Origin of the sequence: Microbacterium sp. 2MCAF23 (genome assembly GCF_052115565.1) — a bacterium.
Classification (GTDB): domain Bacteria; phylum Actinomycetota; class Actinomycetes; order Actinomycetales; family Microbacteriaceae; genus Microbacterium.
In genome coordinates this window covers 1-56,349 of record NZ_JBFRGY010000016.1, presented here as the reverse complement: position 1 = coordinate 56,349, position 56,349 = coordinate 1, and the positions used below count along the sequence as shown (strand labels likewise).

At 68.5% G+C, this 56,349-nt stretch carries 54 protein-coding genes (1 of these 54 only partly in view); 13 read left to right on the top strand and 41 right to left on the bottom strand.

Annotation, left to right across the window (positions count from 1 at the left end):
• A protein-coding gene (locus tag AB4078_RS17045) for an MFS transporter (RefSeq protein ID WP_441978122.1) crosses the window boundary here: on the bottom strand, window positions 1-357 show its start. It extends 873 nt beyond the left edge of the window; the window shows 357 of its 1,230 coding nt (coding positions 1-357); its start codon is at window positions 355-357; its stop codon lies beyond the left edge, outside the window.
• A gap of 205 nt (window positions 358-562) precedes the next feature.
• Entirely contained in the window at window positions 563-2,023 is a 1,461-nt protein-coding gene (gene rpsA, locus AB4078_RS17040; RefSeq protein WP_440731473.1) for a 30S ribosomal protein S1, read from the bottom strand.
• A 311-nt stretch (window positions 2,024-2,334) separates the two neighbouring features.
• Between rpsA and AB4078_RS17035 the strand changes: the two genes are divergently transcribed.
• Window positions 2,335-3,270: a 5'-3' exonuclease gene (locus AB4078_RS17035; RefSeq protein WP_440731472.1), complete on the top strand. Its 936-nt coding sequence runs from the start codon at window positions 2,335-2,337 to the stop codon at window positions 3,268-3,270.
• Between the two features lie 49 nt (window positions 3,271-3,319).
• On the opposite strand, the gene AB4078_RS17030 is transcribed toward AB4078_RS17035, so the two are convergent.
• Together AB4078_RS17030 and trpD are read right to left on the bottom strand one after the other, a co-directional pair.
• Window positions 3,320-4,306, bottom strand: a complete 987-nt coding sequence (locus AB4078_RS17030; RefSeq protein WP_441978121.1) for a PHP domain-containing protein — start codon at window positions 4,304-4,306, stop codon at window positions 3,320-3,322.
• A 21-nt stretch (window positions 4,307-4,327) separates the two neighbouring features.
• Window positions 4,328-5,392 (bottom strand): anthranilate phosphoribosyltransferase, encoded by a 1,065-nt coding sequence (trpD, locus tag AB4078_RS17025; RefSeq protein ID WP_441978120.1) that lies wholly within the window; start codon window positions 5,390-5,392, stop codon window positions 4,328-4,330.
• A gap of 181 nt (window positions 5,393-5,573) precedes the next feature.
• Between trpD and ctaE the strand changes: the two genes are divergently transcribed.
• The 5 genes from ctaE to AB4078_RS17000 all read left to right on the top strand — a co-directional run bounded on the left by ctaE (window position 5,574) and on the right by AB4078_RS17000 (window position 10,445).
• The gene (gene ctaE / locus AB4078_RS17020) at window positions 5,574-6,206 is read left to right on the top strand and encodes an aa3-type cytochrome oxidase subunit III (protein WP_440731470.1); all 633 of its coding nucleotides are present in this window, start codon (window positions 5,574-5,576) and stop codon (window positions 6,204-6,206) included.
• Window positions 6,207-6,227: 21 nt separating this feature from the next.
• A complete protein-coding gene (gene qcrC, locus AB4078_RS17015) occupies window positions 6,228-7,025 on the top strand; it encodes a cytochrome bc1 complex diheme cytochrome c subunit (protein WP_441978119.1) in 798 nt (265 codons plus the stop codon).
• A gap of 33 nt (window positions 7,026-7,058) precedes the next feature.
• A complete protein-coding gene (gene qcrA, locus AB4078_RS17010; protein WP_441978118.1) occupies window positions 7,059-8,132 on the top strand; it encodes a cytochrome bc1 complex Rieske iron-sulfur subunit in 1,074 nt (357 codons plus the stop codon).
• Window positions 8,129-9,940 (top strand): cytochrome bc1 complex cytochrome b subunit, encoded by a 1,812-nt coding sequence (gene qcrB / locus AB4078_RS17005; protein ID WP_441978117.1) that lies wholly within the window; start codon window positions 8,129-8,131, stop codon window positions 9,938-9,940. Before qcrA ends, qcrB begins: the two co-directional genes overlap by 4 nt.
• 85 nt (window positions 9,941-10,025) lie before the next feature.
• A complete protein-coding gene (locus AB4078_RS17000) occupies window positions 10,026-10,445 on the top strand; it encodes a rhodanese-like domain-containing protein (protein WP_441978116.1) in 420 nt (139 codons plus the stop codon).
• Between the two features lie 232 nt (window positions 10,446-10,677).
• On the opposite strand, the gene AB4078_RS16995 is transcribed toward AB4078_RS17000, so the two are convergent.
• The 5 genes from AB4078_RS16995 to AB4078_RS16975 all read right to left on the bottom strand — a co-directional run bounded on the left by AB4078_RS16995 (window position 10,678) and on the right by AB4078_RS16975 (window position 15,768).
• Window positions 10,678-11,112 carry a cytochrome c oxidase subunit 4 gene (locus tag AB4078_RS16995; protein ID WP_441978115.1) on the bottom strand — a complete coding sequence of 145 codons (435 nt, stop codon included), beginning with the start codon at window positions 11,110-11,112 and terminating at the stop codon, window positions 10,678-10,680.
• Between the two features lie 3 nt (window positions 11,113-11,115).
• The gene (gene ctaD / locus AB4078_RS16990; protein WP_441978114.1) at window positions 11,116-12,843 is read right to left on the bottom strand and encodes an aa3-type cytochrome oxidase subunit I; all 1,728 of its coding nucleotides are present in this window, start codon (window positions 12,841-12,843) and stop codon (window positions 11,116-11,118) included.
• Between the two features lie 5 nt (window positions 12,844-12,848).
• A complete protein-coding gene (gene ctaC / locus AB4078_RS16985) occupies window positions 12,849-13,754 on the bottom strand; it encodes an aa3-type cytochrome oxidase subunit II (RefSeq protein ID WP_440731462.1) in 906 nt (301 codons plus the stop codon).
• Between the two features lie 121 nt (window positions 13,755-13,875).
• Window positions 13,876-14,235, bottom strand: coding sequence for an iron-sulfur cluster insertion protein ErpA (gene erpA, locus AB4078_RS16980; protein WP_233309172.1), 360 nt, complete (start codon window positions 14,233-14,235; stop codon window positions 13,876-13,878).
• A gap of 117 nt (window positions 14,236-14,352) precedes the next feature.
• On the bottom strand, window positions 14,353-15,768 hold the full coding sequence (locus AB4078_RS16975) for a dipeptidase (RefSeq protein WP_440731461.1): 1,416 nt from the start codon (window positions 15,766-15,768) through the stop codon (window positions 14,353-14,355).
• 54 nt (window positions 15,769-15,822) lie between these two features.
• Between AB4078_RS16975 and AB4078_RS16970 the strand changes: the two genes are divergently transcribed.
• Window positions 15,823-16,380, top strand: a complete 558-nt coding sequence (locus tag AB4078_RS16970; protein WP_440731460.1) for a DUF3043 domain-containing protein — start codon at window positions 15,823-15,825, stop codon at window positions 16,378-16,380.
• A gap of 92 nt (window positions 16,381-16,472) precedes the next feature.
• Here the strand turns inward: AB4078_RS16970 and AB4078_RS16965 are convergent, their stop codons facing one another.
• From AB4078_RS16965 to dnaE, 5 genes are all read right to left on the bottom strand, one after another.
• Window positions 16,473-17,495: a quinone-dependent dihydroorotate dehydrogenase gene (locus tag AB4078_RS16965; RefSeq protein WP_441978113.1), complete on the bottom strand. Its 1,023-nt coding sequence runs from the start codon at window positions 17,493-17,495 to the stop codon at window positions 16,473-16,475.
• A gap of 45 nt (window positions 17,496-17,540) precedes the next feature.
• Complete coding sequence (gene nrdR, locus AB4078_RS16960) at window positions 17,541-18,014, bottom strand: transcriptional regulator NrdR (protein ID WP_440731458.1); 474 nt, start codon at window positions 18,012-18,014, stop codon at window positions 17,541-17,543.
• Between the two features lie 10 nt (window positions 18,015-18,024).
• The gene (hisD, locus tag AB4078_RS16955) at window positions 18,025-19,359 is read right to left on the bottom strand and encodes a histidinol dehydrogenase (RefSeq protein WP_441978112.1); all 1,335 of its coding nucleotides are present in this window, start codon (window positions 19,357-19,359) and stop codon (window positions 18,025-18,027) included.
• Between the two features lie 6 nt (window positions 19,360-19,365).
• Window positions 19,366-20,847 carry a hypothetical protein gene (locus AB4078_RS16950; protein WP_441978111.1) on the bottom strand — a complete coding sequence of 494 codons (1,482 nt, stop codon included), beginning with the start codon at window positions 20,845-20,847 and terminating at the stop codon, window positions 19,366-19,368.
• Window positions 20,848-20,993: 146 nt separating this feature from the next.
• Window positions 20,994-24,512: a DNA polymerase III subunit alpha gene (gene dnaE, locus AB4078_RS16945; RefSeq protein ID WP_441978110.1), complete on the bottom strand. Its 3,519-nt coding sequence runs from the start codon at window positions 24,510-24,512 to the stop codon at window positions 20,994-20,996.
• Window positions 24,513-24,704: 192 nt separating this feature from the next.
• Here dnaE and AB4078_RS16940 point away from each other — a divergent pair, with 192 nt between their 5' ends.
• Entirely contained in the window at window positions 24,705-25,190 is a 486-nt protein-coding gene (locus AB4078_RS16940; RefSeq protein ID WP_441978109.1) for an NUDIX hydrolase, read from the top strand.
• Window positions 25,191-25,212: 22 nt separating this feature from the next.
• Here the strand turns inward: AB4078_RS16940 and AB4078_RS16935 are convergent, their stop codons facing one another.
• Genes AB4078_RS16935 through AB4078_RS16920 form a run of 4 tightly spaced genes read right to left on the bottom strand, consistent with a single transcriptional unit; the run spans window position 25,213 to window position 27,704 of the window.
• Window positions 25,213-25,785, bottom strand: coding sequence for a GNAT family N-acetyltransferase (locus AB4078_RS16935; RefSeq protein ID WP_441978108.1), 573 nt, complete (start codon window positions 25,783-25,785; stop codon window positions 25,213-25,215).
• A gap of 28 nt (window positions 25,786-25,813) precedes the next feature.
• Window positions 25,814-26,542 (bottom strand): hypothetical protein, encoded by a 729-nt coding sequence (locus AB4078_RS16930; protein WP_441978107.1) that lies wholly within the window; start codon window positions 26,540-26,542, stop codon window positions 25,814-25,816.
• Complete coding sequence (locus tag AB4078_RS16925) at window positions 26,539-27,075, bottom strand: DUF6114 domain-containing protein (RefSeq protein ID WP_441978106.1); 537 nt, start codon at window positions 27,073-27,075, stop codon at window positions 26,539-26,541. The genes AB4078_RS16930 and AB4078_RS16925 overlap by 4 nt, the downstream gene beginning before the upstream one ends.
• Window positions 27,076-27,089: 14 nt before the next feature.
• The gene (locus AB4078_RS16920; RefSeq protein ID WP_441978105.1) at window positions 27,090-27,704 is read right to left on the bottom strand and encodes a DUF6230 family protein; all 615 of its coding nucleotides are present in this window, start codon (window positions 27,702-27,704) and stop codon (window positions 27,090-27,092) included.
• A 119-nt stretch (window positions 27,705-27,823) separates the two neighbouring features.
• Between AB4078_RS16920 and AB4078_RS16915 the strand changes: the two genes are divergently transcribed.
• The gene (locus AB4078_RS16915; protein WP_440731449.1) at window positions 27,824-28,423 is read left to right on the top strand and encodes a TetR/AcrR family transcriptional regulator; all 600 of its coding nucleotides are present in this window, start codon (window positions 27,824-27,826) and stop codon (window positions 28,421-28,423) included.
• A gap of 29 nt (window positions 28,424-28,452) precedes the next feature.
• Here AB4078_RS16915 and AB4078_RS16910 read toward each other — a convergent pair whose 3' ends face one another.
• The 19 genes from AB4078_RS16910 to AB4078_RS16820 all read right to left on the bottom strand — a co-directional run bounded on the left by AB4078_RS16910 (window position 28,453) and on the right by AB4078_RS16820 (window position 47,119).
• Window positions 28,453-29,376 (bottom strand): RluA family pseudouridine synthase, encoded by a 924-nt coding sequence (locus AB4078_RS16910; protein WP_440731448.1) that lies wholly within the window; start codon window positions 29,374-29,376, stop codon window positions 28,453-28,455.
• A 2-nt stretch (window positions 29,377-29,378) separates the two neighbouring features.
• The gene (locus tag AB4078_RS16905; RefSeq protein ID WP_441978104.1) at window positions 29,379-30,068 is read right to left on the bottom strand and encodes a signal peptidase II; all 690 of its coding nucleotides are present in this window, start codon (window positions 30,066-30,068) and stop codon (window positions 29,379-29,381) included.
• A gap of 9 nt (window positions 30,069-30,077) precedes the next feature.
• On the bottom strand, window positions 30,078-30,653 hold the full coding sequence (locus tag AB4078_RS16900) for a DivIVA domain-containing protein (protein WP_440731446.1): 576 nt from the start codon (window positions 30,651-30,653) through the stop codon (window positions 30,078-30,080).
• Between the two features lie 169 nt (window positions 30,654-30,822).
• Window positions 30,823-31,128 carry a YggT family protein gene (locus AB4078_RS16895; protein WP_440731445.1) on the bottom strand — a complete coding sequence of 102 codons (306 nt, stop codon included), beginning with the start codon at window positions 31,126-31,128 and terminating at the stop codon, window positions 30,823-30,825.
• A gap of 3 nt (window positions 31,129-31,131) precedes the next feature.
• Window positions 31,132-31,632: a cell division protein SepF gene (locus tag AB4078_RS16890; protein ID WP_441978103.1), complete on the bottom strand. Its 501-nt coding sequence runs from the start codon at window positions 31,630-31,632 to the stop codon at window positions 31,132-31,134.
• Window positions 31,633-31,671: 39 nt separating this feature from the next.
• The gene (locus AB4078_RS16885; RefSeq protein ID WP_441978102.1) at window positions 31,672-32,355 is read right to left on the bottom strand and encodes a YggS family pyridoxal phosphate-dependent enzyme; all 684 of its coding nucleotides are present in this window, start codon (window positions 32,353-32,355) and stop codon (window positions 31,672-31,674) included.
• Window positions 32,352-33,515, bottom strand: a complete 1,164-nt coding sequence (gene ftsZ / locus AB4078_RS16880) for a cell division protein FtsZ (RefSeq protein ID WP_440731442.1) — start codon at window positions 33,513-33,515, stop codon at window positions 32,352-32,354. Before ftsZ ends, AB4078_RS16885 begins: the two co-directional genes overlap by 4 nt.
• A gap of 166 nt (window positions 33,516-33,681) precedes the next feature.
• Window positions 33,682-34,476, bottom strand: coding sequence for an FtsQ-type POTRA domain-containing protein (locus AB4078_RS16875; protein ID WP_441978101.1), 795 nt, complete (start codon window positions 34,474-34,476; stop codon window positions 33,682-33,684).
• Window positions 34,477-34,715: 239 nt separating this feature from the next.
• Complete coding sequence (gene murC, locus AB4078_RS16870; protein WP_440731440.1) at window positions 34,716-36,116, bottom strand: UDP-N-acetylmuramate--L-alanine ligase; 1,401 nt, start codon at window positions 36,114-36,116, stop codon at window positions 34,716-34,718.
• A 67-nt stretch (window positions 36,117-36,183) separates the two neighbouring features.
• Window positions 36,184-37,257: an undecaprenyldiphospho-muramoylpentapeptide beta-N-acetylglucosaminyltransferase gene (gene murG / locus AB4078_RS16865; protein ID WP_441978100.1), complete on the bottom strand. Its 1,074-nt coding sequence runs from the start codon at window positions 37,255-37,257 to the stop codon at window positions 36,184-36,186.
• Window positions 37,254-38,486: a peptidoglycan glycosyltransferase FtsW gene (locus tag AB4078_RS16860; protein ID WP_440731438.1), complete on the bottom strand. Its 1,233-nt coding sequence runs from the start codon at window positions 38,484-38,486 to the stop codon at window positions 37,254-37,256. Before AB4078_RS16860 ends, murG begins: the two co-directional genes overlap by 4 nt.
• Window positions 38,449-40,005: a UDP-N-acetylmuramoyl-L-alanine--D-glutamate ligase gene (gene murD / locus AB4078_RS16855; protein WP_441978099.1), complete on the bottom strand. Its 1,557-nt coding sequence runs from the start codon at window positions 40,003-40,005 to the stop codon at window positions 38,449-38,451. Before murD ends, AB4078_RS16860 begins: the two co-directional genes overlap by 38 nt.
• The gene (mraY, locus tag AB4078_RS16850; RefSeq protein ID WP_440731436.1) at window positions 40,002-41,117 is read right to left on the bottom strand and encodes a phospho-N-acetylmuramoyl-pentapeptide-transferase; all 1,116 of its coding nucleotides are present in this window, start codon (window positions 41,115-41,117) and stop codon (window positions 40,002-40,004) included. Before mraY ends, murD begins: the two co-directional genes overlap by 4 nt.
• Window positions 41,114-42,526, bottom strand: a complete 1,413-nt coding sequence (locus AB4078_RS16845; RefSeq protein WP_441978098.1) for a UDP-N-acetylmuramoyl-tripeptide--D-alanyl-D-alanine ligase — start codon at window positions 42,524-42,526, stop codon at window positions 41,114-41,116. Before AB4078_RS16845 ends, mraY begins: the two co-directional genes overlap by 4 nt.
• Before the next feature lie 55 nt (window positions 42,527-42,581).
• Window positions 42,582-44,360 carry a peptidoglycan D,D-transpeptidase FtsI family protein gene (locus tag AB4078_RS16840; RefSeq protein WP_441978097.1) on the bottom strand — a complete coding sequence of 593 codons (1,779 nt, stop codon included), beginning with the start codon at window positions 44,358-44,360 and terminating at the stop codon, window positions 42,582-42,584.
• Between the two features lie 59 nt (window positions 44,361-44,419).
• Window positions 44,420-44,995, bottom strand: a complete 576-nt coding sequence (locus AB4078_RS16835) for a hypothetical protein (RefSeq protein ID WP_441978096.1) — start codon at window positions 44,993-44,995, stop codon at window positions 44,420-44,422.
• Window positions 44,992-45,945, bottom strand: coding sequence for a 16S rRNA (cytosine(1402)-N(4))-methyltransferase RsmH (rsmH, locus tag AB4078_RS16830; protein WP_441978095.1), 954 nt, complete (start codon window positions 45,943-45,945; stop codon window positions 44,992-44,994). Before rsmH ends, AB4078_RS16835 begins: the two co-directional genes overlap by 4 nt.
• Window positions 45,946-46,053: 108 nt before the next feature.
• Complete coding sequence (mraZ, locus tag AB4078_RS16825) at window positions 46,054-46,485, bottom strand: division/cell wall cluster transcriptional repressor MraZ (RefSeq protein WP_440731431.1); 432 nt, start codon at window positions 46,483-46,485, stop codon at window positions 46,054-46,056.
• Between the two features lie 262 nt (window positions 46,486-46,747).
• Window positions 46,748-47,119, bottom strand: a complete 372-nt coding sequence (locus AB4078_RS16820) for a DUF3040 domain-containing protein (RefSeq protein ID WP_440731430.1) — start codon at window positions 47,117-47,119, stop codon at window positions 46,748-46,750.
• Window positions 47,120-47,255: 136 nt separating this feature from the next.
• Between AB4078_RS16820 and AB4078_RS16815 the strand changes: the two genes are divergently transcribed.
• A complete protein-coding gene (locus tag AB4078_RS16815) occupies window positions 47,256-48,341 on the top strand; it encodes a polyprenyl synthetase family protein (protein ID WP_441978094.1) in 1,086 nt (361 codons plus the stop codon).
• Window positions 48,342-48,427: 86 nt separating this feature from the next.
• Here the strand turns inward: AB4078_RS16815 and AB4078_RS16810 are convergent, their stop codons facing one another.
• Window positions 48,428-48,778 (bottom strand): Rv2175c family DNA-binding protein, encoded by a 351-nt coding sequence (locus AB4078_RS16810; RefSeq protein ID WP_441978093.1) that lies wholly within the window; start codon window positions 48,776-48,778, stop codon window positions 48,428-48,430.
• A gap of 173 nt (window positions 48,779-48,951) precedes the next feature.
• Here AB4078_RS16810 and AB4078_RS16805 point away from each other — a divergent pair, with 173 nt between their 5' ends.
• Window positions 48,952-49,974, top strand: a complete 1,023-nt coding sequence (locus AB4078_RS16805) for a LysM peptidoglycan-binding domain-containing protein (RefSeq protein WP_441978092.1) — start codon at window positions 48,952-48,954, stop codon at window positions 49,972-49,974.
• A gap of 91 nt (window positions 49,975-50,065) precedes the next feature.
• The gene (gene pknB, locus AB4078_RS16800; protein ID WP_441978091.1) at window positions 50,066-51,994 is read left to right on the top strand and encodes a Stk1 family PASTA domain-containing Ser/Thr kinase; all 1,929 of its coding nucleotides are present in this window, start codon (window positions 50,066-50,068) and stop codon (window positions 51,992-51,994) included.
• A 98-nt stretch (window positions 51,995-52,092) separates the two neighbouring features.
• On the opposite strand, the gene AB4078_RS16795 is transcribed toward pknB, so the two are convergent.
• Together AB4078_RS16795 and AB4078_RS16790 are read right to left on the bottom strand one after the other, a co-directional pair.
• Window positions 52,093-53,427, bottom strand: coding sequence for a class II 3-deoxy-7-phosphoheptulonate synthase (locus AB4078_RS16795; RefSeq protein ID WP_440731425.1), 1,335 nt, complete (start codon window positions 53,425-53,427; stop codon window positions 52,093-52,095).
• A 38-nt stretch (window positions 53,428-53,465) separates the two neighbouring features.
• Window positions 53,466-54,170: a lysophospholipid acyltransferase family protein gene (locus tag AB4078_RS16790; protein WP_440731424.1), complete on the bottom strand. Its 705-nt coding sequence runs from the start codon at window positions 54,168-54,170 to the stop codon at window positions 53,466-53,468.
• A 140-nt stretch (window positions 54,171-54,310) separates the two neighbouring features.
• Between AB4078_RS16790 and AB4078_RS16785 the strand changes: the two genes are divergently transcribed.
• Window positions 54,311-56,167, top strand: coding sequence for an AMP-dependent synthetase/ligase (locus tag AB4078_RS16785; protein ID WP_441978090.1), 1,857 nt, complete (start codon window positions 54,311-54,313; stop codon window positions 56,165-56,167).
• A gap of 78 nt (window positions 56,168-56,245) precedes the next feature.
• Here the strand turns inward: AB4078_RS16785 and AB4078_RS16780 are convergent.
• Window positions 56,246-56,349 (bottom strand): IS3 family transposase (locus AB4078_RS16780; protein WP_441975954.1); only part of this gene is annotated, 104 nt, incomplete at its 5' end.

Genomic DNA, 56,349 nt, shown 5'->3' with positions numbered 1-56,349 from the left:
GGCGCCCAGTGCGACCCCCTCGGCGCACCGCAGGGCGAGCAGGACGCCGATGTCTCCGCTGAACGGCGCGAGCAGCCCCAGCGCGGTGGCCGTGATCACCCCGACCGCCATCGCCGGTACTCTCCCGATCCGGTCGGCGACGACCGACCAGCCGATCACCGAGGCCGCAAGACCCAGCGTGGCCGCGGAGACGCTCAGTGCGGCGGTCGCCGGGTCCACGGCGAGATCGCGGGCCAGTTGCGGCAGCACGGCCTGCGGCGCGTACAGCTGCGCAAACGTCGCGATGCCCGCAAAGAAAAGTCCGAGGATGAGCCTCCGGTACGCGGGGGATCTCGGGGCGTGACCGACGAACGTCACCGAACGCGGATCCGCCCGTGCGCATCGCGAGCACCCAGAGCGATCGCATCCATGGTCTCCATCCTCACACGTCCGTGCGGCCATGATTCACGGCGAACCACCGCTGCGGGCTCAGTCGCCCTTCCGGCATCCATCCGGGTACGCAGAACGGGCCGCCACCCCGCCCGAAGGCGAGGCGACGGCCCGTTCTGAAGGGTGATGCTGCTTACGCGTTGCCGCCCGAGAGCTTCTCGCGCAGAGCCGCGAGAGCCTCGTCGTCGGCCAGCGTGCCGGCACCGGCGGAGTCGCTCGAGAACGACTGCGCGGCCGCGCCGAAGTCGTCGCCCGCAGCAGCCTCGGCCTCGGCGGCCTTGATGACCTGAGCCTTGTGCGCCTCCCAGCGAGCCTGGGCAGCCGCGTACTCCTGCTCCCAAGCCTCGCGCTGAGCGTCGAAGCCGTCCTTCCAGGCACCGGTCTCGGCGTCGAAGCCCTCCGGGTACTTGTACTCGCCGTTCTCGTCGTACTCGGCGAGCATGCCGTACAGGGCCGGGTCGAACTCGGTGCCGTAGGGGTCGACCGACTCGTTGGCCTGCTTCAGCGACAGCGAGATGCGACGGCGCTCGAGGTCGATGTCGATGACCTTGACGAAGACCTCTTCGCCCACCGAGACGACCTGCTCAGCCAGCTCGACGTGCTTGCTGGACAGCTCGGAGATGTGCACGAGGCCCTCGATGCCGTCCGCGACGCGCACGAACGCACCGAACGGAACCAGCTTGGTGACCTTGCCCGGCGTGACCTGGCCGATGGCGTGGGTGCGGGCGAAGACCTGCCACGGGTCCTCCTGCGTCGCCTTCAGCGACAGGGAGACGCGCTCGCGGTCGAGGTCGACCTCGAGGATCTCGACGGTGACCTCCTGGCCCACCTCGACGACCTCGGAGGCGTGCTCGATGTGCTTCCAGGACAGCTCGGAGACGTGCACGAGGCCGTCCACACCGCCAAGGTCGACGAACGCACCGAAGTTCACGATCGACGACACGACGCCCTTGCGGACCTGGCCCTTGTGCAGGTTGTTGAGGAACGTGGTGCGCGACTCGGACTGCGTCTGCTCGAGCAAGGCGCGGCGCGAGAGCACGACGTTGTTGCGGTTCTTGTCCAGCTCGAGGATCTTGGCCTCGATCTCCTGGCCGAGGTACGGCGTGAGGTCGCGGACGCGGCGCAGCTCGATGAGCGAGGCCGGCAGGAAGCCACGGAGGCCGATGTCGACGATGAGTCCACCCTTGACGACCTCGATGACCGATCCGGTGACGACGCCGTCGTTCTCCTTGATCTTCTCCACATCGCCCCAGGCGCGCTCGTACTGGGCGCGCTTCTTGGACAGGATCAGACGGCCTTCCTTGTCCTCCTTCTGGAGAACGAGGGCCTCGACCTGGTCGCCGACGGAGACGACCTCGTTGGGGTCGACGTCGTGCTTGATGCTCAGCTCGCGCGAGGGGATGACGCCCTCGGTCTTGTAGCCGACGTCGAGGAGGACCTCGTCGCGGTCGATCTTGACGATCGTGCCCTCGATGATGTCGCCGTCGTTGAAGAACTTCAGGGTCTTCTCGACCGCGGCCAGGAAGTCCTCGGCAGATCCGATGTCGTTGATCGCGACCTGCTTGGTGGCCGGGGCGGCCGTTGCGGTAGTCATGTAGTGGGTTGTCCTTGTTGATGGATACTCGGGCTGCGGCGCGCGCTCATCAGAGCATGGGATTGCCCCGCGGCGAATGAATGTGTCTTGGTCGTCACGCACGCGAGAGGATGCCCCCACGGGTGACACTTCATGCTATCAGGTCGCTGAGGGTTCCGCTGCCCGCGTTCCTGCGGCCCCTAGCCGCCGAGCGTCCTGCACAGCAGATGTTCAACGCCACGGGATCTCGCGATGTTCCCGCGGATCCGCGTGGGTGCTCCCCGCGGTTTCGACGGCCGCCCTTTCGACGAAGGCACTGGCAGACTGTGGGCATGACCGACGCCGCTCCCAAGCTGCTCCTCCTGGACACCGCCAGCCTCTACTTCCGCGCGTTCTACGGCGTGCCCGACGCGGTCAAGGCGCCGGACGGCACCTCGGTGAACGCGGCCCGCGGGCTGCTCGACATGATCGCGAAGCTCGTGTCCGCGTATCGCCCGACGCACCTCGTCGCCTGCTGGGACGATGATTGGCGTCCGCAGTGGCGCGTCGACCTCATCCCGAGCTACAAGGCGCACCGCGTCGTCGAGGTGGTCCCGGGCGGCGCGGATGTCGAGGAGGTTCCGGACCCGCTCGAGGCGCAGATCCCGATCATCCGCGAGGCGCTCGGCGTACTGCGGATCCCGATCATCGGCGTCGCGGAGCACGAGGCCGACGATGTGATCGGCACCTTGGCGACCGTGTCCGACATGCCCGTCGACATCATCACCGGAGACCGCGACCTGTTCCAGCTCGTCGACGACGGCCGTGGTGTCCGCGTGATCTACACCGCCCGCGGGATGAGCAATCTCGAGGACGTCACCGAGGAGACCGTGGTGCGCAAGTACGGCGTGCTGCCCAGCCAGTACGCCGACTTCGCCACGATGCGCGGCGACGCCTCCGACGGGTTGCCCGGAGTCGCGGGCGTCGGGGAGAAGACCGCGGCGAACCTCCTCGCCGTGCACGGCGACCTCGCGGCGATCCGCACCGCCGCCGAGGGGGCGGAGGGGATGTCGGCGAGCGTGGCGAAGAAGATCCTCGCCGCATCGGACTATCTCGACGTCGCCCCCACCGTGGTGCGCGTCGCGACCGCGCTGCCGATCGCCGTTCCTGCCGAGGCCCTGCGGCCGCTCGACGCCGCCGAGACCGCCACCGCGGTCGGGGTCGCGGAACGCTGGAACCTCGGCACGTCGATGGCACGTGCGTTGGAGGCGCTCAGCCGCACGGCCTGAGCCGTCGCCCGTCCCTCCCAGGGCTCGAACGGCCCGTCTTCGGTGCGACTCAACCGGCCCAGCGCAGCAGCCGGTCGAGCCCCCAGGTCGTCACGATCCGCTCTGCGGGGACGCCGGCGCGCTCGGCACGCTGGGCTCCGTGGTCCAGCAGCGACAGCTGCCCTGGCGCGTGCGCGTCGGAGTCGATCGAGAACAGGCAGCCGATCTCGAGCGCGAGTGCGAGGAGCCCGTCCGGCGGATCGTTCCGCTCCGGTCTCGAGTTGATCTCGAGGGCGACGCCGTTCTCGGCGCACGCCTCGAACACCGCCCTGGCATCGAACCTCGAGGGCGGGCGAGTGCCCCGCTCCCCCTGCACGAGTTGACCTGTGACATGTCCGAGCACGCTGACACGCGGGTTCGAGACCGCCGCGACCATGCGCCGGGTCATCGGCCCCGGCTCCATCGCGAGCTTGGAATGCACCGAGGCGACCACGACGTCCAGTTCGCCGAGCAGCCGGTCCTCCTGGTCCAGGCGCCCGTCGTCGAGGATGTCGACCTCGATCCCGGTGAGCATCGTGAACCCCTCACCACTGAGCGCACGCACCTGCGGCAGCTGCAGACGCAGCCGCTCAGCGGTCAGGCCGCGCGCCACGCGCAACCGCGGCGAATGGTCGGTGATGGCGAGGTACTCGTGCCCCAGGGCGCGGGCGGCGTCCGCCATCGCCTCGATCGAGGTCGTCCCGTCCGACCATTCGGTGTGCGCGTGCAGATCTCCGCGCAGCCGGGAACGCAGCTCCGAGACGATCTCCGGTTCGACCTCGCCGCGAAGCTCGACGAGGTAGGACGGCGTCTGCCCGTCGAGTGCCTGCCGGATGACCTCGAACGTCGAGGATCCGATCCCTTTCGCCTGCTGGATCCGATTCAGATCCGACCGTGCGTCCTCGGGGAGCTCGGCATAGGTCGCCGCGGCGGCGCGGAACGCCTTGGCCCGATAGCGCGACGCCCGCTCGCGCTCGAGCAGCCTGGCGATCTCGAGCAGCGCCTCTTGCGGATCCATGCCGACAGTCCCCTGCGCCGCTCAGCTCGCGGCGAGCTCCTTGGATGTCGCGACCCACGCGTCCAGCTTCGCGAGCGCGCGCCCGTCGTCGACGGCTGCTTCAGCCAGGCCCAGGGCCGCGCGCAGCCGCTGCACGATCGGCACCTGCGCCTGGGACGCGTCGTGGGACAGCTCGTAGGCGACGATGCCGGCCGCCGCGTTCAGCAGCACGATGTCGCGCACGGCGCCGCGCTCGCCTTCCAGCGTGCGGCGCAGCACGCCCGCGTTGTGCTCCGGGGAACCGCCGATGAGGTCGGCGAGATCGGCGAGCGGGATGCCCAGGTCGCGCGGATCCAGGTCGTGCTCGTGGATGTCTCCGCGGGTGACCTCCCAGATACGGCTGTGGCCCGTCGTCGTGAGCTCGTCCAGTCCGTCGTCACCGCGGAACACGAGAGCCGTGGCGCCGCGGGTGCGGAACACGCCGGTGATGAGCGGCACCCGGTCGAGCTGGGCGACGCCCACCGCATTCGCTTCGGCGCGCGCCGGGTTGCACAGCGGGCCGAGCATGTTGAACACGGTCGGCACACCGAGCTCTGCGCGGACGGCGCCCGCGTTCTTGAACCCGGGGTGGAACGCCCCCGCCCAGGCGAACGTGATGCCGGTGCGGTCCAGGATCTCGGCGACGGCCTGCGGGTCGAGGGTGAGCTGGAGGCCGAGCGCACCGAGCACGTCGGAGGATCCGGACGCCGAGCTGGCCGCGCGATTTCCGTGCTTGACGACGGGGATGCCGGTCGCCCCGATGATGATGGCGGCGGTGGTGGACACGTTCACGGTCCCGATCCGGTCTCCCCCGGTTCCCACGATGTCCAGCACATCCGAGGACACGGGCAGCGGCACGGCCGCTTCCAGGATCGCGTCACGGAAGCCGACCACCTCGTCGATCGTCTCCCCCTTGGCGCGCAGCCCGACGAGGAAGCCGGCCAGCTGCGCCTGAGTGGCCTGCCCGCGCATCACCTGACGCATCGCCCAGGTCGACTCGTAGACGCTCAGGTCACGCCCGGCGAGGAGCGTGGAGAGGACATCGGGCCAGGTCAGAACATCCGCCATGCCAGCGATCCTAGCGATGTGATGCAGTCGTGATCCCCGCTCCGGCACCCGGCGACCCGCCCGCAAGCCCGCGTCTCTCAGGGGATTCGCGGCTGGTTCCGAGGCCACACCGAGGCCCTGACGGGCTGAACCGCCGCCGCCGGTGCGACAATCGGCGTCTCGGATCGGCCATAATGGACGGGTGACGACCTCAGCGACGTATGCCCCGGCGGCGAGAACGATCAAGCGCCCCAACCCGGTGGCTGTGGGAACCATTGTCTGGCTCGGCAGTGAGGTGATGTTCTTCGCGGGACTCTTCGCGATCTACTTCACCCTGCGCAGCACCTCTCCGGAGCTCTGGGCATCGCGCACAGAGAGCCTGAACGTGCCGTTCGCCGCGATCAACACCCTGGTCCTGGTGGCGTCCTCGTTCACCTGCCAGATGGGTGTCTTCGCCGCGGAGCGCATGCAGCCCTACACGTCGGTGAACGACAAGGGACGCAAGCGCTGGGGCATGGTGCCGTGGTTCTGGCTGACCTTCGCGATGGGCGCGTTCTTCGTGTCCGGCCAGGTCTGGGAGTACTCGCAGCTGGTCGCGGAGGGCATGCCGATCTCGGCCGACTCCTACGCCTCCGCGTTCTACATCACCACGGGCTTCCACGCTCTGCACGTCACCGGCGGTCTGGTCGCGTTCCTGCTGACCCTCGGCCGCGCCTTCGCCGTCAAGAACTTCACGCACAAGGAGGCGACGACCGCGATCGTGGTGTCCTACTACTGGCACTTCGTCGACGTCGTCTGGATCGTGCTGTTCTTCGTCATCTATTTCCTCAAGTAAGAAGCGGAGCGGATTCCCGACATGGCACGTGAGAAGAAGCGCCGTACTGGCCGTCGCAGCCCCCTGGCCGCTGCGGCTCTGATCGGCGCAGGCCTGATGATCACCGGCGGCATCTACGCCGGTGCGAGTGCGGCGTTCGCCGCGACCGAGCCGGCGTCCGTCACCGCCGCGGTCTCGACCGAGGACGGGCAGAAGCTGTTCCAGGCGAACTGCGCCACCTGCCACGGCATGAACCTGCAGGGCACCGCCACCGGACCGAGCCTGTACGGCGTCGGCGAGCTCGCGGTCGAGTTCCAGATGTCCACCGGGCGCATGCCGCTGCAGATGCAGGGCCCGCAGGCTCCGCAGAAGCACCCGCAGTTCTCCGAGGAGCAGATCAAGAACGTCGCCGCCTGGGTCCAGTCCGTGGCGCCCGGCCCGACCTACCCCGAGGAGAAGATCCTCGACGGCAAGGGCGATGTCGCGCACGGTGCCGAGCTGTTCCGCATCAACTGCGCGATGTGCCACAACGTCGCGGGCGCCGGTGGCGCTCTGACGGAGGGCAAGTACGCCCCGGGCCTGATGAAGACCAGCGCACTGCACATGTACGCCGCCATGGTCACCGGTCCGCAGAACATGCCGGTCTTCGGCAACATGAACCTTTCGGCCGAAGACAAGCGCGACATCATCTCTGCGCTGCTCTTCCAGCAGAACGCGCCCCAGGTCGGCGGTATGGACCTCGGATCGCTCGGACCCGTCTCGGAGGGTCTGTTCATCTGGATCTTCGGCATCGGCGCATTGGTCGCCATCACCGTGTGGATCACGGCGAAGTCCAACTGACGCCGGCATATCGAAGAACGTACGAGGAGAACCATGGCACACGACGACCCGCACGCTCTTGACCGGACCTATCAGGCACCGGCCGGGCTGAGCGTCGACGTCAGCGACCCCGCGCACAACCCGGGGCTGCCCGCGCACCGCGAGCGCGTCACCGACCAGGACCCGAAGGCGATGAACGCCGCTGTCCGCACGGTCTACACGCTCTTCTACCTCTCGCTCGCAGGCAGCATCTGGGCGGTCGCCGCCTACATGCTGTTCCCGATCGAGAGCGGCTCGCTCATCGACGTGCGCTACAACAACCTGTTCATCGGCCTCGGAATCGCCCTCGCTCTGCTCGCGCTGGGTATCGGTGCGATCCACTGGTCGAAGGCGATCATGGCGGACCACGAGCACATCGAGTACCGCCACCCCACCCGTGGCCGCGACTCGACCCGCGAGGCCGCGATCAAGGCCTTCGCAGACGCGAACGAGGAGTCCGGGTTCGGGCGCCGTGTGATGATCCGCAACTCGCTCATCGCCGCAGTGGTCGCCTCCGTCGTCCCCGGTCTCGCGCTTTTCCGCGGGCTGGCCCCGCACAGCACCCCGGAGAACCCGATCGCGGGCGACCCGGTGCAGCTGCTCAAGCACACGATGTGGGAGAAGGGGATGCGCCTTGCGCACGACCCCGACGGCACGCCGATCCGCGCCGCGGACATCGTGCTGGGCTCCGCCGTGCACGTGATCCCGGAGCCGCTCAGCAAGGTCGGCCACGAGGACGGCTACCTCGAGGAGAAGGCCAAGGCGATCGTGCTGCTCGTCCGCCTGCTTCCCGAGCAGCTCCATCCCTCCGAAGCGCGCAAGGACTGGGCGTACAACGGCATCGTCGCGTACTCCAAGGTCTGCACCCACGTCGGCTGCCCCGTCGCGCTGTACGAGCAGCAAACGCACCACCTGCTCTGCCCCTGCCACCAGTCGCAGTTCGACATCACCGAAGAGGCCAAGGTCATCTTCGGTCCGGCGGCCCGCCCGCTGCCGCAGCTGCCGATCACGGTCGACGATGAGGGCTACCTCGTCGCGCAGAGCGATTTCCACGAACCCGTCGGTCCGAGCTTCTGGGAGCGTCATTGAGCACCGCAACTGTTACCGAACAGAAGTCCTCGGAGAAGCCTTCGGAGGCGCCCCTGGGCGGCCGATTCGTCGGCGGTCTCTCCAACTACATCGATGAGCGGACGAGCCTCTCCGGTTTCGTCAAGGAGCTGGGCCGGAAGATCTTCCCGGATCACTGGTCCTTCATGCTCGGCGAGATCGCACTGTGGAGCTTCGTCGTGGTGCTGCTGTCCGGCACCTTCCTGACGTTCTTCTTCCAGGCGTCGATGGTGCCCACCCACTACGCCGGCGCTTACGCGCCCATGCGCGGTGTGGAGATGTCCGCGGCCCTCGACTCGACGCTGCGCATCTCGTTCGATCTGCGCGGCGGCCTGCTGGTCCGCCAGATCCACCACTGGGCGGCGCTGACCTTCGTGGCCGGCATCGGCGTGCACATGCTGCGCGTGTTCTTCACGGGCGCGTTCCGCAAGCCCCGTGAGCTGAACTGGGTGATCGGCTTCGTGCTGTTCGTCCTCGCCATGGCCGAGGGCTTCACCGGCTACTCGCTCCCCGACGACCTGCTCTCGGGCAACGGTCTGCGCATCATCGACGGCATGATCAAGGGCCTCCCGCTGATCGGCACCTGGACCTCGTTCATGCTGTTCGGCGGCGAGTTCCCGGGCGACCAGATCGTGGGGCGCCTCTACACGCTGCACATCCTGATCCTGCCGCTCCTGGTGATCGGCCTGGTCGTGCTGCACCTCATGCTGATGGTGATCAACAAGCACACGCAGTTCGCCGGCCCCGGCCGCACGGACGAGAACGTCGTGGGCTACCCGATGATGCCGATCTACATGTCGAAGATGGGCGGCTTCCTGTTCATCACGTTCGGCGTGATCGTCTTGATCGCCTCGCTGTTCCAGATCAACCCGATCTGGAACTACGGTCCGTACGACCCCTCCCCCGTGTCGGCGGGTACGCAGCCGGACTGGTACATCGGCTTCGCAGACGGCGCGCTGCGTCTGGCGCCGTCGAACCTCGATGTCGTGTTCCTCGACCACACCTGGTCGTTCGGGATCATCATCCCGGTGCTGGTGCTGGGCCTGTTCATCGTGCTCGTCGCCGTCTACCCCTTCATCGAGGCGTGGATCACGGGCGACAAGCGCGAGCACCACATCGCGCAGCGTCCCCGCACCTCCGCCACGCGCACCGCGATCGGCGTGGCCGGTGTGATCTTCTACGCGACGCTGTGGGCGGCCGCCTCGTCCGACCTGATCGCGACGCACTTCTCGCTGACGATGGAGGGCGTGATCCACACGCTCCAGGCATTGCTGTTCATCGGCCCGGTGCTCAGCTACTTCGTCACGAAGCGCATCTGCATCGCCCTGCAGAAGAAGGACCGCGAGATCGTCCTGCACGGCTACGAGTCCGGCAGGATCGTGCGCCTTCCGGGCGGCGAGTTCATCGAGGTCCACAAGCCCGTCGACGTGTACGACCGCTGGAAGCTCATCGACATCGAGACGTACGAGCCGCTCGTGGTCCGCCCGAACGCCAAGGGCCGCATCCCGTGGACGCAGAACCTGCGCTCCTCGATGTCCCGCTGGTTCTTCGAGGACCGCCTGTCCCCGCTCACGCAGGCCGAGGTCGCCGCAGCCGATGCGCACCAGCGTCATGCACTGCACGACACGAACGAGGCCGCTCACGAGGAGATCGTGGCGTCCCACACCCGTGCCGGTGTGAGCGAGGACCAGATCGCTCCGGTCGACACCGCTCACGTCAGCGAGACTCCGAACACGCCGAGCTCGGCGCTCGCTCCGGAATCCCTGCAGGCGAAGGAGGGCGGCGAGTAGGCCGCTCCCCCAGCTCGATCGAAGGCCCCGTCACAAGACGGGGCCTTCGTCGTTCCCCGGTGCCTCACCGGAGTAGCCTGGCGGCATGACCTCCGCCACGGATCACTTCACCGCAAAGCTCTCCCACGAGACCGATGCGAGCGACGTGCACGCCGCCCGCAAGGCCGGCGAACAGCTCGCCGTCGTCGACGTCCGCAGCGACGAGGCCTGGGCCCAGGGGCGCATCGTCGATGCGATCCACATGCATTACAGCGAGATCGCAGCAAGGGCGCCGCAGGAGATCCCCCAGGGCACCCCCGTGGTCGTCTACTGCTGGAGCCCTGGCTGCAACGCAGGTGACAAGGGCGCCCTGGAGTTCGCCAAGCTCGGATACGACGTGAAGCTCATGATCGGCGGCTTCGAATACTGGGTACGTGAGGGCTACCCCGTCGAAGACGCCGACGGCGTGCATCGGCGCCCCGTGGACCCCCTCACGGGCATCGCCCGTATCCGCACTCACGCCTGACCGCGTCCGAGGTTGTCACGGCCTTACGCGGCGGGCAGAGGCGTGCACCTCCCCTCCGACCGCTGGACCGTGGACGCCACTCTGGTCAGCGCGCCCCCATCGCGATCGCGCCACCCAAGGTCCCGATCCCTCGCTGAGCTCTTCGACGCCGTCACCCCTGATGAGGGTGGCGAACCCACAAAGAAGAAGGCCCTGGAGCGTTGCTCCAGGGCCTTCTCGCGGGGATCTCCGCTCAGCGGGCGAAGTGACCGCGGTAGTACTCGTACACCCAGCCGACGATCGCGACCACGAAGATTGCCAGCGCGACCGGGAAGAGGAACACACCCACGGCGAGAGCGATCATGCCGACCGCCGCAGCGCCCGCGAGGACAATCGGCCACCAGGACCACGGGCTGAACTCGCCGAGCTCCGGATCGCCGTCATCGATGTCGCTGGTGAGGATGTCCTCGGGCAGCGTGCCGCCCTGTGCCTTGTGGGTGCGGTCGAGGTAGAACGCGATCATCGCGCCCATGAACGTTGCGAAGAACAGGGCGACGGTGCCGACCCACTCGATCGCATTCACGGGGGGCTCACCGGCGTGCGCGACCAGGTTCCAGACCGTGTAGGTCACGCCCATGAGGGCGAAGAATGCGGTGAGGATCCACCACAGAACGATGTTGTCGCGCATGGGTCAGCGGGCCTTTCCGTCAGCGGCCGCAGCAACCGGGTGCTCGGCGGCCTCCGGGTGGTTGAGGTCGAACGCCGGACGCTCGCTGCGGATACGCGGGATCGAGGTGAAGTTGTGCCGCGGCGGCGGGCAGGACGTCGCCCACTCGAGCGAGGCGCCATAGCCCCACGGGTCGTTCACGGTTACCTTCGGCGCCTTGCGGGCGGTCAGCCACACGTTCAGGAAGAACGGCAGCATCGACGCGCCCAGGATGATGGCGCCGATGGTCGAGACCTGGTTCTCCCACGTCCAGTTGTCGTAGGCCGAGTAGTCGGCGTAGCGACGCGGCATGCCGTCGACACCCAGCCAGTGCTGGATGAGGAAGGTCATGTGGAAGCCGATGAACAGCATCCAGAAGTGCACGTAGCCGAGGCGCTCGTTGAGCATCCGGCCGGTCCACTTCGGCCACCAGAAGTAGAAACCGGCGAACATCGCGAACACGACCGTTCCGAACACCACGTAGTGGAAGTGCGCGACCACGAAGTACGAGTCGGAGAGGAAGAAGTCCAGCGGCGGAGACGCCAGGATGACGCCGGTCAGTCCGCCGAAGACGAACGACACCAGGAAGCCGAGGGCGAACACCATCGGCGTCTCGAAGGTCACGGACCCTCGCCACAACGTGCCGATCCAGTTGAAGATCTTCACACCCGTGGGGACGGCGATGAGCATCGTCATCAGGGCGAAGAACGGCAGCAGCACCCCGCCGGTCACATACATGTGGTGCGCCCACACGGCCACAGACAGCGCCGCGATCGCGATCGTCGCGTAGACCAGGGTCTTGTACCCGAAGATCGGCTTGCGGCTGAACACCGGGAAGATCTCCGACACGATGCCGAAGAACGGCAGCGCGATGATGTAGACCTCGGGGTGGCCGAAGAACCAGAACAGGTGCTGCCAGAGGAGCACGCCACCGTTGGCCGGGTCGTAGATGTGCGCGCCGAGCACGCGGTCGGCGGCAGCGGCCAGGATGGCGGCGGCCAGCACCGGGAACGCCATCAGCACCAGCAGGCTGGTGATCAGCGTGTTCCACGAGAAGATCGGCATGCGCCACATCGTCATTCCGGGCGCACGCATGGTGATGATCGTGGTGATGAAGTTCACGGCGCCGAGGATCGTGCCGAAACCGGACATGCCGAGCCCCAGCATCCAGAGGTTGCCGCCGGCACCCGGAGTGAACGACGCACTCGCGAGTGGCTGATAGGCGAACCACCCGAACGAGGCCGCGCCCTGCGGCGTGAGGAAGCCCGCGACCGCGATGGTCGAACCGAACAGGAACAGCCAGAACGCGAAGGCGTTCAGACGCGGGAACGCCACGTCGGGGGCGCCGATCTGCAGCGGGAGGATCGCGTTCGCGAAGCCCGCGAACAGCGGGGTCGCGAACATCAGCAGCATGATCGTGCCGTGCATCGTGAACAGCTGGTTGTACTGCTCCTTCGTCGGCACGATCTGCATGCCCGGCGAGAACAGCTCAGCGCGGATGATGAGGGCCATCACGCCGCCGAGGAGGAAGAACAGCACCGAGGCGATCAGATACATGTATCCGATCGTCTTGTGGTCGGTGGAGGTGATCCACTTGACGACGATGTTGCCCTTCTGCTCGACGCGGGTCGAGCTGAGCAGAGCCGCCTGACGCGGCGGGATCGTCGTCGGACGCGCGCCGGCCTCGGAGGTGTCGGGAAGAGTGCTCGTCATTCTGCTTACTTCGCTTCCGAGTCAGTCGCGGGCTTCCCGGTGCCGGGGAAGTTGGTGAGGCGGTCGTAGGCGTCGGTGATGTCGCCCGTGTTGCCCTCGTCCTTGAGCTTGGTCAAGTACGACTGGTACTCCGCATCGCTGACGACCTTCACGTTGAAGAGCATCATCGAGTGGTACTCGCCGCAGAGCTCGGCGCACTTGCCCTGGTAGGTGCCCTCACGGGTCGGCGTGAACGACCAGGAGTTGTCCTTGCCGATGTACATGTCCTTCTTGTACAGGAAGTCGATGATCCAGAAGGAGTGGATCACGTCGCGCGACTGCAGGGTGATCTTCACCTTCTTGTCGACCGGCAGGTACAGCGTGGGCAGGGCGGCCTGATCGATGTTGCCGGCCTTGTCGGGCTGGGCCTGGACACCCATGGTCCAGACGGCGTCGGAGTTGTCCTTCTCCGTGCCGTCGTACTGGAAGTCCCACGCCCACTGCTTGCCGATCGCGGTGATCGAGACATCGGGCTCATTGCCCGGGCCGTACTGGGTCTCGATGATCGTCTGATCGCGCGCCGTGAAGGCGAACATGCCGAAGATCAGGATCAGCGGAACGAGCGTGTAGAAGATCTCGATCGGCATGTTGTAGCGCAGCTGCACCGGCAGGCCGGTCTGTCCCTTACGACGCCGGTAGGCGATCGCAGCCCAGCCCATGAGACCCCAGGTGATGAGGCCGACGATGAGGAGGACGATCCACGAGTTGACCCAGAGCGACGTGACGCGCTCGGTCTGATTCGTCGCGTGAGTGCCGTCGTCGAAGCCGGGCAGGAAGCCGCGCTCCATGAGCGGGGCACATCCCGAGAGGGCCACGGCTGCCGCTACTCCCAGGGGGAGTGCGGCCCAACGAAGGCGGCGTTTCGAGGGCACGATGCACCTTTCAGATCACGGACGTGGGCTACCCCAGTCTAGGGCAAGCTCACACCCGATTCACGCCATCCACGCAGGTTCGGCGTGGATGGCGCAGGGGTGGGAGAAGGGATTTCGCGGCTCAGTGGAAGCTGTCGCCGCAGGCGCAGGAACCCTGCGCGTTGGGGTTGTCGATCGTGAATCCCTGCTCCGAGATGGTGTCCTTGAAGTCGATCGCCGCGCCGTCGAGATACGGCACGCTCATGTTGTCGACGATCACCTCGACGCCATCGAAATCGACGGTCTCGTCGCCTTCGAGATAGCGCTCGTCGAAGTACAGCTGGTAGATCAGGCCGGAGCAGCCGCCGGGCTGCACGGCGACGCGCAGGCGGAGGTCGTCGCGACCCTCCTGCTCCAGCAGGCTCTTCACCTTCGCCGCGGCGGCGTCGGTGAGCTTCACGCCGTGGGCGGTGGTCTCGGGGGTGAGGGTGATGTCGCTCATGTCGCTCCTTGGATCGGCCGTGCACCGGCACGGTTCCCGTGCTTCGAGTCTACCGCCGCGCACGAGGGCGGCATCGAGCGCGGCCGGTCATGACCGCGATCGATGCGCCCTTCCTCGTCAGAGGGTGATCTCGTTCATCCGGGTGAGCAGCAGCGCCTCCGTCGCCACGGCGTGGCGGAAGGTGTCCAGGTGCAGCGACTCGTTGGGGCTGTGCGCCCGCGCGTGCGGGTCCTCCACGCCGGTCACGAGGATCTCCGCGCCGGGGAAGCGCTCCACCAGGTCGGCGATGAACGGGATGGATCCGCCGATACCGAGGTCGACGGGTGCGGTGCCGTAGCCGTCCTTCATGGCGCCGCGCGTCAGCCCGACCGCCCAGCCGCTCGTGTCGACCAGGAACGGGTTGCCGAGGTCGACGTCGGAGAAGGAGAGCTCCGCGCCGAAGGGCGCATGAGCACGCAGGTGCGCCTGCAGCGCGGCGTACGCGTCGTCCGCGCTCTGCCCCGGCGCGATGCGGCAGCTCAGCACGACCGTCGTCTCCGGCGAGAGCGTGTTGGATGCGGCCGCAACGGAAGTGGCGTCCACCCCGATCACGGTGACCGAGGGCTTGTTCCAGATGCGGCTGAGGATCGTGCCGTCGCCGATGGGCGTGACGCCGGGCAGCAGCCCGGTCTCCTCGCGCAGCGTCCCCTCGCTGTACTCGGGCGTCTCCGCATCGCGCACGGTCAGTCCCTCGACCGCGACGGATCCGTTCTCGTCCCAGAGCGTGTTCAGCAGGCGGATGGTCGCAAGCATGGCGTCGGGCACCGCTCCCCCGAACATGCCGGAGTGCGAGGCGTGGTCGAGAGTCCGCACGGTGAGGGTGAAGCGCACCGCGCCACGCAGAGACACCGTGAGACCCGGTGTGACGGAGTCCCAGTTGCCGGAGTCGGCCACGACGATCGCGTCGGCGCGCAGGGCGTCCTCGTTGTCGCTGAGGAACTGCCCGAACGAGCGGGATCCGTACTCCTCCTCGCCCTCGATGAACATCGCGATCCCGAGGTCGAGGTCATCGCCGAGCGCCTCCGCGACCGCACGGATGGACGCGATGTGCGCCATGATCCCGGCCTTGTCGTCGGCGGCCCCTCGACCGTAGAGACGCCCGTCCCGGACGGTGGGCTCGAACGGCGGCGTGTCCCACAGCTCGTCGTCCCCGGGGGGCTGGACGTCGTGGTGCGCGTAGAGCAGAATCGTGGGCTTGCCGTTGCGTGCGGCCCGACGCGCCAGGATCGCGGGCTGGCCGACCTCGTCGGTGCCGGGGATCGCCGCACGCAGCACGCGCACGCTGTCGAACACGCCTGTACCCTCGGCGAGCTCGGCGACGGCGGCGGCGCTGCGCACGAGCTGGGTCTGATCGAACGCCGGCCACGCGACCCCGGGAATGCGCACGAGAGCACCGAGATCGCTGAGCGCAGCGGGGATCCCGGTGCTCACGGCGGCGGTGACGGCGGCTTCGACGTCACCGGGTGCGGTGACCGAGGAGGAGGGAGAAGTCATACAGGTAATCTTAGAGAACACCCGTTTCCCGCTCTCTCGACATCAGGAGCCTTCGTGCCCAGCACTCCCACCCCCGCACCAGAGGACTCAGCCGACGCGAACGGCAAGGGGCGCCGCACGCCGACGCGCGCGGAGCAGGAGGCCGCTCGACGCCGACCGCTCGTGCCGGACACCAAAGAGGCCAAGGCGCAGGCTCGCGCCGACTTGCGCCTCCGTCAGGAGCGGCAGCGCGTCGGCATGGCGAACGGCGAGGAGAAGTACCTCCCTGTCCGCGACCGCGGGCCGCAGCGGCGCTGGGTGCGCGACTACGTCGACGCCGGCTGGCATGTCAGCGAGTGGATCATGGCTCTCATGGTCGTCGTGATCGTGGTCTCGCTGATCCCGAACACCCTGGTCGCCTACTGGGCGTTCATCGGCCTGTGGGGCTTCATCGCGATCGCGATCATCGATATGGTCTTCCTCGGCATCCGCGTGAACCGCCGGATCGCGGACAAGTTCGGCAAGGACAAGCGCGAGCGCGGACTGGCCTGGTACGCCGCGATGCGATCTCTGCAGATGCGCTTCATGCGTCTGCCGAAGCCGCAGGTCAAGCGCGGGCAGTACCCGGACTGATCCGGATCCCCTGACGAGAAGAAGGATCCCGTGCGCAAGGCGCCGGGATCCTTTTTCGTGTACGGCCTGATGCGCCGCTCCTCCGCGTCGGCTCAGCGGCGACGCAGCCCCGCGCGGATCTGGCGCGCCCAGAGCGGCCCGCGATAGAGGAACGCGGTGTAGCCCTGCACCAGCGTGGCACCGGCGTCGAGCCGTTCCCGCACCTCGGCCCCCGTCTCGACCCCGCCCACCGAGATGACGCAGAAGTCGGCGGGCACGGCGTCGCGCACGAGGCGGAGGACGGCGAGCGAGCGCTCCTTGAGCGGGGCGCCGGAGAGGCCGCCCTCCCCCGCCGCGGCGACCTTCTCCGGATCCGTGACGAGACCGTCGCGGGTGATCGTGGTGTTGGTGGCGATGAGTCCGTCCAGCCCCTCGGCGACGGCGAGCTCAGCGATCGCCGTGACCTCGTCGTCGGGAAGGTCCGGGGCGATCTTCACCAGCAGCGGGGTCGCACCGGCCGCGGCCTTCACAGCGCGCAGCAGCGGTGCGAGGGTCTCCACGGCCTGCAGCCCCCGAAGGCCCGGCGTGTTCGGCGACGAGACGTTGATCGCGAGGTAGTCCGCGAGCGGCGCGAGGCGCACGGCCGATGCGACGTAGTCGGCGGTCGCGTCCTCGACGGCGACCACGCGGCTCTTACCGATGTTGACCCCGATGACGGCGACCGGCCTGCGGCGGCGGAGCTTCCAGAGTCGCTTCTCCGCGGCCTCGGCACCAGCGTTGTTGAAGCCCATGCGGTTCACCACGGCGCGATCCGGGATGAGCCGGAACAGGCGCGGCTTGGGGTTGCCCGGTTGCGGGATGGCCGTGATCGTACCGACCTCGACATGTCCGAAGCCGAGCGCGGACAACCCGCGCACGCCGACCGCGTTCTTGTCGAACCCCGCCGCGATACCGAACGGAGTCGGAAATGTGAGCCCCAGTGCCCGCACCTCATCGCCCGCCGCCGGCCGGGTCAGCGCACGCGCGACCCAGGAGAACGGAGGCACTCCGAGAATCCGCACCACGACCATGCCGGCATGGTGGGCGAATTCGGGATCGAAGCGCGCGAGGACGAGGCGGAAGAGCAGGGCATACATTCCTGCCAGGCTACCGGGGTCAGGCCCCTGATACCGACCCGTCGCTCAGAGCGCCGTCTGCTCGGCCGCCCTCTGATGGTCGGCGCGCAGTTCGGCGATGGACGCCTCGAAGTCCTCAAGTGAGTCGAACGCCTGGTACACACTCGCGAAGCGGAGGTAGGCAACCTCGTCCAGATCCCGCAGCGGGCCCAGGATGGCCAGGCCGATCTCGTTGGTGTCCAGCTGCGAGACGCCGGTCTGCCGTACCGCTTCCTCGACGCGCTGCGCGAGGATCGCCAGATCCGCCTCGGTGACAGGGCGCCCCTGGCAGGCCTTGCGGACGCCCGAGATGACCTTCTCGCGACTGAACGGCTCCATCACACCGGATCGCTTGATGACGTTCAGGCTCGCGGTCTCGGTGGTCGTGAACCGCCCGCCGCACTCCGGGCACTGACGGCGTCGACGGATCGAAAGGCCGTCATCGCTCGTGCGCGAGTCGATGACGCGGGAGTCCGGGTGGCGGCAGAACGGGCAGTGCATTCGTGAAAGCCTACGCCCCGGTCGCCGCGGCGGGCTCCGGCGCTCCTGCGAACCGGGCTTGGACGGCCTCGCCGTGCGCCGGCAGGATCTCCGCGTCGGCGAGTGCCACGACGCCCTTGCGGGCGCGCGCCAGCGCATCGCGGTCGTACGAGATCACCTGCTGCGGGCGGAGGAACGTGTAGGCGCCGAGGCCGGAGGCGTAGCGCGCCTGTCCCCCGGTCGGAAGCACGTGGTTGCTGCCCGCCATGTAATCGCCCAGGCTCACCGGCGTCTGATCTCCGACGAACACGGCACCGGCGCTCGTGAAGACCGCGGCCGCCTCCTCGGCGTCCACGAGATGCAGTTCGAGGTGCTCGGGGGCATAGGCATTGCTGAACGCCACGGCGGCGGCACGGTCGTCGACCAGCACGATCGCCGACTGCGGACCGTCCAGCGCGGTCTGCACACGCGCGCTGTGTCGTGTGGCGGCTGCGGCCGTCGCGACCTCGACCGCCACACGGTCCGCGAGTTCGGGCGAGTCCGTGACGAGCACAGCGGAGGCCTGCTCATCGTGCTCGGCCTGGCTGATCAGATCTGCGGCGACAAGACGAGCGTCAGCTGCGGCATCGGCGACGATGAGGATCTCGGTCGCCCCTGCCTCGGAGTCCGTCCCGACGACGCCGGCAACGGCGCGCTTCGCGGAGGCGACGTAGTTGTTGCCCGGTCCGGAGATGACGTCGACCGGGTCGAGTCCGATCGCCGCGACACCGTGCGCGAGAGCGCCGATCGCACCTGCACCGCCGATCGCGTAGACCTCGTCCACGCCGAGCAGGGCGGCCGCGGCGAGGATGGTCGGGTGGATCCGGCCGTCTTCTGCCGACTGCGGCGGGGAGGCGAGGGCGATGCTCTCGACGCCCGCGACCTGAGCGGGCACGACGTTCATCACGACGCTCGAGGCGAGGGGAGCCTTCCCGCCGGGGATGTAGACGCCGACCCGTCCGACCGGCTGCCAGCGCTGCACGATACGGGCGCCCGGTTCGATCTCGGTGACCTGCGGCGCGGGCACCTGCGCGGCGGAGCCCCGGCGCACCCGCTCGATCGCCGCCTCCAGCGCGTCCCGCACCTGCGGGTCGACACCGGCGAGAGCGTCGTCGAGGTGCTCGCGAGGAACCCGGATCGCGTGCCCGCTGACCTTGTCGAAACGCTCGGCCTGCTCACGCAGTGCCTCCTCACCGCGGACGCGGACGTCCTCCACGATCGCGGTCGCGGTCGCCAGCGCCTCGGCGCGGGCGGCGGTCGCGCGTGGCACGACGGCCAGCATGTCAGCGGTGGAGAGGGAGCGTCCCCTCAGGTCGATCGTCTGCATGCGTCTTCAGCCTCGTGTCATGTTCTCGGTGTCGTGCAGGTAACCCACGCGACCGTCGTCGTGGCGCACCACGAAGGCGCCGCCGCGGTCCTCGAGAACAAGGATCCATGCTTCGGGTCCGATTGTGAAAATCGTGTCACCGCGTGCGTCATGCACGGCCCGGGTGTCGGGCGCGAGCGCCCAGAACGGCTGGGGCTGCTCATCCCGCGCCGCTGATGCTGCGGCAGCGCCCCGGTTGCGCTCCTGCGGCACGACGTCGACGGCGTGCGTGGCCACTTCGTCCGCAGGCGAGGGCTCGAGCAGATCGCCGAGGACCTGGGTCATGGTGTCGGACAGGTCGTGCGGCGCGGCCGCTGCATCCTGCTCATCGGCGGATCCGTGCCCGGCGTCCGCGTCGGGCCCCGATGCCGGCGACGCTTCTGCATCGGCGGCACGGCGGGCGTCCGTGCGAGTGGCGGGTTCGCCTTCTTCATCCGGCGAGTCCGTGGTCGAGGTCCGTGTCTCGGCGTCCTGCCGGGTCTCGGGGACCGCGTCCTGGCGGGTCTCGGACGGCGCCTCCAGGATCGCCTCGGTCGGCGCATCCTCCGCAGGCACGACGTCGAAGGGGGCGTCGTCTGCGACCCTCGGCATCCCCGCGCCAGAGGGGTTCTCCGCCGATGCGGGCGCGGATCCGTCGTACTCCTCCGATGCGAGGAAGGACTCCCGGTGATGCTCGGGTACGTAGCCCGCCTCGCCCTGCACCACTGCACCGGTGACCCCGGTGGCGGAGAGATGTCCTGCGGCTCCGACCTCGTTCTCGTGCAGCAGTCCCGGATCCACATCGTCCTCGTTCTGCGGGTCGGAGATGCTCCCCCGCGCACGCACGGGACGCGGCCGGGAGAACACCGGTCGCACGGGGTTCGCGTTGCGGTGCGCGAGCGTCTCGATGCGGTCCTCGAAGTCCTCGCGGATCCCGGGGATGAGGGCTGCGAACACCGTGACGGCGACGAGGACCAGCGCCAGCAGGATCTCCAGCCACAGCGGCCAGGTGACCAGCGCGGACCGTTGTGTCGCGGCGACCAGATCCAGCTGCTGCCACAGCAGCACGACCCAACTGACCAGGGCGACGGAGAAGGCGACCGAAGCGAACTGGTCGATGCCGAGGGATCCGACCCGGCGGATCCCCTCGGGAGAAAGCCGTCGCAGTACGACGAGGAACACGGCCGCGGTGGGCACGCCGATCGCCAGTGCCCAGGCGCCGTTCATCGTCCAGACCGTTGCGGAGGCGTCCAGGACGCTCCCGGCACCCGGCACGAAGGACAGCGCGAACGCGATCACCCATGCCGCGATGACGATCAGCTCGCGCAGCGTGAAGCCGAACCAGCCCTGCTGCGGGGCGGCAGCGGGCAGCGGTCCGTCGTCGACTTCCGTGTCAGACGAGGCGAGGGGGCTCGATGTCGGATCCTGTTCGTCCTGCGCCATCTCAGCGGAGGGGACGTCGCCGGTCATCAGTACTTCCTTTCGTCGTGCGGCCGCTGGGGACTTCGGCCGTCGAACGGGACCAGATACTACCTGGCGGCGGTGGGGAGCCCCTGTGCGGTACTCGCGTACCCGAGGGAAGCGCGGGCAGGGAAGAGAGGAAAGCGGCGCCCTGCTCAGCCCAGACACTGCGGGCCGAGCAGCGACTTCAGGTCGCCGAACAGGTCCGCGGTGACGGTCACCGGCATGGGCACTTCGAAGACCTTGGCACGGCCGCCGCGATGCATCTTCAGCATGACCTCGGTCTCGCCCGCATGCCGGCGCAGAACGTCCGCGAGATCCTCGATCACCCGCTCCGTAGCGCGCTGCTCGGGCACCAATAGCGACAGCGGACCCGCGGCGTCGAAGGATCCGACGTCGGGCGTGAACGCCGACTGCGCGTGCAGGTTCATTCCGTCGTCGCGACGGGAGACGCGACCGCGCACCGCGAGGATCGTGTCCTGTTGCAGCGTGCTCTGGAACTCCAGATACGTCTTGCCCATGAACATGATGGTGATCTCGCCGCCGAAGTCCTCCACGGTGATCATGCCGTAGGGGTTGCCGCTGGCCTTGGCGACGCGGTGCTGCACGCTCGTGACGAGCCCGGCGACGGTCACCTGGTCGCCGTCCTGCAGGTCTTCGGACTCCAGCAGGCTGTTGATCCCGATCGAGGCATGCTTCGCCAGTGGCACCTCGAGACCGGCGAGCGGATGGTCGGACACGTACAGGCCGAGCATCTCTCTCTCGAATGCGAGCTTGTCCTTCTTCGTCCATTCCGGACGGACCGGCACCTTGGGCGGAGCGACCTCCTCGATCTCGTCGTACAGGCTGTCGAAATCGAAGCCGATCGCGCCCTGCGCCTCGTTGCGCTTCTGACCCACCGACGCCTCGACGGCGTCCTCGTGGATCTCCACGAGCGCACGCCGGGTGTCGCCCATCGAATCGAAGGCTCCGGCCTTGATCAGCGACTCGACCGTGCGCTTGTTCGCCACGTGCAGCGGCACCTTCTTCAGGAAATCGTGGAAGGAGGTGAAGTTCTCCTCCTGACGCCCCTGGACGATGCCCTCGACGACGTTGGATCCGACGTTGCGCACGGCGCCGAGGCCGAAGCGGATGTCCTCGCCGACGGCGGCGAAGAAGTTGATCGACTCGCGCACGTCGGGCGGCAGCACCTTGATGCCCATGCGGCGGCACTCGTTCAGGTAGAGCGCCATCTTGTCCTTGGAGTCGCCGACGCTCGTGAGCAGCGCGGCCATGTACTCCGCGGGGTAATGCGCCTTGAGGTACGCCGTCCAGTACGAGATGACACCGTAGGCGGCGGAGTGCGCTTTGTTGAAGGCGTAGTCGGAGAACGGCAGCAGGATCTCCCAGAGCGCATTGACGGCGCCGTCCGAGTATCCGTTCGCGTGCATGCCGGCCTGGAAGCCCTCGAACTGCTTGTCCAGCTCTGACTTCTTCTTCTTGCCCATCGCGCGGCGCAGGATGTCGGCTTGGCCGAGAGAGAATCCGGCCACCCGCTGCGCGATCGCCATCACCTGCTCCTGGTAGATGATGAGGCCGTAGCTCTCGTCCAGGATGTCCTTCAGCGACTCGGCGAACTCCGGGTGGATCGGGGTGATCTCCTGGAGGCCGTTCTTGCGCAGCGCATAGTTCGTGTGCGAGTTCGCGCCCATGGGACCGGGGCGGTACAGCGCGATGAGGGCCGAGATGTCGCCGAAGTTGTCCGGCTTCATCAGCCGCATGAGCGCGCGCATCGGCCCTCCGTCGAGCTGGAACACGCCGAGCGAGTCGCCGCGGCCGAGCAGGTCGTAGGAGGGGCGGTCGTCGAGCGCGAGTTCCTCGAGCACGAGTTCCTCGCCCCGGTTCATCCGGATGTTGGCGAGCGCGTCGGAGATGATCGTGAGGTTGCGCAACCCCAGGAAGTCCATCTTGATCAGGCCGAGCGACTCGCAGGACGGGTAGTCGAACTGCGTGACGATCTGACCGTCCTGCTCGCGCTTCATGATCGGGATGATGTCGATCAGCGGATGCGAGGACATGATCACGCCGGCGGCGTGCACGCCCCACTGGCGCTTCAGATTCTCCAGACCCAGGGCCGTGTCGAACACGGTCTTCGCCTCGGGATCGGACTCGATCACGACGCGGAACTCGCTGGCTTCCTTGTAGCGCGGGTGTTCGGGGTTGAACATGCCGTCCAGCGGCATGTCCTTGCCCATCACGGCGGGCGGCATGGCCTTGGTGAGCTTCTCCCCCATGCTGAACGGGAAGCCGAGCACGCGGCCGGCGTCCTTGAGGGCCTGCTTGGCCTTGATCGTGCCGTACGTGACGATCTGCGCGACGCGCTCGTCGCCGTACTTCTCGGTCACGTACTGGATCACCTCGCCACGACGACGGTCGTCGAAGTCGACGTCGAAGTCGGGCATGGAGACGCGATCGGGGTTGAGGAACCGCTCGAAGATCAGGCCGTGCTCGAGCGGGTCGAGGTCTGTGATCCTCATCGCGTAGGCCGCCATGGATCCCGCACCGGACCCACGTCCTGGGCCCACGCGCACGCCGTTGTCCTTCGCCCAGTTGATGAAGTCGGCGACGACGAGGAAGTAGCCCGGGAACCCCATGGACGAGATGACCTCGACCTCGTAGTTCGCCTGCTTGCGCACCGCGTCCGGGATCCCGCCCGGGTAGCGGTACTGCAGGCCCTTCTCGACTTCCTTGATGAACCAGCTCTCCTCCGTCTCTCCCTGCGGGACGGGGAAGCGCGGCATGAAGTTGGCACCGGTGTTGAAAGAGACGTCGCAGCGCTCGGCGATGAGCAGCGTGTTGTCGCACGCCTCGGGGTGATCGCGGAACACCTGGCGCATCTCCGCTGCGGACTTCACGTAGTAGCCGTCGCCGTCGAACTTGAACCGGTTCGGGTCGTCGAGGGTGGAGCCCGACTGCACGCAGAGCAGAGCCGCGTGACTGGTCGAGTCGTGCTGGTGCGTATAGTGCAGGTCGTTCGTGCCGACCAGCGGGATCCCGAGGTCCTTCGCGATCTTGAGCAGGTCGCCGGTGACGCGGCGCTCGATCTCGAGACCGTGGTCCATGATCTCGGCGAAGTAGTTCTCCTTGCCGAAGATGTCCTGGAACTCCGCGGCCGCCGCGCGGGCCGCGTCGTACTGGCCCAGGCGCAGCCGGGTCTGGATCTCACCCGAGGGGCATCCGGTCGTCGCGATCAGACCTTTGGAGTACTTCTGCAGGATCTCGCGGTCCATGCGCGGCTTGAAGTAGTAGCCCTCCAGGCTCGAGGTGGACGAGAGCCGGAAGAGGTTGTGCATGCCCTCGGTGGTCTCGGAGAGCAGGGTCATGTGCGTGTAGGCGCCGGATCCGGAGACGTCGTCACGGCGCTGCTCGGGTGAGCCCCACTGCACGCGGGACTTGTCGCTGCGGTGCGTACCGGGCGTGACGTACGCCTCGATGCCGATGATCGGCTTGACCCCGGCCGCCTGCGCCGCTTTGTAGAACTCGAACGCCGCGAACGTGTTGCCGTGGTCGGTGACCGCGACCGCCGGCATGCCCTGCGCGACGGCCTCCTGCACCAGCGGCCCGATGCGCGCAGCCCCGTCCAGCATCGAGTACTCGCTGTGCACGTGCAGGTGGACGAAGGAGTCGGATGCCATGCCTCGAGTCTACGTTTCGGGGTGGGACATCGAGGCCCCGCGCGCCCGCCGAGGGCGTCACCATCGCTCCTCTTGGACCCCCATCCATTTGGCTGGCGAGATACCGTTCGGCGGGCGATTCCGCCTGATTCCGCCAGCCGAACGGTATTTCTCCAGCCAGACGGTCATCGGGATGCCGGATAGCCTGGATCCATGACCACTCCGGACTTCGTCGTCGCCCTTCGTGAGCACGTCGGCCATGCCCCGCTGAACCTCGTCGGCGTCACCGCGATCGTGTTCCGCGACGAGAAGGTGCTGCTCGGCAAGCGAGCCGATAACGGCGCGTGGCAGGCGGTCTCCGGGATCGTCGAGCCGGGCGAGGAACCGGCGGATGCGGCCGCGCGCGAGTGCCTCGAGGAGGCCGGCATCGTCGTGAAGGTGGAGCGGCTCGCGCTCGTGCAGCAGCTCCCCCGCGTGACATACGCGAACGGCGATGAGGTCGACTACCTCGATCTGGTGTTCCGCTGCACGTGGGTCTCGGGCGACCCCCACCCGGCCGACGGCGAGCTTACGGAGGTCGGCTTCTACGACCTCGCCGCGATGGGCGACGTCGACGACGCGCACGTGCGCAAGATCGCCCTCGCGATGGCCGAGGACGATCCTGCGCACTTCCGGGGTGGGCGACCGCCGCGGGCCTGAGAGCCCGCTGCTGCTCGGATGCTCAGCGCAGATCCCGACGCATCAGCACCCGGGGGAACCCGTTGATCACGGATCCGGTGTCCGAGGCCTTTGTGAAGCCGGCCGACTCGAACAGTGCACGGGTGCCGACGTAGGCCATCGTCAGGTCGACTTTCGCCCCCTGGTTGTCTACTGGATACGCCTCGATGGCCGGGGCGCCCTGCTCTCGCGCAAAGGCGACCGCACCGTCGATGAGCGTATGCGTGACGCCCTGCTTCCGATACCCCGGCCGCACGCGCAGACACCACAGCGACCATACGTCGAGATCGTCGACGTGCGGGATCAGCTGGTTGCGGGCGAAGCTCGTATCCTGCCGCGGGTGCACCGCGGCCCACGCCACCGGCTCGTCGTCGAGGTAGGCGATCACTCCCGGCGCCGGATCCTGCTCGCACAGCTCGCGAACCCTCGCCGCTCTGGCCTCGCCGCGCAGCGCCTGGCTCTCCTTGCTGGGGATCCGATAGCTCAGGCAGAAGCACGACTGCGATGTCGGGTTCTTCGGCCCGACAAGCGTCGCGACATCGTCGAAGACGGTTGCGGGGCGCACTTCGATGCTCATGTCCCCAGTCTGCCCCGGAGGGCGGACATCACGGCTCGACGATGCGCTGGTCCGTGTTCGTGTAGCTGATCGAATCGGCGATCGTGCCGACGAGACCCATGGTCACCCGCAACAGGCCCGGCTTCACGTCGTCCAGGGGCGGCGGGGTGTCCGTTCCCAGGGTCAGCGCGCGGCCGTCCTGCGTGGTCGCGGTGACCGAGCCCAGGTACACGCTCACGTGACCGGTGAGGGTCATGGTGTCGGCGTTCGTCACGAGCCCCGCCCTGTCCGGCGGGCGGACGGTGAGCGAGAAGCCCGAGATCGTGATCGAATCGGCGGAGATCTTCAGAGCCCGGATGGTGCTGCCGTCGACGGTCGGCACGTCGACGATCGCAATGCCGCTGAGGCCCGTGAACGACAGACCCTGCGACCCCATCGAGGCCGGGGTCTTCGTGAAGACGGGCGCACTCTCGTCCCTCGTCGCGGCGACCGGTGTCGGCGCAGGCGTCGGCACCGAGCTTCCCGGAGCGCTCGGGGACGCCGCACCCGGCGTCGACGGAGAGCTCGGAACCGCCGGCAGCCCCGGCACAGGCGTTCCGGGGGTTCCGGTCGTGGGCGGCGGTGTCGTCGGTGTCGGGCTCGGTGACGGACACCAGAGCAGCGGAATGCACAGCCCCATCGGCGCCGACGCCGGAGCTGCGGCGGCCCCCAGCGTCATCGGCGCGATCAGGGCGAGCGCTGCCAGGATCGCCGCACTGTGGCGGCGTCGCAGCGTCATGACGCGGCCTCCTCGGCCCCGTCCTCGGGCGCCGGATCGCGTGGTCCCATCCAGGCGACGACGAGCACCGCACCGGTGCCGGCGAGGAGCATCCCCACGATGAATCCGCCGAGGTTCACTCCGATCAGCGAATAGATCGCGACGACCAGGGCGATGATGCCGTAGAACACGTGGTGCGCGGGCATCGTGACCGCGAGGATCCCGAGCAGCAGCAGCACGATCGGGATGATCGTGGCCTGCAGGCCCTCGATCCCCAGTTGCACGTGCAGGTGCCCGATGTCGAGCTGGCCGGAGAAGAACATCTCGATACCGCCGAGCGCGACGAGCAGCCCGCCGATGAACGGCCGCTGCCGCCGCCAGTACCGGAATCCTCGTGCCGGCGCCTCGGCTGCGGTGACATCGCCCGAGACGGCGCGATCGTCGACAGCAGGTGCTGCCGACTCGTCTCCGGAGCGGACGGGCCGCAGCGGATGTGCGGACGTGTCGCGGCGAATGCGCCGAGCGGATCCCCGGGCGTTCGCATCCTCTGTCATCGCGGCCCCGTCGTTCAGAAGCATCCCTGCGAACCGTCCGTCAGCTCCAGCGTCATGCCCGTGAGGGTGAACACCGAGGCCTGAGTGCTCCAGGCCGTCTGCTGCAGGTTCTTGATCGAGACGGTGTCGGCGTCCTGAGCGAAGTCTCCGGCGGAGCCCTTCGCCTCGGTGTTGACGCTGGAGGCGTCCACGCCGATGCGGATCGCACCGAAGGATGCGTCGCCCTTGAGGCCGGTCATGCCGATCTGCAGATCACTGGCGGACGCAGGGTTGCCGTTGCCACCCGCCTTGATGAGCACGCCGACCTTGCCCAGCGGCGTGTCGGTGATCACCGACTGGCAGAGGTCGTTGAGCGTGGCGCTCTTGATGTTCGCGATGGCGACGGTGTGCTCCTTGCCCTCCGTGTCCTTCGCGACGCCGGCGTACTGCGAGAAGCCGGTGCCCTCCAGCTGGGAGGCGCCGATCTGGAACTGGCTCCCCGATACGGCGAACGACACGGGTACCGCGCCCTGGGCGACGCCGCCCATCAGCGCTGCGGCGACCACGCCGGCCGGAATGGCGACAAGGGCGATACGGCCGGCGTGGGATGACCCGAACTTGCGGACACGGTCGGACTTCGGGAACTTCATCGATCCTCCTCCAGTGCGCCGGCTGCGATGGCGGCGTTCACCTGGTCGAGTATATTGCCCGTTGACTCAGAGTCAATACCGGACACGGTCATCGCTCCGCATCCCACTAGGCTCGGGGCATGCCCGACCTGCGACGCGCCAGACTCACTCCCGAGGAGCGTCGTGCGCAGCTCGTCGCGACCGGGGTGAATTTCCTCGCCGAGCATTCCCTGGACGAGCTCACGATGGACGTGCTGGCCCAGCGCGCCGGAGTGTCACGGCCTCTCCTGTTCCACTACTTCGAGACGAGGCAGGGCATGCATCTCGCGGTGGTGACCATGGCGAGGGACAGTCTGCTGCTCGCCTCCGAGCCGCGCGATGACCTGGAGCCGCGGGCGCGAGTGCGCGACACTCTCCTGCGCATCACGGAGTTCGTGCGCCAGCATCAGGGCACGTTCCACTCTCTGGTGCGCGGGATCGCGAGCGGCGACCCCGCCGTCCGGCGCGTGGTCGACGAGTCGCGTGACCTCAACGCCGCGCGTCTTCTCGACGCGTTCACCGAACTCGGCACGCCGGACACCCCGGGGCTCCGCGTCGCCCTGCGCGCCTGGGTCTCCTTCACCGAGGAGACACTGATCAGCCTCGTCATCGATCGCGACGAGGACCCAGAGGTGGTCGTCCGGTTCCTGGAGGCGACCCTTGAAGGCGTGGTGTCGGCGACAGGCGAGCTGCCACTCTGATCTCGGATCCGAACGCGGATGCCGAAGACTCAGTCCTCGCCGCGGAGCACGTCCAGCGCGTGCCGGAAATCGGCGGGGTACGGAGACTCCGTCTGGACCCACTCCCCGGTGGTGGGGTGCGCGAAACCGAGCCGGTGCGCGTGCAGCCACTGCCTCGTCAGGCCCAGCCGCGCCGACAGGGTCGGGTCGGCACCGTACAGCGGGTCCCCCACGCACGGGTGCCTGTGCGCGGCCATGTGCACGCGGATCTGGTGCGTCCGGCCGGTCTCGAGGTGGATCTCCAGCAGCGATGCGCCGGGGAACGCCTCGAGCGTCTCGTAATGGGTGACCGACGGCTTGCCGTCAGGGATCACCGCGAACTTCCAGGAGTGGTTCGGATGCCGCCCGATCGGGGCGTCGATCGTGCCTGCGAGCGGATCCGGGTGCCCCTGCACGACCGCGTGGTAGATCTTCTCGACCGTGCGCTCCTTGAAGGCCCGCTTGAGTGCGGAGTAGGCCGCCTCGGTCTTCGCAACCACCATGAGGCCGCTGGTTCCGACGTCGAGGCGATGTACGACGCCCTGACGCTCGGGCGCCCCGCTGGTGGCGATCCGGAAGCCTGCTGCGGCGAGAGCGCCGACGACCGTCGGGCCCTCCCAGCCCACGGACGGGTGCGCAGCGACCCCGGTGGGCTTGTCGACCACCACGATGTCGTCGTCGTCATAGACGATGCCGAGCTCCGGCACCGCGATGGGTTCGATCCGGAGCTCCTGTTTGGGCGCCCATTCCACGTCGAGCCAGCCGCCGGCGCGCAGTTTGTCCGACTTGCCCAGGACGACACCATCGAGCGCCACTCCCCCGGCCTCGGCGACCTCTGCCGCGAACGTGCGGGAGAACCCGAGCATCTTCGCCAGCGCCGCATCGACACGGACACCGTCCAGTCCGTCCGGGACCGGAAGAGAGCGCGATTCCACGATCAGGCCTCGGATCCTGCACCGTCGCGCCGAGCGGGGCTCTGCGGATCGGCACTCGTCGCCACGTCCTGGGCAGCGATGTCGGCAGATGCGCCTTCGGTCCCGGCGGAGTCATCGTCGATGCGGTCGGATCCCGATGTGTCATGGTCGGACGGTTCAGCGGCCGACTCAGCCTTGTGATCCCGCTCACGGGTGCCGTCGAGGCGGAGGCCTGTGATGATCAGCAAGGCGATCGAGATCATGCCGCTGACGATGAAGATGTCCGCGACGTTGAAGATCGCCGGCAGCATCCACGGCATCGAGATCATGTCGACGACGTGTCCGACGCCGAAGCCCGGTTCACGGAAGACGCGGTCGGTGAGGTTCCCGAGCACACCGCCGAGGAGTGCCCCGAGCACGACGGCCCACAGGCGTGCGCGCACCGCGAACGCCTTCCACACGATCACGCACGCGACGACGGCGAGGGCGATGGTGAAGATCCACGTGTAACCGGCGCCGATGGAGAACGCGGCCCCGGAATTGCGGACGTAGAAGAGCTGCAGGAAGCCGCCGAGAACGGGGACCGTCTGCTCCAGGGGGAGGTTCGTGATGGTGAGATGCTTCACAAACTGATCGGCGGCCAGCACGAACACTGCGAGAATCGCAATGATCGCGCCGGCCGCCGAACCGTGAAGCGGTTGACGCCGGGTCAACGGGGCTCCTTACTGCGCGGAGGAGGCGTCCCCGTTGGGGCCGCCCTTCTCGTCGAGGTCGCGGAGCTGACCCTCGATGTAGCTGCGAAGCTGCGTGCGGTAATCCCGCTCGAACGTGTGCAGTTCGCTGATCTTGCTCTCGAGCACGTTGCGCTCGCGCTCGAGACGGGCGGTCTCTTCGCGCTGCTTCTGCTCGGCGTCCGCGAGGATCTTCGACGCCTGTGCCTTGGCGTCCGCGATGAGCTGGTCGCGCTGGGACTTGCCCTCGGCGACGTGCTCGTCGTGCAGGCGCTGCGCCAGCTCGATGATGCCGGCGGTCGCGGCCGCAGGAGCACCGGTCTCCGCGACCGGCGCGGCGACGGGAGCGGGTGCCGCAGCGACCGGCGCCTCGGCCGCGGGTGCAGCCTTCTCGCCGGACTCGTAGGCGGCCAGCTTGGCCTTCAGCTCCGCGTTCTCGTCGAGGGCCTTACGCCACTCGAGTACGACCTCGTCGAGGAAGTCGTCGACCTCGTCCGGGTCGAAGCCGTCCTTGAAACGGACGTGCTGGAACTGCTTGGTGACGACGTCATCCGGGGTCAGTGCCATGGGTGGCTCCTCTTTCGATGAGTTCTCGGTGGCCGGGTGGAAATGGCGCCTGCCCCTCGGCGTGCACCTTCAGAAAAGCATAGCCGTCCGATCCCTGTGCAGCGACGGCACGCGGCAACAGACGATCAGATGGGGGGCAAGGAACAATCAGATGAACAGCGACAGACGATCAGATGAAGGATCGCGTGATCGACATCAGGATCAGCACGATGATCATCGTGAGCGTGAAGCCCAGGTCCAGCGAGACGGGTCCGATCCTCAGCGGAGGAATGAGGCGTCGGAACATCCTGATCGGCGGGTCGGTGAGCGTGTAGACGATCTCAGCCGCGATCAGTCCGGCACCACGGGGGCGCCATGAGCGGTTGAAGATGGGGATGTAGTCCAGGATCAGCCGAGCGAACAGCGTGAGCAGGTACAGCAGCAGCAGTATGTTCAGAATCGCTGCGATCACGGAGACCGCGGGCGGCACCACCACGTGTCAGGAGTGCGCGAGCGCGGGCTCGTCGCCCCCGGCCATCCCGCCCTGCCCCGACACCGCGATGCTCTCCGGCGACAGCAGGAAGACCTTGCTCGTCACGCGCTCGATGCGGCCGTAGAGGCCGAGAGACAGCCCGCTTGCGAAGTCGATCAGACGGCGCGCGTCGGCGTCGCTCATCTGCGAGAGGTTGATGATCACCGGGATCCCGTCACGGAAGCTCTCCGCGATGACCTGGGCGTCGCGGTACTGCTTCGGGTGCACGGTGAGGATCTCGTTCACGACGCCCGCAGCGGGCTGACGCACCGCGGTCGGGCGACGCAGCGGCGTGACCGGAGCCGGCTTGGCCTCATCACGCTCGCGACGCACCTCGTCCCGACGGACGGGCTCGTGCCGGACCTGCTCCTGGCGAGCGCTGTGCGCGGCCGGAGCAGTCTCCTCGTAGACCTCTTCCTCATCGGCGAGGCCGAGGTACACCATGGTCTTCTTCAGCGGGTTCCCCATCGTGTCCTCCGAACGTGTAGGGGTGGTTCTGTGTCGAGGCTAACCCTGTGCGGGTCGTGCCCCCGTGATTGCGGTGCCGATGCGTAGGTGTGTCGCGCCTGCCGCGATCGCCTCGACGAAATCGCCGGTCATGCCGGCCGAGATCCAATCGGCTCCCGGCGCGACCGTGCGCAGGCGCTGCGCGGACTCATGCACTCGGGCGAACGCCGCAGCCGGGTCCTCGTCGAGCGGCGCGACGGCCATCACGCCGCGCAAACGCAGCGTCGGCAGCGCGAGCACCTGCTCGGCGAGCCGCTCGATCTCCGCCGGCGGGACTCCCCCGCGGCCCGGGTCGTCGGTGAGGTTGATCTGCAGCAGGACATCGAGCCGCACGTCGTCGGTCGCCGCTCGATCGAGTGCCTCCGCGAGTCGCAGGCGGTCCACCGAGTGCACGACCTGCGCCGCCCGGCGGATCGCACCGGCCTTGTTCGTCTGCGCCTGCCCGATGAAATGCCAGCGCAGATCATCCAGCCCGGCAAGGGCCTCCGTCTTCGCGGAGAGCTCCTGCTGGCGGTTCTCCCCCACCTCTCGGACGCCGAGGCCGTAGAGCTCGCTCACGAGCGACGCGGGGTGGAACTTCGTCACGACGATGCGCGTGATCTCCGCGGGATCCCGTCCCGCGAGCCGTGCGGCGTCCGCGATCGCTGCATCGATCGCGGACAGCCGCTCGGCGACCGAGCTCACTTCAGGAACTCGGGGATGTCGAGGTCGCTCTCGTCGAAGGCCGGCTCGATGCTCGTGTGCACTGGAGGGATCGACGGCGCGGACACCGAAACGGTCTCGCGCGGCGCCTCCTCGGCCTGTGCCGAATCCTCGCGCTCCTCGACGGCAGGCTTCTCGGCGACCGCAGGAGTGGTCGTGCGCGAGAAGATCTGCGGGTCTAGGCGCAGCGTGGGCTCACCGCTGTCGAAGCCGGCGGCGATCACCGTGACGCGCACCTCGTCGCCGAGGGTGTCGTCGATGACCGTTCCGAAGATGATGTTGGCTTCGGGGTGCGCGGCCTCCTTGACCAGATCCGCGGCGTCGTGGATCTCGAAGATGCCGAGGTTCGATCCACCCTGGATCGACAGCAGCACGCCGTGCGCGCCCTCGATCGACGCCTCCAGCAGAGGCGATTCGACCGCGAGCTCGGCGGCCTTGATCGCGCGGTCCGCGCCGCGCGCCGAGCCGATGCCCATGAGCGCGGATCCCGCTCCCTGCATGACCGACTTGACGTCGTTGAAGTCGAGGTTGATGAGACCGGGAGTGGTGATCAGATCGGTGATGCCCTGCACACCGGCGAGCAGCACCTGGTCCGCCGTGGCGAACGCCTCGATCATCGAGATCCCGCGGTCGCTGATCTCGAGCAGACGGTCGTTCGGCACCACGATGAGGGTGTCGACCTCTTCCTTCAGCTTGGCGACGCCCGCGTCGGCCTGCGACTGGCGCCGGCGGCCCTCGAAGGAGAACGGCTTGGTGACGACGCCGATCGTCAGCGCGCCGATCGACTTCGCGATGCGCGCGACGATCGGGGCGCCGCCCGTTCCGGTGCCGCCGCCCTCTCCCGCCGTCACGAAGACCATGTCGGCGCCGGTCAGCGCCTGCTCGATCTCCTCAGCGTGGTCCTCCGCGGCCCGACGTCCGACCTCGGGATCGGCGCCGGCGCCGAGACCGCGGGTCAGATCACGACCGACGTCGAGCTTGACGTCCGCGTCGCTCATGAGCAACGCCTGCGCGTCGGTGTTGATCGCGATGAACTCGACGCCGCGCAGGCCGAGATCGATCATGCGATTGACGGCGTTGACGCCACCACCGCCGACACCGACGACCTTGATCACGGCAAGGTAGTTCTGGTTCTGGCTCATCCCGTCCTCCGATGTATGTCGAGCCCCGGGCCGGAAACCTTAAACCTCAAGCAGAAGGTTAAAGTATTTCCCGGTATTGCTTTCTCTTTGATCGAAGGTAAGCGGCACACGGCGCGCAGGAGCCAAGCGACACGCGCCTGCGCGCGATCGTTTCGGATATTCGTGCTCAGCCGACGATGCCGACGCCCGGAGAGGACACGTCGTACGACGCCGCGTCCGGATTCGCCTTCATCAGCGCCTGCAGGGACCGAGTCTTGAGCGCGGACTGCTCCGCACTCCCCCACACCACCTTGGCGCCGCCGTTCAGCTGCAGCACGATGTCATCCGGAGTGGACGCGGCGGCGCCGGCGACCTGGCCGCGCAGCTCGGCGGGCAGTGTTCGCAGTGCCGTGCCGACCGCCGCGAACGCCTTGGACGCCGTGCCGCCGCTGACGTCGATCAACGCGTATCCGGCAGGCTGCTCCTCGCTGGTCGAGAGCACGACCCCTGCGACATCGACGACCGTGAACCGCCCGTCACTCTGCTGGATCACGCCGACAGGCGTGCGCTCAACGATCCGAACCACGAGGTCGTGCGGAGGGTGCGCCTCCAGACGGTAGGTCTCGATCAGCGGGAATCTGACCAGAGCGGCCTTGACGGCGCTGGCGTCGACGAGCGCGAGCGGCCGGCCGACCTGCCCCGACAGTGCCTTCTGCACGTCTCCCGCCTTGAGTGAACTCGTCCCCTCGACGGTGATCGTCTGCACCGCGAACAGCGGACTGTACGCCGCGCCGACGCTTCCGCCCACGATGAGGAGTGCGAGGGCGGCGCCGATGATCCAGCCGATGCGGCGTCGCCGGGAACGCTGGGTGAAGCGGCGGATCTCCGTGCGCAGCGCCTTCCGGCGTGCCCGGGTCGCCTGCCAGAGGTCGCGCGCGGTCAGCGGCGCCTCGTCCTGCATCGCCGACCGGTCGGCTTCCACCGCGCGGTCCTGCACCGTCGAGGATTCGGCGGCCCCTCCCCGCTCGAGAGGGATCAACGACGTCGCGTTCCGGTCGGCCGACGTCGTCGACGTCGCCTCAGGCTCCGCCGCGGCGATCCCGACTTCCGTCTGCCGCCCCCACGCACGCGCCGACGGGCCGTCTGACGGCTCTGCCGAAACGGGACGCTCCGGCTCGACCGGAGGCGCCGAAGCGGGGATCGCGGACGGCCGGCGCACGGTCAGCCCTCGGCGGTGGCGCGCAGCGCGTCCAGCACCTGCGGGATGATCTGATACACGTTGCCGCAGCCGAGCGTGATCACGTAGTCGCCCTCGCGCGCGACGGACGCCGTGTAGTCGGCGGCCTGCTGCCAGTCCGCGACGTAGTGCACGTGATCCGGGTCCGCGAAGGCGCCGCTGACCAATTCACCGGTGACTCCCGGAACCGGATCCTCCCGGGCTCCGTACACGTCGAGCATGACGGTGTGGTCGGCACCGGTCTCGAGCACTTCGGCGAACTCACGGTACATGTGCTGAGTACGCGAATAGGTGTGCGGCTGCTGGATCGCGATGATGCGGCCGTCGCCGACGATCGTGCGCATGGCATCCAGTGCAGCGCGCACCTCGGTCGGGTGGTGCGAGTAGTCGTCGTAGACGCTCACGCCCCGGGCGACGCCGTGCAGCTCGAGCCGGCGCACGGTCCCCGCGAAGCCCTCGACGGCGCGAGCGGCGTCGGCCAGCTCGTACCCCAGCGTCGTGAGCACGGCGACGGCACCCGCGGCGTTGATCGCGTTGTGCACGCCGGGCACCGCGAGCTGCATGCGGGCGGAGGCGCCGCGCAAGGTCAGGGTCGCGGCGACCGGACCGTCGGTCACGATGTCGGTGACCCGCAGGTCCGCGTCCTCCGCGAGCCCGAACGAGATGACATTCGGATGCGTGATCCCCGCTCGCACGCGGAGGGCGCCGGCGTCATCGCTCGAGATCACGACGGCCTCGCCCGCCGCGTTCGCGAAGGTCACGAACGCCTCGTGGAAGGCCTCGTCGGATCCGTAGTGGTCCAGGTGATCCGGGTCGACGTTCGTGATCAGGGCGACCGAGGTGTCGTAGAGCAGGAACGTGCCGTCGGACTCGTCGGCCTCGATCACGAACAGATCGTCGGCGCCGGAGGAGCTGGAGGTGCCCAGCTGCTCGATCACGCCGCCGTTGACGAAGTTCGGATCGGCGCCGAGCTCGCGCAGCGCGGTGACGATCATGCCCGTCGAGCTGGTCTTGCCGTGCGCGCCCGCCACGGAGACGAGGCGGCGCCCGCGGATCAGCCAGTGCAGCGCCTGCGACCGGTGGATCACATGCAGTCCCCGCTCCTTGGCGAGAACGAACTCCGGGTTCTCCGGCCAGATCGCGCCGGTGTGCACGACGGTGTCGGCGTCGCCCAGGTTCGCCGCGTCATGACCCACGTGCACCTCGGCACCGAGGTCGGCGAGCGCCCGCAGGTTGGCGCTGTCCGCGCGATCGCTGCCGGAGACGCGGATGCCCGCATCGAGGAACATCCGGGCGAGTCCGGACATGCCGGAGCCGCCGATGCCGATGAAGTGCGCGGCGGTGATGTCGTCCGGAATCGGCAGGGAGAGGTCGGGTCTGATCATGACTGAATAATCCTAAGTCGGGGCGAGCGGGGCGGCGCCCGGCTCGCCGGGTCAGGGCTGGAGGGGCTCAGCGCGCCAGCGCGCGGTCGGCGAGGGCGATGAGGTCCTCGGTCCCGGTGCGCGATCCCACGCTCTCGGCCGCCCGCCTCATCTCCGCACGGCGATCCGTGTCCCGAAGCAGCGGGACCACCTCCCTCCGCACGCGCTCGGGAGTGAGCTGCCCGTCCTCGATCAGCACGGCGGCGCCCGCATCGATCGCGGCTGCGGCGTTCAGCCGCTGTTCGCCGTTGCCGACGGCGTAGGGCACGTAGATCGCGGGGATGCCGAGGGCGCTGATCTCGCTCACGGTCGCCGAGCCGGAGCGGGAGAGGACCAGATCCGCCAGGGCGAACGCGAGATCCATCCGGTCCAGGTAGCGGCGCATGGTGTACCCGGGAGCACCCGGATCCGACATCTCGGAACGATCGCCGGTCGCGTGCAGGATCTGCCACCCCGTGTCGAGGACGTCCTGCCAGGATCCTGCGATCGCCTCGTTCAGGCGCTGTGCGCCGAGCGAGCCGCCGAACACGAGCAGCACAGGGCGATCGGGATCCAGCCCGAACTCCGCCGCGGCCTCGGTGCGGAGGGCGGAGCGGTTCAGGTCGACGATCTCCCGGCGCAGTGGCATGCCGACGAACTCGCCGCGGCGCAGGGGCGTGCCGGGGAAGGCGACGCCGACGGCCGCCGCGGTGCGGGCGCCCAGCACGTTCGCCATGCCGGGGCGGGCGTTGGCCTCGTGCACGACGAAGGGGACGCGCTCGCGCCGCGCCGCGACGTACGCGGGTGCCGAGGCGTATCCGCCGAAGCCGATCACCGCGTCCACCCCGTGCTCGCGGATATAGGAGCGCACCTGTTTCACGGCGCGCGAGAACCGCACCGGGAAGGCCAGCGCTGCGCCGTTCGGGCGGCGCGGGAACGGCACCTTGTCGATCGTGAGCAGGTCGTAACCGCGCTGCGGCACCAGCCGCGATTCCAGGCCCTCACGGGTGCCGAGCACCAGCACGGACGACTCGGGATCACGAGCGTGCAGGCCGTCGGCGACGGCGAGCAGCGGATTGACGTGGCCCGCGGTCCCGCCGCCGGCCAGAAGATACGTGGTCACTTCAGGAGCGTACCGGACCGGCCTGCGGCCGGCCTCTGCGCGGGCGCCGGCAGCGTGCGGGCGAAGGAGAGGAGCACGCCGCAGGCGAGCAGCACGGACAGCAGCGAGGTGCCGCCCTGCGACATGAACGGCAGCGGAACGCCCAGCACGGGGAAGATGCGCAGCACGACGCCGACGTTGATGAGTGCCTGCGAGAGGATCCACACCACGATGCCGCCGGAGGTGACGCGGACGAACAGGTCGTCGGTCTTGCGCACCATGCGGAACACGGCGACGGCGAACAGGACGAACAGGGCGAGCACGAGCCCGCAGCCGATCAGGCCCAGCTCCTCGCCCACGATCGCGAAGATGTAGTCGTTCGAGGCGGCAGGGAGCCATCCGTACTTCTCGCGCGAGTTGCCGAGCCCCAGGCCGAAGATGCCGCCGTTCGCCATGCCCCAGATCGCATGCACCTGCTGATAGCAGGTGCTCAGATAGCAGCTCGTGTCGTTCGAAGCATCGAAGACGCCGAGGATCAGGGCGCGCCGCCGCTCGTCGGCCAAGGCGAATCCGAGCACCGCGGCCAGGGAGATCAGCAGCGGCAGGATGAAGAGCCGCAGCCGCACCCCTGAGAAGAACAGTGCTCCGAGGATGATCAGGAAGAGGATCATCGAGGTGCCGAGGTCCTTGCCGCCGAGCACGGCGGCGATGGCGAGGAAGCCGACCGGGATCAGCGGGATGAACACATGCTTCCAGCGTCCGAGCAGGTCCTGCTTGCGCCACAGGATGAAGCCGGCCCACACGGCGAGGGCGAGCTTGATGAACTCGGAGGGCTGCACCACCTGGCCCGCGATCCTCAGCCAGTTCGTGTTGCCGTCGTTCGCATACCCGAGCGGCGTGTAGACGAGCATCTGCAGCCCTACAGCACCGATCAGGATGAGCCAGGCCGTGCGCTTCCAGAACGTGATGGGGAACCGGCTCATCAGGAACATGAGCGGGACGCCGATGGCGGCGACGAGAGCCTGCGTCATGACGATCGCGAAGGGATCCTGGCCGCCCTCGACCGCGTTCGCGCTCGAGGCCGAGAGGATCATCACCAGGCCGAACACCGTCAGCAGCAGCGACGTCGAGGCGATCAGCGCGAACTCGGTGGACACGGGGCGGAAGACCCGCCCCAGACGGACGCGCGCGGCGAGTCCGTCGACGCGAGGCTCAGGAGCCGGCGTCGGGCGTGGTGCCACCTGCGTCATCGGCGCTCCCCTGCTCGCTCGACCGTCCCTGATCGATCCACTGCCGCACCGCCTCGGCGAAGCGGTGGCCGCGATCCGCATAGCTCGCGAACTGGTCGAAGGACGCCGCCGCCGGAGCGAGGAGCACGGTGTCCCCCTCCCGGGCGATGCCCGCAGCCAATTCGACGACGCGGGTCATGACCTCTTCAGTGTCGCCGGGGACGACCTCCAGCACCTGCACCGCGGGCGCGTGTCGCGCGAACACCTCGAGCAGGTGCGTCCGGTCGACGCCGATCACGAGGGCCGCCCGAGCGGTCGCGCCCGCGCCGGCCACCAGCTCCGACAGGTCGACGCCCTTCAGATCCCCGCCCACGACCCAGATCGCCCCGGGGAACGCCCGCAGCGACGACTGGGCGGCGTGCGGGTTCGTAGCCTTGGAATCATCCACCCAGGTGATCCCCGCGGAACGCGCGACGACCTCGATGCGATGCGCATCGAGGCGGAATCCGTCCAGCGCCGTTCTGATCGCGGTGGGCTCGACCCCGAGCGACCGGCTGAGCGCCGCCGCGGCGAGGATGTTCTGCACGATGTGCGGGGCGTTCAATCCGTGCGCGGCGAGATCCGCCACGGTCGTGAGCTCGAGGGCGCTGTGATGGCGGTCGTCGAGGAACGCGCGATCGGCGAGGATGCCCTCGACAACGCCCAGGTCGCTGGGCCCCGGGATCCCCAGCCCGAATCCGATCGCGCGGGCGCCGTCGATGACGTCGGCGTCCTCGACCATGCGCTGCGTGGCCGCGTCGGCCTTGTTGTACACGCAGGCGACGCGCGTGTTGCGGTACACGACCGCCTTGGCATCGCGGTACGCCTCGGCGCTGCCGTGCCACACGAGGTGGTCGTCCGCGAGGTTGAGGCACGTGGCCGCCCACGGCACCGGCTGCCCTGCGGGGTCGGAGCGCCCGAGGTACCAGAGCTGGTGGCTGGACAGTTCGACCACGAGCACGTCGAAGCCGCCGGGGTCGCGCACCGCGTCGAGGACGGGCACGCCGATGTTGCCGCACGGGGCGGCGCGCAGACCGCCGGCGACGAGCATCGTCGCAGTGAGCTGGGTCGTGGTGGTCTTGCCGTTGGTCCCTGTGATCAGCACCCACTCCGCGGGTGTGCCGTCGTCGCGGAGGACCTTGTCCCGCACGCGCCAGGCGAGCTCGATGTCGCCCCACAGAGCGATCGGCTGCGTGCGGATCCACGCGATCACGGGATGTGCGGGCGCGAAGCCCGGCGAGGCGATGACGACCTCCGGCGCGAACTCGACGAGCTGTTCCGGAACGGATCCGAGATCGCCGATCCACAGCTGGGCGCCGATCAGCGGCACCAGGCGCTCGTACTCCTCGGTGGCGCTCTCGGAAAGCACCAGGACCTCCGCGCCGAGCTCGGTCAGGGTGTCGGCGACCGAGAACCCGGTCACGGACAGGCCGAGCACGGCGACCCGCAGGCCCCGCCAGTCGGCGTGCCAGCTGGTCAGGACATCGAGATCACGGGTCATGAGCTGGTCAGCCGCAGCCACTCGACGTAGAACAGGCCGAACGCCGACACGGAGAGCAGACCGGCGATGATCCACATCCGCACCACGATCGTGGCCTCGGGCCAGCCGCGCATCTCGAGGTGATGGTGGAACGGGCTCTGCAAGAACAGGCGCTTGCCGCGGGTGAGCTTGAAGTAGGCCAGCTGCACGATCACCGAACCGGAGGCGATGATGAAGACGCCCGCCAGGAGCAGGAGAAGCAGCTCGGTGCGGGTGAGGATCGCGAGCGCCGCGATCACGCCGCCGATGGACATGGATCCGACATCGCCCATGAAGACCTTCGCCTTGGGCGCGTTCCACCACAGGAAACCGATCAGCGCGCCGACGAACGATGCCGAGATCACGGCGAGGTCGAACGGATGTGCGACGTCGTAGCAGCCTGCCAGTGACGACGGCGACAGCGACTCAGCGGCACAGGACTGCTTGAACTGCCAGAACGAGATCAGGCTGTAAGCGCCGATCACGAACACGGCGCAGCCGGCCGCCAGGCCGTCCAGGCCGTCGGTGAGGTTGACGCTGTTGGAGGTCGCGATGCCGATCAGCGAGATCCAGAGCAAGTACAGCAACCAGCCGACGATGGGGCCCAGCGCGAACAACCACAGCACGGGGATGTCGCGGAAGAGCGAGACGAAACCGCTCGCGGGGGTGTTGCCGGAGGGGCTGCGCACCGTGAGCGCGACGATGCCGAACGGCACCATGACCAGCACCTGCCCGACGATCTTGCGCCAGCCCGAGAGTCCGAGGCTGTTGCGCCGGCGCAGCTTCATGTAGTCGTCGATGAAGCCGACCGCGCCGAAGCCCAGCATGAGCCAGATCACGAGCAGCCCGGAGGCCGTCGGATAGCTCCCGCCGGTGAAGGTGCCGACGCCGTAGCCGACGACGGTGCCGAGGATGAAGATGACGCCGCCCATGGTCGGCGTGCCCCGCTTGGCCTGGTGGCTGGGGTTGCTGATCGACTCCGGCGTGCGGATGACCTGTCCCCAGCCCCACTTCCGGAACAGCCGGAGGAACACCGGCGTCAGCAGGAGCGTGAACGCGAGGGAGATCGCGGCGGAGGTAAGCAGGGATCTCACGAGAACGATTCTCCCAGACGATCGCCGAGGAACCGGAGTCCGGCGGAGTTGGACGACTTCACGAGCACGCGATCGCCGGGGCGCAGCTCACCCCGGAGGTACTCGAAGGCGGCGTCGGCGTCGGCGAGATGTACGGCCTCACCGTCCCACGAGCCCTCGCCCACGGCCGCGAGGTAGAGCCGGCGCGCCTCCGCGCCGACCACGACGATGCGCTGGATGTTCAGGCGCACGGCGAGCAGCCCGATCCGGTCGTGCTCGTCGCCGGCCGTCTCGCCGAGCTCGCTCATCGCGCCCAGCACGGCGACGGTGCGCTCGTCCGGACCGGTGATCTGCGCGAGGGTGCGCAGCGCGGCCGCCATGGAGTCGGGGCTCGCGTTGTACGCGTCGTTGATGATGCGCACGTCGGCGCCGCCCATGGGCTGCATGCGCCACCGCTCGGCGAGCTGCACGGTCTCCAGGCGCGCGATGGCGTCGGCAGGCGCGACGCCGAGTGCGCCGGTCGCAGCGATCGCCGCGATCGCGTTGTTCACGTGGTGCGCGCCGAGCACCTGCAGACGCAGCGGCAGCGCCTGCCCGTCCACGTGCACGATGCAGGACGTCCCGGATGCGGTGACGTCGATCTCGGCCGCGCGCACGTCTGCCGCGGGGGTCTGGCCGAAGCCGACGATCCGCAGGCCGCGCTCCTCGGCGAGCGGCGCCATGCCCGCTACGCGCGGGTCGTCGAGGTTCAGCACGGCGGTGCCACCGTGGGCCGCAGCCTCGACCAGTTCGGCCTTGGCCCGTGCCGTCTCCTCGATGCCGCCGAAACCGCCCGCGTGCGCGAGTCCGACCATGAGCTCGATCACGACGTCGGGAGTCACGAGCCCGGCCAGGCGCGCGATCTCGCCCGGCGCGCTGGCGCCGAACTCGCACACCAGGAAGCGGGTGGTGGGGGTGATCCGCAGCATGGTGAGCGGCGCGCCGACTTCGTTGTTGTAGGAGGCGATCGGCGCGATGGTCTCGCCCTCGTCCTGCAGGATCCGCGCGAGGAAGTTCTTCGTGGTGGTCTTGCCGTTGGATCCGGTGACGCCGACGATGCGCAGGTCGCCTGCCGCCCGCACCTTGGCGACGACCGCACGGGCCAGCTCCGCGATGGCGTCGACGACATCGGGCACGACGATCTGCGAGATCGCCTCGTCGACGGCGTGCTCGACGAGCGCCAGCACGGCGCCGTTCTCGATCGCGGCGCCCACGAACCGGTGGCCGTCGGTCTGCTCACCGGGCTTGGCGACGAAGATGCCGCCGGGCGACATCTGACGAGAGTCGGTGTCGACGACGCCGGAGACGATCGATGCGGGATCGTGACCTGCGGCGGGGCGCAAGTCGCCGCCGACGATCTCGGCGATCTCCGCGAGAGACAGAGCGATCATGGGGATGGGATCCTCCGAGGGCGACGCCATCGCTCCGAAGCGACGGCGGCCATCATTAGTACTTGGGCAGCAGCGGTTCCATGGGTGTGGTGGAGGGCTGCACGCGATAGGTCTTCAGCACCTGCGTCATCGCCTTCTGGAAGGCGGGCGCGGTGGCCGCAGACGAGGTTACCCTAGTGGGCTCGTCGAGGGTGACCACGACGACGTACTCCGGGTGGTCGGCAGGGGCGTATCCCACCATGCTGGTGAAGTAGATCCCCTCCTTGTAAGCGCCGGTCTCCGGATCGGGCTTCTGGGCGGTTCCGGTCTTGGCGGCGATGCGGTAGCCGGGGACCTTGATCAGGTCCGAGACGCTGCCCTGCTCGGCCACGTTCTCGATCATGCGGCTGAGCTCGGCGTCCTTGGCCGCATCGAAGACGCGCTGCGGCTTCGGGGCGGGCGCTTCGGTGACCTTGCCCGACGCGTCGGTGCAGGATTCCACCAGGGACAGCGGGACCTTCACCCCGCCGTTCGCGATGGCCTGGTATGCGCTCGCGACCTGCGGAGCGGTGACGGTGTAGTACTGGCCGAACGTGGTCGTGTAGTGCGACTGGTAGTCCCAGTCCTTGACCGGGTGGATGACTCCGGAAGTCTCGCCGGGGAAGTCGATCGCAGTCTTGCTGCCCACTCCGAACTTGACCAGCTCGTCGTAGCGCTGCTGGTCGGTGACCATGTCGCCGAACTTCGACAGCGCCACGTTCGAGGAGTCGATGAGGGCACCCGCGAGCGTGTAGTCGTAGGCCGGGTGCTCGAACGCGTCGTTGATCACCGCGCCGTTCGGGAACTCCTCGTGGCTGGAGGCGCCCGTGATCCTGGTCGAGGCGTTCGCGTTCGCGTACTCCATGACAGAAGCCGCCGTGATGGCCTTGAATGTGGATCCGGGCTCGAAGCTCGTCGAGAAGATCCGCGATCCGCGGTCTTCGGGGTTCGCGGCGCCGGGGTCGTTGGGGTCGACGGTCGGGAACTCGGCGGCGGCGCGGATCTTGCCCGTGCCGACCTCGACGACCGTCACGGTGCCGGCCTTCGCCGCCTGCGCCTTGACCTCCTCGGAGATCATCTGCTGCAGATACCACTGCAGCTCGGTGTTGATCGTGAGCTGCACGGTCCCGCCGTCGACCGCCGGCGTTTCGCTCTGGCTACCGGGGATGACGACGCCGTCCTTGCCCTGCAGGTAGGTCTCCTGGCCCTTCGTCGCGCTCAGGCACTGGTTCTGGGCCTCCTCGAGACCCTCCTTGTCGCCATTGCCTGCGATGAAGCCGATCAGGTTGCCCGCGACGGCGCCGTTCGGATACACCCGCACGGACCGCGGCATCGGCCAGAGATAGGCCAGGTCGAGGGCACGAAGCTTGAGGAACTGGTCCGTGCTGAGTCCCCGCTTCAGCATCACGTACTGCGATTCCGGGTTCGCCTTCAGTGCATCCGCTACTTCTTTGCGGATCGCGTCACCGCTCTCGCCGATGATGGCAGCGATCTTGTCGGAAGCCTTGGCCCAGGGCAGCTTGGGCTTGGTCTTCGCTTCCTGAAGCTGCGTCATCGTGTAGGGATCCATTTGAAGGTCGTAGACGAGCTGACTCTCAGCGAGCACGGTGCCGTTGGAGTCGACGATCTTCCCCCGGGCCCCGTCGATCTCTCGCGTACTGCCGAGGCTCCATTTCACCGACTGCTTGACCGTGGCGGACGCGCTGACCACCTGGATGTCGACGAGGCGCACCAGGAAGCCGCACATGACCGCGAGGATCACAGCGAGGGCGAGGACGGTCCGCCGGCGCGGGGTCCGGCTGGCTCGGGGTGTCATCGGATCTCCGTCCGGGGCTCGCGGTCTGTCATCGTCTGGGCTGAGAGCCGGCGGCTCGGTCAGCGGATGGTCGGGCTCGGCAGGCCTTCGGCCGTCGGCGGAGCCTCCGCCTGCACGGGAGCGGTCTCCTGTGCCTTCGGTTCTACGCCTGCACCCCCGGGCTTGGTCGCGGTGGCGGGCGGCGTGTCGTGGACCAGGGCGTTCGGCACCGCGTTCGAGCCGGTGGGGTTGACCGTGGAGGCCCACGGCGCAGCCCCGGCGGCGCCGATGACTCCGCCGTCGCTCAGCCGCAGATAGCTTGCGCTGCCGCCGACCACGAGCCCGAGCTTGCTCGCCTCCGCGGCGAGGGACTGCGGCGAGCTGATCCCGTCGAGGTCCTGCGCGGCGGCCTGCGCCTGCCAGGTGAGCTGCTTGTTCTGCTGGGTCAGCTTCGCGACCGCGAACGAATCCTGCGTGGTCGCGATGGTCAGGGCGATCTGCGCGCCGGCGATGAGGGCCGCTCCGACGAGGGCGACGATGGCGTACGCCAGACGTGGACGTCGGCGTCGGGAGGGGCGTTCGATCGCTTGGAGGTGCCGCGAGCGCTGCGGCTCGTCGAACTCGGGCTGCAGCAGGGCGTTCTCGGCCAGGCTCATCGCGCGGCCCTCCTCTGATCGTCTCTCACACGTTCTGCAGCGCGCAGGCGCACCGGGATGGCACGGGGGTTGGCGGCGCGCTCCTCCTCGTCGGCGAGTTCCGCACCCTTGGTCAAGGTCTTGAACCGCGGTGCGTGCTCCGGCAGCTCCACCGGCAGTCCGGCGGGAGCCGTCGAGGCGGAGGCGGCGGCGAACGCGTGCTTGACAAGCCGGTCCTCCAGGGACTGATACGACATCACGACGATGCGCCCGCCCAGGACGAGGGCGTCCATGGCGGCGGGGATCGCGTCCGCGAGCACGTTCAGTTCGCGGTTCACCTCGATGCGCAGCGCCTGGAACACGCGCTTCGCCGGGTGCCCTGCGCGCGCCACCGCAGCAGGGGTCGCGTCCTGCAGCACCTCGACCAGGCGTCCCGAGCGCTCCAGCGGCGCAGTCTGGCGTGCCTGCACGATCGCCCGGGCGTAGCGTCCGGCGAGCTTCTCCTCGCCGTAGCGCTCGAAGATCCGGCGCAGCTGGCCCTCGCTGTAGGTGGCGAGCACCTCGGCGGCGGTGACGCCGCTCGACTGATCCATCCGCATGTCCAGCGGCGCGTCCTTGGCATAGGCGAAGCCGCGCTCGGCCTCATCCAGCTGCAGCGAGGAGACACCGAGGTCGAACAGGATCCCCGACGCACCCTGGGCGTGAGTGCCGATCGCGTCGTAGACGGTGTGCACGAGAGTCACGCGATCACCGAAGCGGGCCAGCCGCTCCCCTGCGATGCGCAGCGCGTCGGTGTCGCGGTCGAGGCCGACCAGCCGGATGTTGGGCAGGCGCTCGAGGAACGCCTCGGAGTGCCCGCCCATGCCGAGCGTGGCGTCGACGAGGACCGCCCCGTCGTGCTGCAGCGCAGGAGCAAGCAGCTCGACGCAGCGCTCGAGCATCACCGGGGTGTGTATGCGACGGATGTCCATGGTTCCTTCGGCCTTCCGGTCCCTGACCCTGATCCCCATCCGCTCGACCCGGCACCGGGGAAGGTGCGCCGGGGCGGGAGCGGCTGGGAGTCACAGTCAGGGGTCGGCTCAGAACAGGCCGGGGATCACCTCCTCCTCGAGTTCGGCGAAGGCGTCCTCGTGCCCCTCGGCGTACGCGTTCCACGCGGCCGCGTCCCAGATCTCGGCGTGCGCGCCGACGCCGGTGACCACCAGCTCCTTGCCGAGGCCTGCGTAGGTGCGCAGGTGGGCGGGGATGGTGATGCGGTTCTGGCTGTCCGGCATCTCGGCGCTCGCTCCCGAGAGGAACATGCGCAGGAAGGCGCGTGCCTCCTTGTTCGCGAGCGGCGCCTGACGGATGCGCTCGTGCACGCTCTCGAACTCGGCGGTGCTGAACACGTACAGGCAGCGGTCCTGTCCGCGGGTGACGACGATGCCGCCGGCCAGATCCTCGCGGAATTTGGCGGGGAGGATGACGCGGCCCTTGTCGTCGAGCTTGGGGGAATGCGTGCCGAGCAACATGCGCCTATCCCCCTTTCGCCGCCGTTTCCTCCACTTTACTCCACTTCCCTCCATTCCGATACCTATTCCTGTCTCGGAAAGCAAGGGGCAGAGCACGAAGAAGGCCCCCGATCCGCGAGATCATGCGGAACGAGGGCCTGTGGAGTGAAGTGGAGGGGATGGTGGAGGACAGAGGAGGACTCCGGGCGAATGGACAGCCGGGGGACGACAGAGGGTCCGGACGCCGAGGCGTCCGGACCCTCACAAGGTCATGGTGACGAGGTCAGCGCTCCTCGTGCCGACGGTCCCACCGATCGTTCATGCGATCCATGAACGACGGGGACGGTTCTTTGCTCTTGGTGCCGGGCGCCCCGTCGTCTCCGACGCTGTGGTGGACCGGCGTCAGGGCGAGCATCAGTCCGCCGAGCATGGCGGCGAACGCCACCACGCCGATGATGATCCCGCCGATGTTGCCCACCACGACGCCCACGATCAGGCCGCCGACGCCGGCGAGCAGCAGCACGGCTCCGTAGATGAGATTGCGATAGCTGAGCGCGCGGTCTCCTGCATGCGCGGAAACGACGTCGGCGTCGTTCTGCATGAGATGGCGCTCCATCTCATCGAGCAGGCGCTGCTCCTGTTCGGAGAGTGGCATTTCATCCCCCTCGGGTGGTCTTCCACCCAGTCTACGCGTGCCGGGATGCCCCAGGGTAGGGATTCGCCTGGGAGTTGGGCATCACCCTGCAGAAAGCGGTCCGGTTCCGTACGGTGGCGCTGAGTAGGCTGATCCAGTGGCATCCTCAACCGCTGTGATCGACCAGGTCTCCGCTCGTCTCGACGCCTTCGTCGCCCGGGTGCGCGAGGAGACCGCGACGTACGGCCCCGATGCCGCAGCCTTCGTCTCATCCGCCGAGGCGACGCTGCGCGGGGGCAAGCGCCTGCGTGCGCGATTCTGCCATGCCGGATGGGCCTCGGTCGCCGGCCTCAACGGGATCGACGCTGCGCCGACCGCGCTCTGGGACGCCTGCGCGGCACTCGAGGTGTTCCAGTCGGCCGCGCTCGTGCACGACGACCTGATCGACAACTCCGACACCCGCCGGGGCCGGCCGTCCGCACATCGAGCGCTGGAGGCCGCGCACGTCGGACAGGGGTGGAGCGGCAGCGCCGTGGAATTCGGCCGCGCCGCCGCCGTGCTGCTCGGCGATCTGCTCGTGGCGTGGAGCGACGACCTGCTGGAAGCGGGGATCTCGGCGAATCCGCACGCCGACGCCGTCCGCACGGAATACGCCCGGATGCGCCGCGACGTCACGATCGGGCAGTTCCTGGACATCGCCGAGGAGTCGGCATGGAGCGTGAACGCCGACGACGGCCATTCCGAACGCGCCCTGCGCGTCGTCTCGCTGAAGGCGGCGCGATACAGCGTGGAGCAGCCGCTGCTGATCGGGGCGGTGATCGCTGGTGCCGATCGGGCGCAGCAGGCCGCGCTGCGCGCGTTCGGGCATCCGCTCGGTATGGCGTTCCAGCTGCGCGACGACGTGCTCGGCGTCTTCGGCGACGAGCAGGTCACCGGCAAACCGGCCGGCGACGACCTGCGCGAGGGCAAGCGCACCCTGCTCATCGCATGGACCCGCCAGGCTCTGGCGCCGGAAGGGCGGCGTCTCGTCGACGAGCTGCTGGGAGACCCGCAGCTCACCGCGGATCAGATCGCGAGCCTGCAGGCCATCATCATGGAATCCGGAGCGCTCGCTCGCATGGAGCAGCTCATCGTGGAGTACGCCGAGGCGGGCGAAGCGGCGCTGCAGGAAGCGCCACTGGATGCCGGAGCGCTCGAGCTGCTGCGCGGACTCGCCCGCGACGCCACCCAGCGCACGGCCTGATTCCGGCGGGGTGCTGCCCGACGATCCCGCCGACCACCGCGTCGACCGAGATCAGTACGCGGGCGGCCGAACGCGAGCCCGTGGGATCAGGCCAGACCGCGTGCGACCCGGCGCACCTCGCTCTTGTGGCCGTCGCGCAGAGCGGCGATCGGGGCGCGACCGATCGACTCCTCCTCGGCGAGCAGCCAGTCGATCACCTCGTCGTCGCTGAACCCGGCGTCCCTGAGCACGATGATCGTGCCGCGCAGCGATCCGATCGGCTGGTCATCCTTCAGGAACACGGCCGGAACCGCGAGCGGTCCGTTGCGCCGCGATCCGACGAGATGCTGCTCGTCGAAGAGCCGGTGCACACGCCCGAGCGGCTCACCGAGGATCTCGACGAGTTCGGGGAGGGTCAGCCATTCGGCCGTGGAGGCCGCCGTTTCCGTTTCAGACACTCAGCAATGTTCTCATCCCCGCGGCCGGACGGAGGTCACGGGCTTCGATTCACCGTTTGATCTCACCTTTAACATTCATCACTTCAGTTGACTTGGATATGCATCCGTGACACCGTCGTAGGGCCGATGCGCGACGTGGCGCACCGGCACCAGACGTCAGAATCGGGGGATCCATGACGACCACATCCAGTCCGCGCCGCGCTCTCGGCCTCACTGTGCCGACGGTGCTGCTGACCACCGTGGCGACCGCACTCGTGGCGACGCCGGCCCAGGCTCACACACCCGCCCGCATCCCTCTGCCTCCCCTGACCGCGCTGCCGACCGGCGCGGTCGCGGCTGCCCTCGCCGCGAGGACTGCGCCGGCCGAACTCGTGCCTGTCACCTCCTACACCGTGCAGGACGGGGACACCCTGTGGGACATCGCTCAGGCCCACGGAACCACTGTCGCCGCCCTGTACGCGGCCAACGGGCTCGGATCCGATTCGATCATCTACCCCGGCCAAGTGCTCTCCCTCGGCGGAACGGCGCCGGCGCCTGCCCCTGCCGTGGCCGAGTCGGCGACGCCCGCTCCCGCGGCGGACACCACCGGCCCCGGTTACGACGTGGTCGCCGGCGACACGCTGTGGTCGATCGCGCACGAGCACGGGATCACGCTCGCCGAGCTCTACGCGGCGAACGGCCTCTCCCCCGACTCGATCATCTACCCGGGTCAGACGCTGCGCTTCTCCGCCCCCGCGCCGGCTCCCGCTGCGGTCGATCCCGCACCCCAGCCCGCAGCGGACACCTACACCGCCCCGCAGGTCGTGCTCGACGACGTGCAGACGGCCAACGCGCAGCACATCATCCGCGTCGGTCGTGAGCTGGGCGTGAGCGACCGCGGCATCGCCATCGCCCTGGCCACGGCGATGGTCGAGTCCGGCCTGGTGAACACGCCGTCCGGGGATCGCGACTCGATCGGCTTGTTCCAGCAGCGCCCGAGCACGGGCTGGGGCACGCCGGAGCAGATCGCCGATGCGGACTACGCGATCAGGGCCTTCTACCTGGGCACCCCGCACACGAACGGGCTGCTGGACATCCCGGGCTGGGAGGGCCTCGGCTTCAGCGAAGCCGCACAGGACGTGCAGATCTCCGCGTTCCCCGCCCGCTATGGGCTGTGGGAGCCCCAGGCGGACGGCTGGCTCGCCGCACTCGGCTGAGTCACCGCGGGATCCGCTCCCGACGAATGGAAAAGCACGCGCACGCGAGCCGTTCCCCGGGCTCTCAGCGAGTTCTCCATAGACTCTTGTCGTGACGACCAGCCAACAAGCCGACCCCCTCATCGGGCGGCTCGTCGACGGTCGCTACCGGGTCCGCGCACGGATCGCGCGTGGCGGCATGGCCACCGTGTACGTCGCCACCGACCTGCGGCTCGAACGGCGCATCGCGCTCAAGGTCATGCACGGTCACCTCAGCGACGACTCCGTGTTCCAGAGCCGCTTCATCCAGGAGGCGCGCGCGGCCGCGCGCCTCGCCGACCCGCACGTCGTCAACGTCTTCGACCAGGGCCAGGACGGCGAACTCGCCTACCTGGTGATGGAGTACCTGCCCGGGATCACGCTGCGCGAACTCATGCGGGAGCAGCGCCGGCTCACCGTCCCGCAGACCATCACGATCATGGACGCGGTGCTCTCGGGCCTCGCCGCCGCGCACCGCGCCGGAATCGTACACCGCGACGTCAAGCCCGAGAACGTGCTGCTCGCAGAGGACGGCCGCATCAAGATCGGCGATTTCGGCCTGGCCCGCGCGACAACGGCGAACACCGCCTCCGGCGCGCAGCTGATGGGCACGATCGCCTACCTCGCACCCGAACTCGTCACGCGCGGCACAGCGGACGCCCGCAGCGACATCTACGCGCTCGGCATCATGCTGTACGAGATGCTCGTCGGCGAGCAGCCCTACAAGGGCGAACAGCCCATGCAGATCGCGTTCCAGCACGCGACCGACTCGGTACCGCGCCCCAGCGTGCGCAATCCCGGTGTGCCGGAGCAGCTCGACGAACTCGTGCTGTGGGCGACCGAGAAGACGCCGGACGAGCGCCCGGACGACGCACAGGCGATGCTCGACCGATTGCGCGTGATCGAGCGGGAACTGGGCGTCGCCCCCGCCCCGACGACGGCGAAGACCACGGTCGTGCCGATGCGCGACACCGGGGATCAGACCCTGGTGCTGCCGGGCATCCCCACCACGACGGCTGCGGTTCCCGCCGCGGAGGCGCCGCTGGACAATGCCACGCTGCTCCGTCGCCGCACCGCACACCGGCGCTCGCGCGGTGCGTTGCTGCTGGTGCTCGTGCTGCTGCTGGCGGTCCTCGCCGGCGGCACCGGCTGGTGGTTCGGATCCGGTCCCGGCTCGAAGATCTCGGTGCCGGAGGTCGCAGGCAAGACCTGGGAGGTCGCCGCGGCGGCGATCACCAAGGAGGGGCTCACCCCTGTCCAGGGCAGTGAGAACTCTCTCGATGTGCCGCAGGGGCAGGCGATCCGCACGGATCCGGCGGCAGGCTCCCGCGTGGACAAGAAGGCCCACGTCAGCGTACTGATCTCCGCCGGGCCCGCCAAGCACGACCTCCCGAAGCTCGACGCGATGACCGAGGATCAGGCGAAGAAGGCGCTCGCGCCGTTCCACCTGAAGATGCAGGACTCCGTGGCGCTGTTCTCCGGCGCCGACAGCGGCCTGGTGATCAACGCCGAGGTCACGCCTCGTTCGGGCGCTGCAGGATACGAGTGCGGCGAGGGCTGCAGCATCTTCGAGGGCGATCAGATCCGCCTCCTGACGTCCCTGGGCCCGGTTCCGGACGTGTCGGGCCTGACGGTGGACGATGCCACCAGCAAGCTCAAGGCCGTAGGGCTCGGCGTCGACTCGGGCTCGGTCTCCTCGTACAGCGACAGCGTGCCGAAGGGCCGAGTGATCGGCATCGGCGACCGCGACGGCGGCGGCAACTGGCGGCCCGGAGACACGATCGTCCTGAACGTGTCGAAGGGACCGGAGCCCGTCACCGTGCCCGACGTGGTGGGGGCGAACCTCGCCGATGCCATGAAGACGCTCACCGATGCGGGACTGAACCCGCAGACGAGCGTGCCGGAGGTCGTGTGGAGCCTGTTCCAGGTGACCGGGACGGATCCGAAGGCCGGCGTCAGCGTCGATAAGAACTCGACGATCCGGGTGAAGGTCTCCGGCTGACCCGGACGACACCCGTGAGGCACGCGGTCCGCGGGACCGTCCGCCGGCACGGCGAAGGCCCGGCACCGCTGCGCGGTGGCCGGGCCTTCGAACGAGCGTCAGCGCTTCTCGAGCTCCTCCGCGACGAGGAAGGCCAGCTCGAGCGACTGCATGTGGTTCAGGCGCGGGTCGCAGAGCGACTCGTACCGGGTCGCGAGGGCGGCCTCGTCGATCTGCTCGGATCCGCCCAGGCACTCGGTGACATCATCGCCGGTGAGCTCCACGTGGATGCCGCCGGGGAAGGTGCCGACGGCGCGGTGCGCCTCGAAGAACCCGCGGACCTCGTCGACCACGTCGTCGAAGCGACGGGTCTTGTACCCGGTCGGCGTGGTGATGCCGTTGCCGTGCATCGGATCCGTGACCCACAGCGGCTGCGCACCGGAATCCTTCACGGCCTGCAGCAGCGGCGGCAGCGCCTCACGGATCTTGCCGGCGCCCATGCGGGTGATGAACGTGAGCCGGCCGGGCTCGCGGTTCGGGTCGAGCTTGTCGATGAGGGCCAGCGCCGTGTCGGTCGTCGTGGTGGGACCGAGCTTCACCCCGATGGGGTTGCGGACCTTGGAGAAGTAGTCGACGTGCGCGCCATCCAGCTCGCGGGTGCGCTCACCGATCCAGAGGAAGTGCGCGGAGGTGTTGTACGGCGTCAGGGTCCGCGAGTCGATGCGCGTCATCGGCCGCTCGTAGTCCATCAGCAGGCCCTCGTGGCCGGTGAAGAACTCGACGCGCTTCAGCTCGTCGAAGTCGGCGCCCGCCGCCTCCATGAACTTGATCGCGCGGTCGATCTCGGCCGCCATGCGCTCGTAGCGCTGGTTGGCCGGGTTCTTCGCGAAACCCTGGTTCCAGGAGTGCACCTCGCGGAGATCCGCGAAGCCGCCCTGGGTGAACGCGCGGATCAGGTTCAGCGTCGACGCCGCGGTGTGGTACCCCTGCAGCAGTCGCGCCGGGTTCGCCTCGCGGGAGCCTTCGGTGAAGTCGTACCCGTTGACGATGTCGCCGCGGTATGCGGGCAGCGTCACGTCGCCGCGGGTCTCCGTGTCGCTCGAGCGCGGCTTGGCGAACTGCCCGGCCATGCGCCCCATCTTCACCACGGGCATGGACGCACCGTACGTCAGCACGACCGCCATCTGCAGCACGGTCTTGATGCGGTTGCGGATCTGGTCGGCGGTGGCGCCGGCGAAGGTCTCGGCGCAGTCGCCGCCCTGCAGCAGGAACGCCTGCCCGGACGCCGCGCGGGCGAGGCGCTCGCGGAGGTTGTCCACCTCGCCGGCGAACACGAGCGGCGGGAGCGCCGCGATCTGCGAGGAGACCTCGGCGACGCGCTCGGCGTCAGGCCACTGCGGCTGCTGCTTGATCGGGAGGGCGCGCCACGAGTCGAGGTCGAGAGGCTGAGGCATCCCCCCATCCTAGGGTGCGGGGACGGGTGCGGATCGCTCTATGAAGCCCGCGCGGATGACGCCTGTGCGGCGAGGCGGTCCTTGACGGTCGAGGCGTAGACGTCCTCGTAGTGCTGTTCGCCCAGCCGCTGCAGGGCGATCATGATCTCGTCCGTCACCGAGCGCAAGATGTAGCGGTCGTTCTCCATGCCCGCGTACCGGGAGAAGTCCAGCGGCTCCCCGATGACGATGCCCACGCGCATGATCTTTGGGATGCGCTGCCCGGTCGGCATCGCGATGTCGGTGTCGACCATCACCACGGGGATCACCGGGACCTTCGCCTCCAGCGCCATCCGCGCGATGCCGGTACGGCCGCGGTACAGCTTTCCGTCGGGGCTGCGGGTGCCCTCGGGATAGATCCCCAGCAGGTCGCCGCGCCCGAGCACCCCCAGCCCGGTGTTCAGTGAGGCCTCGGAGGCCTTGCCTCCCGAGCGGTCGATGGGCAGCTGCCCCGTGCCCTTCATGAACATCCGCGTCGCCCAGCCCTTGAGCCCGCGGCCTGTGAAGTAGTCGCTCTTGGCGAGGAAGGACATCTTCCGATCCAGCATCAGCGGCAGGAAGATCGAGTCGGAGAAGGACAGATGGTTGCTCGCCATGATCGCGGCACCCGTCACCGGCACATGCGCTCTGCCGACGATCCACGGACGGAAGATCGCCTTCACCAGGGGGCCGATGGCGATGTACTTCATGAACCAGTAGATCATCGCCCGCAGTCTATCCCGCTACCGGGATGAGGACGAGAGGCGGGTTCTTTGCTTGCGACGCAGTTTCACCGATCGTGCGACTGAATCTCACGCATGATGCCCAGACCCCAGGCGCCGCATGGCATAGACTCCTGGGAAGCATGTACGCGTCCGGCCCCGAAGGAGTTGCCGTGGTCCAGTTCGAAGTCCCCGCGATCGTGAAAGCCGCACCCGAGGACAACATCACCGACCTCCTCGAGCAGCGGGTGCAGAAGACCCCGAACCTCGCTCTGTTCTCGGTGCCGGACGGCGCCGGATGGCGCGACATCACCGCGGCCGAGTTCCGCACCGCCGTGATCGCCCTCGCGAAGGGATTCGTCGCCGCCGGAATCCAGCCCGGCGAGAAGGTGGGCTTCCTCGCCCGCACGACGTACGAGTGGACGCTGGTGGACTTCGCGCTGTTCTACGCCGGTGCCGTCATGGTTCCGATCTACGAGACCAGCTCCCCGTCGCAGATCCAGTGGATCATGGAGGACTCGGCAGCGATCTCGCTCATGGTCGAGTCGCCCGAGCACTTCACCCGCTTCGACGAGGTGCGCGGCGACCTGCCGCTGGTCCGCGAGGTGTGGCAGATACACCTCGGCGCGATCGCCCAGCTCACCGCCAAGGGGACCGAGGTGCCCGACGAGGAGATCGAACGCCGCCGCGTCATCGCGAACGGCGCGGACATCGCCACCCTCATCTACACCTCGGGTTCGACCGGGCGGCCCAAGGGCTGCGTGCTCACGCACAGCAACTTCGTGGAGCTGTCCCGCAACGCCGCGAAGTCGCTCGATGACGTCGTCTCGATCCAGGGCGCATCGACCGTGCTGTTCATCACCACGGCGCACGTGTTCGCCCGGTTCATCTCGATCCTCGACATCCACGCCGGCGTGCGCACGGGGCATCAGCCCGACACCAAGCAGCTGCTCCCGGCGCTCGGGTCCTTCAAGCCCACCTTCCTGCTCGCCGTGCCGCGCGTGTTCGAGAAGGTGTACAACTCCGCCGAGCAGAAGGCAGAGGCCGGCGGCAAGGGCAAGATCTTCCGCGCCGCTGCGGCGACCGCGATCGAGCACTCCCGCCTCGTCGAGGAAGGGGCGAAGATCCCGCTCGGCATGAAGATCAAGTTCGCGCTGTTCGACAAGCTCGTCTACGCGAAGCTGCGCGAGGCGATGGGCGGCAACATCCAGTATGCGATCTCCGGATCCGCGCCGCTCGGCGCACGCCTGGGCCACTTCTTCCACAGCCTCGGCGTGGTGATCCTGGAAGGTTACGGCCTCACCGAGACCACCGCCCCCGCCACGGTCAACCTGGCGGACAAGTCGAAGATCGGCACTGTCGGTCCCGCGCTGCCCGGAGTCGGCATCCGCCTCGCTGACGACGGCGAGATCGAGGTGCGCGGCGTCAACGTCTTCAAGGAGTACTGGAACAACCCCGAGGCCACCGAGGCCGCGTTCCACGACGGCTGGTTCCGCACCGGCGACCTCGGTTCCTTCGACGACGAGGGGTTCCTGACGATCACCGGCCGCAAGAAGGAGATCATCGTCACCGCGGGCGGCAAGAACGTCTCCCCCGCCGCGCTCGAGGATCCGATCCGCGCCAACCCGATCGTCGGCCAGGTGGTCGTCGTCGGCGACCAGAAGCCGTTCATCGCGGCACTGGTCACGCTCGATCCCGAGATGCTGCCGACCTGGCTGGCGAACAACGGGCTCCCCGCGGACATGTCGCTCGCCGACGCCGCCGCGAACGACGCGGTCCGCGCCGAGGTGCAGCGCGCGATCGACGTCGCCAACACCCGCGTGTCCCGTGCCGAGTCGATCCGCAAGTTCACGATCCTGCCCTCGGAGTGGACCGAGGCGAGCGGGCACCTCACGCCCAAGCTCTCGATCAAGCGCAACGTCATCATGAAGGACTTCGCCCCGCAGGTCGCCGCGATCTACAACGAGACCACCGCGACCACGACGGTGCCGCTGGGCTGACGGCAGGCGCATGAGGAAGGGCCCCGGGGCTTCTGAACTGGTCCCCAGTAGTTGGACTGGCCGATTGAGAGCTTAGGGTTAAGCGGCGAGGGCCTGGGTCCGGTATTGCACCGGGCTCAGGCCCTTGAGCGTTGAGTGGGCCCGTTCGGCGTTGAACCAGTCGATGTAGGTGTCGATCGCGG

Excerpts from the sequence above, each read along its gene's own strand:
- murC (WP_440731440.1), bottom strand. The coding sequence starts at position 36,116 with ATGATCAGACCCGACCTCTCCCTGCCGATTCCGGACGACATCACCGCC.
- erpA (WP_233309172.1), bottom strand. The coding sequence starts at position 14,235 with ATGAGCGACATCACCCTCACCCCCGAGACCACCGCCCACGGCGTGAAG.
- AB4078_RS16845 (WP_441978098.1), bottom strand. The coding sequence starts at position 42,526 with ATGATCGCTCTGTCTCTCGCGGAGATCGCCGAGATCGTCGGCGGCGAC.
- trpD (WP_441978120.1), bottom strand. The coding sequence starts at position 5,392 with ATGGCGGATGTTCTGACCTGGCCCGATGTCCTCTCCACGCTCCTCGCC.
- hisD (WP_441978112.1), bottom strand. The coding sequence starts at position 19,359 with ATGCAGACGATCGACCTGAGGGGACGCTCCCTCTCCACCGCTGACATG.
- AB4078_RS16785 (WP_441978090.1), top strand. The coding sequence starts at position 54,311 with ATGTACGCGTCCGGCCCCGAAGGAGTTGCCGTGGTCCAGTTCGAAGTC.
- AB4078_RS17035 (WP_440731472.1), top strand. The coding sequence starts at position 2,335 with ATGACCGACGCCGCTCCCAAGCTGCTCCTCCTGGACACCGCCAGCCTC.
- ctaD (WP_441978114.1), bottom strand. The coding sequence starts at position 12,843 with ATGACGAGCACTCTTCCCGACACCTCCGAGGCCGGCGCGCGTCCGACG.
- AB4078_RS16930 (WP_441978107.1), bottom strand. The coding sequence starts at position 26,542 with ATGACGCTGCGACGCCGCCACAGTGCGGCGATCCTGGCAGCGCTCGCC.
- AB4078_RS16965 (WP_441978113.1), bottom strand. The coding sequence starts at position 17,495 with ATGTATGCCCTGCTCTTCCGCCTCGTCCTCGCGCGCTTCGATCCCGAA.
- AB4078_RS16805 (WP_441978092.1), top strand. The coding sequence starts at position 48,952 with ATGACGACCACATCCAGTCCGCGCCGCGCTCTCGGCCTCACTGTGCCG.
- dnaE (WP_441978110.1), bottom strand. The coding sequence starts at position 24,512 with ATGGCATCCGACTCCTTCGTCCACCTGCACGTGCACAGCGAGTACTCG.
- AB4078_RS16950 (WP_441978111.1), bottom strand. The coding sequence starts at position 20,847 with ATGACCGGCGACGTCCCCTCCGCTGAGATGGCGCAGGACGAACAGGAT.
- AB4078_RS16915 (WP_440731449.1), top strand. The coding sequence starts at position 27,824 with ATGCCCGACCTGCGACGCGCCAGACTCACTCCCGAGGAGCGTCGTGCG.
- nrdR (WP_440731458.1), bottom strand. The coding sequence starts at position 18,014 with ATGCACTGCCCGTTCTGCCGCCACCCGGACTCCCGCGTCATCGACTCG.
- murD (WP_441978099.1), bottom strand. The coding sequence starts at position 40,005 with ATGACCCGTGATCTCGATGTCCTGACCAGCTGGCACGCCGACTGGCGG.
- AB4078_RS16925 (WP_441978106.1), bottom strand. The coding sequence starts at position 27,075 with ATGACAGAGGATGCGAACGCCCGGGGATCCGCTCGGCGCATTCGCCGC.
- AB4078_RS16790 (WP_440731424.1), bottom strand. The coding sequence starts at position 54,170 with ATGATCTACTGGTTCATGAAGTACATCGCCATCGGCCCCCTGGTGAAG.
- AB4078_RS16940 (WP_441978109.1), top strand. The coding sequence starts at position 24,705 with ATGACCACTCCGGACTTCGTCGTCGCCCTTCGTGAGCACGTCGGCCAT.
- AB4078_RS16995 (WP_441978115.1), bottom strand. The coding sequence starts at position 11,112 with ATGCGCGACAACATCGTTCTGTGGTGGATCCTCACCGCATTCTTCGCC.
- AB4078_RS16900 (WP_440731446.1), bottom strand. The coding sequence starts at position 30,653 with ATGGCACTGACCCCGGATGACGTCGTCACCAAGCAGTTCCAGCACGTC.
- rpsA (WP_440731473.1), bottom strand. The coding sequence starts at position 2,023 with ATGACTACCGCAACGGCCGCCCCGGCCACCAAGCAGGTCGCGATCAAC.
- AB4078_RS16935 (WP_441978108.1), bottom strand. The coding sequence starts at position 25,785 with ATGAGCATCGAAGTGCGCCCCGCAACCGTCTTCGACGATGTCGCGACG.
- AB4078_RS16860 (WP_440731438.1), bottom strand. The coding sequence starts at position 38,486 with ATGACGCAGGTGGCACCACGCCCGACGCCGGCTCCTGAGCCTCGCGTC.
- AB4078_RS16820 (WP_440731430.1), bottom strand. The coding sequence starts at position 47,119 with ATGCCACTCTCCGAACAGGAGCAGCGCCTGCTCGATGAGATGGAGCGC.
- ftsZ (WP_440731442.1), bottom strand. The coding sequence starts at position 33,515 with ATGAGCCAGAACCAGAACTACCTTGCCGTGATCAAGGTCGTCGGTGTC.
- AB4078_RS17030 (WP_441978121.1), bottom strand. The coding sequence starts at position 4,306 with ATGGATCCGCAAGAGGCGCTGCTCGAGATCGCCAGGCTGCTCGAGCGC.
- rsmH (WP_441978095.1), bottom strand. The coding sequence starts at position 45,945 with ATGGACATCCGTCGCATACACACCCCGGTGATGCTCGAGCGCTGCGTC.
- mraZ (WP_440731431.1), bottom strand. The coding sequence starts at position 46,485 with ATGTTGCTCGGCACGCATTCCCCCAAGCTCGACGACAAGGGCCGCGTC.
- AB4078_RS17000 (WP_441978116.1), top strand. The coding sequence starts at position 10,026 with ATGACCTCCGCCACGGATCACTTCACCGCAAAGCTCTCCCACGAGACC.
- AB4078_RS16890 (WP_441978103.1), bottom strand. The coding sequence starts at position 31,632 with ATGGGGAACCCGCTGAAGAAGACCATGGTGTACCTCGGCCTCGCCGAT.
- qcrA (WP_441978118.1), top strand. The coding sequence starts at position 7,059 with ATGGCACACGACGACCCGCACGCTCTTGACCGGACCTATCAGGCACCG.
- AB4078_RS16835 (WP_441978096.1), bottom strand. The coding sequence starts at position 44,995 with ATGAGCCTGGCCGAGAACGCCCTGCTGCAGCCCGAGTTCGACGAGCCG.
- AB4078_RS16920 (WP_441978105.1), bottom strand. The coding sequence starts at position 27,704 with ATGAAGTTCCCGAAGTCCGACCGTGTCCGCAAGTTCGGGTCATCCCAC.
- AB4078_RS16795 (WP_440731425.1), bottom strand. The coding sequence starts at position 53,427 with ATGCCTCAGCCTCTCGACCTCGACTCGTGGCGCGCCCTCCCGATCAAG.
- AB4078_RS16840 (WP_441978097.1), bottom strand. The coding sequence starts at position 44,360 with ATGACACCCCGAGCCAGCCGGACCCCGCGCCGGCGGACCGTCCTCGCC.
- AB4078_RS16975 (WP_440731461.1), bottom strand. The coding sequence starts at position 15,768 with ATGACTTCTCCCTCCTCCTCGGTCACCGCACCCGGTGACGTCGAAGCC.
- qcrC (WP_441978119.1), top strand. The coding sequence starts at position 6,228 with ATGGCACGTGAGAAGAAGCGCCGTACTGGCCGTCGCAGCCCCCTGGCC.